Origin of the sequence: Cupriavidus basilensis (assembly GCF_000832305.1) — a bacterium.
GTDB classification, from domain to species: Bacteria; Pseudomonadota; Gammaproteobacteria; order Burkholderiales; family Burkholderiaceae; genus Cupriavidus; species Cupriavidus basilensis_F.
Genome location: NZ_CP010536.1, coordinates 4375284 through 4432954, shown reverse-complemented (window position 1 = coordinate 4432954; position 57671 = coordinate 4375284). Strand labels below are relative to the sequence as shown.

Sequence of the window (57671 nt, the reverse complement as noted above, 5' to 3'; positions counted from 1 at the left end):
TCGACGCTTTGGAACAGCCTGGTGGCATGGATGGCGGGCACCCTGACCCGCCGCGCCAGCGAGGCGCCGCGACTGAAGTGCTGGTTGGATCGCATTGTGGGCATGGCGTTCATCGGGCTGGGCGCGCGCCTGGCCTTCGCCCAACGCTAGGAACAGTTGCCGAACCTGCTGGCGCAGCGAACGGCCGCTGGCACCGGCTGCCCTTTTTTTAGGCAGGTGACGGTTGAATTTCCGGGGCGGGGTACTATCTAAACAGCACCGCGTCACGCTTTCCGTAGCACGGCCAGCCCGGCCACCGGGCGCGCGCGAGGATGATTTTTTCGGAGATCACGACAATGTTCAACTGGGTCAAGACCTTCATGCTGATGGCCGCCATCACGGCGCTGTTCATCGTCATCGGTGGCATGATCGGCGGCCGCAGCGGCATGATGTTCGCGCTGATCATGGCGCTGGGCATGAACTTCTTCTCTTATTGGTTCTCGGACAAGATGGTCCTGCGCATGTACAACGCGCAGGAAGTCGACGCGAGCACGGCACCGCAGTTCTACGGCATGGTGCAGGAGCTGGCGCAGCGCGCCCAGCTGCCGATGCCGCGCGTGTACCTGATCAACGAGGATGCGCCCAACGCCTTTGCCACCGGCCGCGATCCGGAGCATGCCGCCGTGGCGGCCACCACCGGCATCCTGCGGGTGCTGTCGGAGCGCGAGCTGCGCGGCGTGATGGCCCATGAACTGGCTCACGTGCAGCACCGCGACATCCTGATCTCGACCATCGCCGCCACCATGGCCGGCGCCATCGCCGCGCTGGCCAACTTCGCCATGTTCTTTGGCGGGCGCGACGAGAACGGCAACCGCTCCAACCCCATTGCCAGCATCGCGGTGGCAATCCTTGCCCCGCTGGCGGCGTCGCTGATCCAGATGGCGATCTCCCGCGCCCGGGAGTTCGAGGCGGACCGCGGCGGCGCCACCATTAGCGGCGACCCGCAGGCGCTGGCGATGGCGCTCGACAAGATCCACCGCTATGCGCAGGGGATTCCGTTCCAGACCGCGGAGCAGCACCCGGCCACGGCGCAGATGATGATCATGAACCCGCTTTCGGGCAGCGGCATCGCCAACCTGTTCTCGACCCACCCGGCGACCGAGGAACGGGTGGCGCGGCTGATGCAGATGGCACAGACGGGCGTCTATCCGGTGTAAGCACGGTCCAATCGCGGCCCAGGCGCGGTCCAAGCCGCCGCGCTACCCCCTCGCCGCGGCCAGCCAGGCGCAAAAACGCCGGTCCTTGCCACATACAGGGTAAACTGCCCGCCGTGCTTCCCCGGAAGCGGCGGGCAGTGTTTTTTTGGCCTTGCCCGGCCTTGCCGCCAGTCCTCGCCGCTTGCGGCTTGCCCCCTGCCACCCCGTTTTACCGTCTCACTGCCCCACTGTCATGCGCCTGCAACACGAATCCCTCGCCTTCCAGATGCTCGCCGCCGCGGCTGCCGTACGCGGCGTCAACGAAGGCAGCGCGCTGCCGCTGGCCATCGAGAACGCCGCCGCCCAGTACCGCCTGGACCGCGTGCGCGACGCTGCCACGCGCGGCGCCCTGCAGGACCTGGCCTATCGCACCATGCGCCAGTTCGGCACGGCGCGCGCGTTGGTCACCAAGCTGGTGACCCGGCCGCCCGGCGCGCTGGTGGACTCCTTGCTGGCCGTGGCCCTGGCGCTGCTGGTCGAGGACGAGCAGGGGGAAGGGGGCTACACCGAGTTCACCGTGGTCGACCAGGCCGTCAGCGCGGCAGCCTCCGAGCCCAAGACCGCGCACGCGCGCGGGCTGGTGAACGCGGTGCTGCGCCGTTTCCTGCGTGAACGCAAGGCACTGCTGGCCGAGGTGCGCCAGGACGACGAAGCGCGCTGGAACCTGCCCGCGTGGTGGCTGGATGCGCTGCGCAAGGCGTACCCGGACCAGTGGACCGCGCTGGCCGAGAGCGCCAATGTGCGCCCGCCCATGACCCTGCGCGTCAATACGGCGCGGGTCTCGGTGCCTGACTACCTCAAGCGCGTGCTCAATGCCGGCATGGCGGGCGTGGCCATCGGCCCGCAGGCCGTGCGGCTGGTGCGCGCGTTTCCCGTGTCGCAGATCCCCGGGTTTGCCGAGGGCGATGTCTCGGTCCAGGACGCCGGCGCGCAACTGGCCGCTGCGCTGCTGGACCTGGCCGACGGTCAGCGCGTGCTCGATGCGTGCGCCGCGCCCGGCGGCAAGACCGGCCACATCCTTGAACTCGCCAACGTGGAAGTCACCGCGCTGGAGAGCGACGCGCAGCGCGCCACCCGCATCGACGAGAACCTCGCGCGCCTGGGCCAGCAAGCCACCGTGGTGGTAGGCAACGCAAGCCGCCCGCAGGACTGGTGGGACAACCGCCAGTACGACCGCATCCTGGCCGACGTGCCGTGCTCCGCCTCGGGCATCGTGCGCCGCCACCCGGACATCCGCTGGTTGCGCCGCGAGGTGGATATCCCCCGGCTGGTCACCGAGCAGCGGCGCATCGTGTCGCAGCTCTGGAACCTGCTCAAGCCGGGCGGCATCCTGGTCTATGTCACCTGTTCTATTTTCCCAACGGAGAACGAAGAGCAGGCGCGCTGGTTTGGTGCACAGCTACCAGATGCGATACGATTGCAAGCGCCCGGCCAGATGCTGCCGGGCAGCATGGATCAGTTGGCCGGTGGCGGAAATGGCAGCCAGGAAGGCCTGCCCACCGATCACGATGGCTTCTTCTACGCCCGTTTCCAGAAACGACCCTGACCGATCCCAATCGATCCCAATGCCGAACCCGCTTCGCTTGTTCGTCCTTCGCGTCCCAGACGACAGTGCGTGCGTGTCCCATGCTGCGGCTCGGGCAGCTGGTTCAGTAGCCGGCGCCAGCCCGATACGCAGCGCGCGCGCGCGGCTGGCGTCCTGGTGGCTCGCGGCAACGATCATGCTCGGTATCCTGATGGCGCTGATCGCACTGCCGGGCACGGCGCGCGCCGACGGCATTGAAGTCAACGAGGCCCGCATCGAGTACCAGGATGGCGGCTTCGATCTGGCCGCGAGTTTCGATTTCGATCTGCCGCCGCCGCTTGAAGACGCGCTCAACAAAGGCATCTCGCTGTATTTCGTCGTCGATTTCCAGCTTTCCCGCCCACGCTGGTACTGGTTCGATGAAAAACCCGTCAATGCCAGCCGCAGCGTGCGGCTGTCCTACCATCCGCTCACGCGCCAGTACCGCGTGTCCACCGGCGGCCTGCAATTGCCGTTCATGCGCCTGAAGGGCGCGCTGCAGTTCATCCAGCGCGTGCGTGGCTGGCGTGTGTTCGAGCGCAGCATGGTCAAGCCGGGCGAGACCTACCAGGCCGAAGCGCGCATGCGCCTGGACCTGACGCAACTGCCCAAGCCGTTCCAGATCAACGCCGTCAACACCCGCGAGTGGAATCTCGCATCGGAATGGCGGCGCTTCAACTTCACCGTGCCGAGCGAATTCCCGCCGCCGCCCGCGCCCACACCGCCGCCACAACTGGTGCCCGTGCCGACACCGGCGCCGGCGTCTGCCGCGTCCGCCGCGGTGGCCGGCGAAACGCGTGCGGTGCCGTTCGCGCAGACTGTATCGACGGTGCTCTCTCCCACCACCCTGGTGCAGCCGGCCGCGGGCCAGCCATGAGCGCCCCGCCCAGCCTGTGGGACAGCCGGTTCCGGCGCGTGCTTTACCGCGTCGTGGCGGGCATCATCGTGTTCCTGGCGCTGGTGCTGGTGGCACTGCTCGCCGGCGCCTCGGCCAATACCGAATTCTTCGATCGGTACTTCACGCTGCTGTTCAAGATCAACCTGGTGATCGGCATCCTGCTGGTGCTGATCATCGGCGCGCTGGCGCTGACCCTGTGGCTGCGCTATCGCCGCGGCAAGTTCGGCACGCGGTTGATGACCAAGCTCGCCGTGTTCTTCGGCGTGGTCGGCGTGCTGCCCGGCGTGCTGATCTACCTGGTGTCGCTGCAATTCGTCTCGCGCAGCATCGAGTCCTGGTTCGACGTTCGCGTCGAGACCGCGCTCGAGGCCGGCCTCAACCTTGGCCGCTCCACCATCGACAGCGCGTTGTCGGACCTGCAAGGCAAGGCGCGGCTGATGGCCGACCAGCTCACCGGTTCGCCCAATGTCGCCACCTCGCTGCAGCTCAACCGGCTGCGCGAGCAATACGGTGTGCAGGAAGCCGCCATCTTCACCGGAAGCGGCCGCGTGATCGCCACGGCGTCTAGCAACTATGCGTCGTTGGTGCCGGACCTGCCCTCTGGCGTGCTGGCCGAGCAGGCCCGGCTAGCCGGCGGCTATGCCGCGGTGGAAGGGGGCGCCGATCCATCCGTCGATAGCCATCACCAGCCCGAGCGCACCGATGGCGCCCACTTGTACCGGCTGCGCGTCATCGTGCCGCTGGGCCCCGCGCCCACCGCGCAAACCGACACATCCTCAGCCTCGGATAGCGCCAGCCGGCCCGCGGGCAAGCCGGCCCTCAATGCTGCCAGCCGCTGGGCCGGGTCGGGGCTGTCTGTCGAGCGCCGCCCCGAGGACGCAGCATCGTCCGGGTTCGGGCTGGTGGGCGACACGGTGCGCGAGGAGCGCTACCTGCAGGTCGTGCATCCGGTGCCGGCAGCGTTGGCGCGCAATGCCGACGAAGTCCAGCGCGCCTACCAGGAGTACCAGGAAAAGGCGCTCGGCCGCACCGGCCTGCGCAAGATGTATATCGGCACGCTGACGCTCACGCTGTTCCTCGCGGTGTTCATTGCCGTGATGCTGGCGCTGTTGCTCGGCGGACAGCTTGCGCGGCCGCTGCTGATGTTGCTGCAAGGGACCAAGGAAGTGGCCGAGGGCGACCTCTCGCCCAAACGCGAGCTCAAGAGCCGCGACGAGCTCGGCATGCTGACCCAGCAGTTCAACATGATGACGCGCCAGCTGTCGGAAGCGCGCATCGCGGTGGAGCAGAACCGCAGCGCGCTCGAGAAATCGACGGCGTATCTCGAGAGCGTGCTGCAGAATCTCACCGCCGGCGTGTTCGTGTTCGATCGCCGCTTCGTGCTGATCACCGCCAACCCCGGGGCCGAGCGCATCTTCCGCCAGCCGTTCGCCGGCGAGCTGGGCCAGCCCATCGACAGCATCCCGGCCCTCGGCGAGTTCGGCGACATCGTGCGGCAGGCCTTCTCCGAGCAGAGCACCAGTGAAATGCTGGGCGGCGCGCAGCACTGGCAAAAGCAGATCGAGCTGCCGCAGAGCGACGAGGAACAGGCGCTCACACTGCTGGTGCGCGGCGCGCGCCTGCCGGGCGGGCACGGCGACGAGCGCGACGAACCCGGCTACGTAGTGGTATTCGACGACATTTCCGATGTGATTTCCGCTCAACGCTCGGTGGCGTGGGGCGAAGTGGCACGGCGCCTCGCGCATGAGATCAAGAACCCGCTGACCCCGATCCAGCTCTCGGCCGAGCGCCTGCAGATGAAGCTCTCGCCCAAACTAGAGGGTGCCGACGTCGACGTGCTCAAGCGCGGCGCGACCACCATCGTCAACCAGGTGCAGGCCATGAAGCGCATGGTCGACGACTTCCGCGATTACGCCCGCACGCCGCCGGCGCTGTTGCAGTCACTGCAGCTCAACGGCCTGGTCGCCGAAGTGCTGCATCTCTACGGCATCGACGACACCGGCACGCACGAACATGCCGTGATCCATCCGTCGCTGGCCGCCAGCCTGCCCGAAATCAAGGGGGATCCGACCCAGCTGCGCCAGGTGATTCACAACCTGCTGCAAAACGCGCAGGATGCGGTGGCGGACAACCTCGGCGCGGCTAGGGCGGCGCCCCATATCGCTCTGCACACCGAGACTGTAGAATACAAAGATTCTGCCGGCGAAGACCGGCAGGCCGTCAAGCTCACCATTGCGGATAACGGTCCCGGTTTCGCCCCGCGTATCCTTAGTCGCGCGTTCGAGCCGTATGTGACCACCAAGGCCAAAGGAACAGGCCTGGGTCTTGCGATGGTGAAGAAGATCATTGACGAACACGGCGCACGCATCGAGTTGCGCAATCGCATGGAGGGTTCCGACATCATCGGGGCGCAGATCTCCATCCTGTTCGTTAAACTGGCATAGTCAATGTGCGGCCCCGAACCCGGCAAGCCGTGGTGGGGTCAAGAGGGGAAGTATGGCAACCATCCTCGTAGTCGACGACGAAATGGGTATCCGGGAGTTGCTCTCGGAAATCCTCAGCGACGAAGGCCATGTGGTCGAAGTGGCAGAAAACGCGCAGAAAGCGCGCGAGTACCGTGCCGGCAATACGCCAGACCTGGTGCTGCTTGACATCTGGATGCCCGATACCGACGGCGTCACGCTGCTCAAGGAGTGGTCGGCCCAAGGCTTGCTCTCCATGCCCGTCATCATGATGTCGGGTCACGCAACCATCGATACCGCGGTGGAGGCAACCAAGATTGGCGCGCTCAATTTCCTCGAGAAGCCAATTGCCTTGCAAAAGCTGCTTTCGGCAGTCGAGCAGGGCCTGGCGCGTGGCATCGAGCGGCCACGCTCGGGCGTGGCCGCAGGCGCGGCGCTGCCCGCGAACGGCAATGGCGAGGGCACGGCGGCGATTGCCGCGGAAAGCGCCGCCGAGACCGCCAATGGCAGCCCGCAACGATTGCCAGAAGCCGAGATGCATTTCTCTTTCGACATGCCGCTGCGTGAAGCACGCGACCTGTTCGAGCGCGCTTACTTCGAATACCACTTGCTGCGCGAGCACGGCAGCATGACCCGCGTCGCCGAGAAAACCGGCCTCGAACGCACCCACTTGTACCGCAAGCTCAAGCAGCTTGGCGTGGAACTCGGCCGCAACAAGCCGGAACCTGCGGAACAATGATGCGGTGATGCACGCAGCGCTTGACCGGGTCGAAAAGCGCTGCTATAGTTTCGCTTCTTTGGCCCGGTAGCTCAGTCGGTAGAGCAGAGGATTGAAAATCCTTGTGTCGGCGGTTCGATTCCGTCCCAGGCCACCAGCATTACGAAAAAGCCCAAGATCTGAAAAGGTCTTGGGCTTTTTTCATTGTGGCCATCGTTTCATCGCTGCCCTGCAGGCCTTCTTCCGGCGCGCCTGGGAGGCGCAAGCCTGGGGTGCTACTAGTACCCCCATCCACACGCATATCGCCGCTCAGAACACGGCCTGGACGCGTCAATCACCTCCGTTGCGGCGGCATCGCCCCGCGCACGCAAACCCTTGTACTATCGCCCGCCACCGCCTAATGTTCAGGCACGAATTCGTCCGTCCAGCGCCATCGCGCCCGCGATTATCGGCATTACGCCAATTCCCCCCGAAATCCGCTTTTCGCATTGGGTCCTGACCTCCGATTTTCGCGATGTCATGTCACCGTCCGTGCCATCCCGATAGCGATTCAGCCAAGCACGCCAAGCATTCAATACCACCGGTTCATTCAAAACAACCCAAGCATGCATTGACGCTGCAAGGCGAAAGACGAAACACTGCGCGCTCCCGCCCATCACAGCAAACCCGATGCACGCGCTTTCCCCCGATACCATGGCCGACCCGGCCCACGCTGCCGAACCGCACAGCGCAAGCGTACCTGCGGCTGCGAGCACGCTCTGCCAGCGTCTGGTCGCGGAAGGACTCGGCACGGCGCTGCTGGTAGCGGTGGTGGTAGGCTCGGGCATTCGCGCGCAGCAGCTGGCCGGCGGCAATGTCGCGCTGGCCTTGCTGGCGAACTCGCTGGCCACGGGCGGCGGGCTGATTGCATTGTTGCTGGCGCTGGGACCGGTCTCGGGTGGGCACTTCAACCCGGTCGTCACGCTCTCGGCGATGGTGCGCGGCGCGCTGCCAGCGCGCGATGCCTGGCGTTACGGACTAGTGCAGATGGGTGGCGCCATCGCAGGGGTCGCCTGCGCGCATGCGATGTTTGGCGAACCGATGCTGGCCTGGTCGGCGCAAAGCCGCACCGGGCCATCGATGTGGTGGAGCGAGTTTGTTGCCACCTTTGGCCTCATCGGCGTAGCGATTGGTACCGGGCGCAGCCGGGCCGGGCTGGTGCCGTTCGCGGTGGCCGGCTATATCACGGCGGGGTACTGGTTCACGGCATCGACGTCATTCGCCAACCCGGCGCTGACCCTTGCGTGCGCGCTGACGGCAACCTTCACCGGCATTCGCGCCATCGATGTGCCGGGCTTCGTGCTGGCGCAGCTAGCGGGCGGGCTTAGCGCCACGCTGGTCTTCCACTGGCTGCTGCGAGCAGCGGCCGCAGCCGCTATCGCGCCTACCAGCGGCGATTGAGCTGCACACCGAAGATGGAGCCCGAGGTCTGCGAAGCCCAGGTATCGGCGGGTGAGGCAAAGGCGATGCCGTCCACGTCGCTGGCCTTGCTGTAGGTGTAGAAGGCGCGCAGGTTGGCATTGCCGGCTGCCTTGCCAAGCGTGAAAGTGGGCGCCACGGTCACGGCCGTGCGCTGTCCGCTGGCACCGAAGCCCGAAGAGATCTGATCGTGCGCCACCTCGAAGGTCAGCTTGAACTGGTCGCTCGCGATATAGGCGGGGCGCACGCGCGTGGCCATCCATTGCAGCATGCCCACCGGCGAGCGGTCGAACTGCATGCTGGACTCGACCGAACCCGCCAGGCCCAGCCCCGAGCGCTGCTTCCACTCCATCGATTCCGCCACGCGTACCCGCGACAAGGCGGGCCCCATGCCGGTGTAGCCGGTCAACGCGTTACGGCTGCCCTCACCAAACTGCATGCCGAAGCGGTTGGTGCCGGCGAGCACGCCTTGCTGCTCGTGCATGGCTGACACCCACCACGCACTTCCGGTCTGCTGGATCAACGGCTGCGCTTCCACCCGCGTATAGCCCAGTTGCACCGAGCCTTTCTCATTGGTGGCGATGGGCGCGGTGCGCAGCGAGTGATAGCTCGGCAGGTTGGCGCCATTCAGGTCATTGCGCGCGGTGTACTGGTAGTTGAGCGCGATATCGCCAAAGCGGGCGTTATCCACGCCGAAACGCATCGCCGGCGACGTGGGCGGCAGCAGCCCTGACGACATCAGGAACGATGAGCTCTCGCGCCGGCCGGCCCACATCGTGGCGCCGTCCAGCACCGACAGCCCGCTGACCGAGGTATAGATCTGCGGCAGCAGGGCATAGGGATCGACCGCGGCCGGGCGGCCATTGATCGACGTGGCATCGGTCCCCTTGGCCTGCGCCACCAGTTGTACCTGCGCGCCGCCGTCTAGCGAGAACAGGGACTCCTTGACCTTGACCTCACCGGTGCTGCGGCACGCGAGTCCACCGCCGATGCCGGTGGACAAGGTGCCACCGCCAGCGCAGGCACGGGTGGCGGTGGTGCGATCGTCATACGCGGCGCGACCGCTGTAGCCGAGCCGCCAGACCTGCTCGCCGGCGGGATCATCGGCCGGCAGCTGGGACACCAGTGCATAGCTTTCGCCAGCCAGCGCCGGCGTGTCGGCAACCTCGCCCTCAGCAGGCGTGGCGACCTCCGGCACGGCCTCCGCCACGAACTCGCCAAGGCGCTTGGGAAAGAGCACCACGGGCGGGGGAGGCGCAACAACCGGTTCCGGAGGCAAGGGTGGATCTGGCGGGCCGGCGAGCTCGATGCCGTTGTCGTCCAGGCCGGCATTGGCCCAGGTAGCAGGCGGGGGCGGCTCTGGCAGGGTGGGGGGGGGGGCGGTGCTGGTGGCGGGCGAAGCACCATCCGCAGCGGCGCCTTTGGGCGCTTCCTGCGTGATTGCCGCGACTGGAGCATCGCCGGCTATCGGGGCCGCAGCCGATTGTTCGTTCGAAATCAGCGCTGCCAGCGGGTCAGCCTCAGGCGGGGTAGCCGCACGCTGTGCCGCCATGGGCGCGGCCGGCACATCGGCTGCCGCCAGGTCAGGTCCGGTCTGCGCGCACGCGTTCAATCCCCAGGCGGCCAGCAAGACAACGGCTAGGCAACGCGAGCGGAGCACCGGCAAGCGGCCGGAGGCGGGCGAAACGGCAAACAACATAGGGCAGGACCAGTAAGGCGTGATTTTTTAACAGTCGACCGATTGGACCGCAAGCGGGGTTACAAAATCCGCGGCGGGGCGTCCTTCTCACCATATGGGATACGTCGTTTGCGGCGTCCGGTATGCGACGGTGCGGTCATGCTAATGGGAGCGGCACGGGATGACAGGACGATGTACGGGCGCCCCTAAATCTGCACTTTCCTAGCGAAAACCCGCACTTGCACGGCCTCCCGTGGCGAAAGGGCCACCGCTATAATCGTCTGGCCTGTCCGACGGGTACGGACCGGCGCCCCCGAGCCTGTTACGAAGGCATGCCAGGATACGCCACATTCCTGGCGTGTCTGCGTAACAGGCTCATTGTTGCGCGGTGGCCTTACCCTGGCTGCTTGCGCGTCTCGGTACAGAGCGAAATGCCCGCGCATGACGCGGGCGTGCCCATCCCCTGCTGCCGCATTAAAAATCTATAAAAGAGGAGAAGTCATGGAACGTCGTTCCTTTCTGTTGAAGGCATCGGCCGTGGCCGCCACGGGTGCGCTGGCCGCGTGCGGCAAGGAAGAAAAGGCCGCCGCGCCGGCCGCCGCCGGTGCCAGCGCACCGGCCGTGATCGGCAGCAATCCGGCCGTGGAATGGCGCCTGGCTTCGAGCTTCCCCAAGTCGCTTGACACCATCTACGGTGGCGCCGAACTGCTGTCGCAACGGGTCAAGGAACTGACCGACGGCAAATTCAACATCAAGGTCTTCGCCGCCGGCGAACTCGTGCCGGGGCTGCAGGTGCTGGACTCGGTGCAAAACAACACCGTCCAGATCGGCCACACCGCCGGCTACTACTACTTCGGCAAAAACCCGACGTTGTGCTTTGACACCACCGTCCCGTTCGGCCTGACCTCGCGCCAGCAAAACGCCTGGATGATGCAGGGCAATGGCATGAAGCTGATGCGCGAATTCTTCAAGGAATACAACGTCGTCAATTTCCTGGGCGGCAATACCAACGCGCAGATGGGCGGCTGGTTCCGCAAGGAGATCAAGACGGTTGCCGACCTGCAGGGCCTGAAGTACCGGATCGCCGGTTTCGCTGGCGTGGTGCTGTCGCGCCTGGGCGTGGTGCCGCAGCAGATTGCTGGCGGCGACATCTATCCCGCGCTGGAAAAAGGCACCATCGATGCGGCGGAATGGGTTGGCCCGTACGATGACGAGAAGCTCGGCTTCTACAAGGTCGCCCCGTACTACTATTACCCTGGCTGGTGGGAAGGCAGCGCGCAGCTGTCCTTCTACTCGTCGGCAACCGAGTACGAGAAGCTGCCCGCGCTGTACAAGCGCGCGCTGGAAACGGCCACGATCGAAGTCCACACCAACATGATGGCCAAGTACGACACGGTCAATCCGCAAGCGCTGGCCCGCCTGCTGGAAAACGGCGTGAAGCTGCGTCCGTTCTCCAAGGAAATCATGGAAGCCTGCTTCAAGGCCACCCAGGACGCCTACGCCGAGGAAACCGCCAAGAATCCGTCGTTCAAGAAGATCTACGACGACTGGCGCGTCTTTCGCAACAACGAAGCAGCATGGTTCAACGTGGCCGAGCAGGCATTCTCGCAGTTCAGCTTTTCACGCAAGCTGTAAGCGCGCTGCAGCCGTCTGCGCGAGGTGGCGCAAGCCAGCCATAAGCCCGTGCCCAGCACGGGTTTTTTTACGCCGGTAGAATCCCCCGATTCCTTGGGACTCTTCATGCAAACCGGCATCATCTACGCGCTGCTCGCCTACATCATCTGGGGCTTGCTGCCGCTCTATATCAAATCCCTCCACGGCATCGCGCCTATGGAGATCCTGCTGCACCGCATGGTGTGGTCGCTGGTGTTCCTGGGGCTGGTGCTGACCTGGCGGCGCCACTGGGGCTGGCTGCGCGGAGTCTGGACCAATCCGCGCCTGCTGGCCGGCTTCGTCGCCAGTGCGCTGCTGCTGAGCGGCAACTGGTTTCTCTACATCTGGTCGGTATCGAACGGCCGGGTGGTCGACGCCAGCCTGGGCTACTTCATCAACCCGCTGTTCAATGTGCTGCTGGGCGTATTGTTCCTGCACGAGCGGCTGCGTCCCGGCCAGTGGGCCTCCATTGCGCTGGCCGCGGCAGGCGTGGTCTGGCTGACCGTGGCCGCGGGCCAGTTGCCATGGATTGCGCTGGCGCTGGCCGCCACCTTCGGCGGCTACGGGCTGCTGCGCAAGACCGCCACGCTGGGCGCGCTGGAAGGCCTCTCGCTTGAGACCATGCTGCTGTTCCCGCTGGCGGCAAGCGCTCTGGCTTACCTGTTCGCGACGGGCCAGGCCGACTTCACCGGGGTGGGCGGCGGGGTGCAGTTGCTGGCGCTGCTTGCCGGGCCGGTCACCGCCGTCCCCTTGCTGCTGTTTGCGGCCGGCGCGCGGCGTATCCCGCTGTCCTTGCTGGGGCTGCTGCAGTACACCGGCCCGACGCTGCAGCTGCTGCTCGGCGTATGGCTCTGGAACGAGCCGTTCCCGGCCAGCAAGCAGATCGGCTTCGCGATGATCTGGATATCGCTGGTTGTTTATGCGGTCGAGGGGATATGGGCGGGGCGCCAGCGCGCGAAGCTGGCGCCGCAAGGGTAAAAAAAGGGCCTCATGGAGGCCCTTTTTTATTTTTACCAACAATGAACTCGACCGATAAACAATATAAAATATTCATCAAACGAATAATTTTCGTGTCGTCGAAGCAGTTCACTCAACAATCAGTGGGCCAAGTCCTGGCGATTCAGGTCAAAAAAATTCCTGCCATTTATTAAAAATAAAACAGACAGGTCACTTTGATTAGTAGCGGGAATACCAAACCCCGTTATCCGGACACACCGGGTCAGTAAAGCCCACGCACTTGCGCATGCAGCCGTACCAGCCCCAGCAGCGCATCGATGTTGGGGGTCGCGATCCCGACGTGCTCGCCGATTTCCCGCACCGATGCCACCAGCGCATCGATCTCCACCGGCCGCCCGGCCTGCGCATCCTGCAGCATCGAAGTCTTGAAAGCGCCCAGCTTGCGCGTGACCTGGTTGCGCTCCTCGCCGCTCTGCGCGATTGGGCAGCCGATGACCGCGCCGATCTTGCTGGCTTCTGCCATCACAGCCAGGCAGAAACGATTGACCAGCGGATCGTCGAGGATGCGGTCGCAGGTGGCGCCGGTCAGCACGGAGACCGGGTTCATCGTCATATTGCCCCACAGCTTGAACCAGATGTCCTGCTGGATCGCGGCGCTGCGCTCGACCTCCAGGCCGCCACTGGCGAGCAGGCTGGCCACGGCCTCGAGCTTGCCGGCTGCCATGCCCGTAGCGCCACCTGCGGCACCCAGGATCAGGCGCGCGCCAAAGCCGTGGCGCACCGTGGCCGGGGCCGGCGTAGAGGCGGTGAGGTGCACCACGCAACCGATCACCTGCGCGCCAGGAATGGCGCGCGCAATGGCGCCTTGCGGATCCACGGTGCGCAGCGACAACCCGGCATGCGGGCCGGGCCGCTCGAAGAACCACCACGGCACGCCGTTCATCGCCGTCACCACCACCGTATCAGGGCCGATCAGTGGCCCGATGGTCTGCGCCAGCTGCGGCAATGCCGGGGCTTTCACTGCCAGGATCACCACATCTTGCGTACCTAGCGCTGCGGGATCGCCTTGCGCGTTGACCGGAAACGTCTCGGTGCGCTCGCCCTCGATCAGGGTCAGGCCTTGCGAGCGCAGTGCCTCCAGCGTCTGGCCGCGCGCCAGGACGTTCAGCGCCTGCCCGGAGCGGGCGAGCCGTGCGCCGATAAAGCCGCCGACGGCACCTGCGCCGACGATGCATAGGGATGTCATGACTGCCTTGTTCCTGTATTTTTATTCATACAACGAATCAATGATTACTAATCACGATACGATTTATCGATACGGTTAATTTCACGGGTCAGTGCTGCAAACACATCTTCGCCCGCGCCGAACTTGGGATTGAACTGCAGCGAGTCGCGCGTGCACTTGCGCTGGATCTCCTCGGGCACCGGCAGCGCCGCCCCCATGGCCAGCGTAGCCAGCTGGATCTCGCAGGCGCGGTTGAGCAGCCAGAGCGTGGAAAAGGTACGTGCAATGCTGTCGCCCCAGGCTAGCAGGCCATGATTGCGCAGGATCACGGCGGGCTTGTCGCCGATATTGCGCACCAGGCGCGGCCCTTCGTCGTCGTGCACGGTAATGCCCTCAAACGGATGGTAGGCCACCTTGTCGAACAATTGCGCTGCGTAGAAGTTGCTCATCGACAGGCCCTGCGCCGAACAGGCGACCGCCATGCCCGCCGTGGTGTGCGTGTGCATGACGCAGTGCGCGCCCGGGATGCCGGCGTGGATGGCCGCATGCACGGTGAAGCCGGCCGGGTTGACCGGCCAGCGGCTCTCACCGATGACCTGCCCCGCCAGATCGATTTTCACCAGGTTGGAAGCCGTGACCTCCGCATAGCGCAGGCCAAAGGGATTGATCAGGAAATGGGGATTGCCGCCGTCGCCACCAGCCTCCGGCGGCAGGCGCAAGGTGATGTGGTTGTAGATCAGCTCGGTCCAGCCCAGCCGGTCGAAGATGCGGTAGCAGGCGGCGAGCTTGACGCGCGCCTCCCATTCCGCCGGATGACAGTTGGCAACAGCCATGCAGGTCTCCTCTCGCGTTGCTCGCGGCGTCGGTGCGCGCGCTTTCGGAATGCGGTTCAGGTGGGGTCGGGCCGGGATGTTAGTGCGGGGCAACCCATCCCGCTGCTCGATTAATTACCATGTTAATGATTTTGCGGTACTGGTCAAGCCGGGGGCTACCCGCAGCGCCTCAGGCTCAGGGCAGCGTGTTGCGCATGATCAGCAGCCACGGCATGTGCGAGTTGGTGACGCCGTCGATCATGCCCGAATCGCCGAGCTCGATTAGCTCCATCGACACCGATTGCTGGACATTGCCGCCGATGGCCTTGACCAGGCGTGCCGCCGGGTCGACCTCGACCACGATGTCGCAGTGCATGGGCGTGGTGCCAAAGCCGATCTCGGCCGCGCTGTCGAGGTACTTGTCGCGCCCGCGCGCGGCGCAGATCACATCGCCCGGGCGGGGCATGGCGGGCAACGGCTCGATGCGGAACGCCGGCGCGGGCAGGATGCCGTCGCGCGCGTCCACCACGTACATCGAATGCGAATCGCCAGTCAGGAACTGGCGATCGTCAAGGCCCGCCTTGCGCATCACCCAGGAAATGAATACGGCAGACCAGGCCCAGTTTCCCTGGGTGATCTGGCGGCAGGTGACGGCCTTGCCCACGATGGCCCAGTAGCGTTGGGCGAGCTTGCAGCCCTGCGGCGTGGCCTCCATGCCGGTGCCATCGGGAAAGTGCAGGCAGGCTGACTCGCCGCTCTCTTCTTCCTCGCGATCGGCGGAGCGGTCTGCGGCATCCGCACCATCCGCATTGCCCCCCGCCACCGGCATGCCGGGTAATACGGGTGCCGGCAGCGGGCTGTCGGCCACGCACGCGGTGTCGTCACGGCCCAGGCGCACGGTCTGGCCACCCCAGCGCTGCCATTCCTGCCAGGCGATCTCGACGATGCGCTGGCGCTGCGTGGCGCCGGGCGTTGTGACGGGTTTTTCCGTATCGGGGAGGGGGATCGCCTGAGGCCGGGCGGGCGGAGCAGGCGTGGTGCAACCCGAGACCAGCGCGAGCGTCATCAGCAGGCTCAGGCCAAGCGCTCGTGCCTGTGGAAAATTTTGTGGGAAACGTTGTGAATAAAGCTGTGGAAATCTGCCGCGCGGCGAACGAAGGTGCATGAGAGGCCTACTGAGCAGGACGTCCTAGACCCTTGTATTTACAGAGGGAAGGCGCCGATAGGGCACTATCTTACCGGGCTGGCGGAGGGTGCGGCGTATACCGCGAAGCGGCAGGATAACCGCGGGTCAAACACTGTGGATAACGCGCCCCGCCTGGCGCTCACCCATGCCATCAGGCAACTGGTGGCGGCACGGCGGGGTTGATCCAACGGGGCTGGCACGAAACCGCCCGCGGGACTTACTGGTTCACTGCGTCCTTGAACTTCTGGCCAGCCTTGAACTTGACGGTCTTGGCGGCTTCGACCTTGATTTCTTCGCCGGTGCGCGGGTTGCGCGCCATGCGTTCGCCGCGCTCGCCCTGGCTGAAGGTGCCAAAGCCGATCAAGCTCAGGGTGTCGCCCTTGGCCACGGCTTCCATGATGGCGCCAAGCGTCACGTTCAGCGCTTGTTCTGCCTTGGCTTTGGTCAGGCCGTCCACGCCGGCCGCGATGGCGTCGATCAGTTCGGTTTTCGTCATGCTTCACTCCGTGTCGAGTTGATAAAACAAGGACGCCTGGCTGGGCCGGCGCACTGCGCACCGGCGCCGGCAAAGGCGCCGCGGGCCACATCATACCGTGTCGGGCCACGTCAACCGGGAACAGATTGTTACAGCGCATCCCGCTCCAGGCCGCGCTGGCTGGGGCTTTGTGGGGATTAGGGGAGATAAGCAGGGACTTCGGCGGCTTCAGGATGGGCCTCAGGCGAGTTAACGCGCCCAGGTGTCCCACAGGGCATCCATGCCCGAAAAACGGCTCCAGTGGCCTCGTAGGCCCTCTCAGGGGCATTGCATTGCCGTAGCGCGGCCCGGTACGCGCAGCGCGAAATTCCTCTGACGCCCGGGCTCCGGTCGGGCGTCAACGGCAGTTGCCCGTCGCGCAGCGGCTGCGCTCGCTCGTAAAGGGGCCCTATGGGCGCTATGAGCGCTTCTTTCGCTGGCGCCGAGCTGCGGGGCCGCGTACCCATTGCAGCGTAGCAGCGAGGCTCGTGGGACTGCCAGGGAAGGCTATGCACTATTGTGCATGATGCTTGATGTGCAAGCGAGGTCGGGATCTTGAGGCTATTCGCCTCATGCATGCGTCAATCGACGCAGTGAACGGTGCGCGTTTACGCGCCGGGCTGCGTGGACGTATACCTCCGCCAAGCGGCACGTATACGTCCACGCCCAGCATGGAGACGAGGCGTATACGCGGTCTTTCTCGTCAAAAAACCATGGAGGCGCGGCAGTAAACCGTGCCGCGGCCAGCAAATTCCCTCTGCTCAAAAAAGAAGCCACGCCTGAAGCGGCTTTTCAGCCCTTTATTTTTTGCCGGGTTCTTTTTGCGCACCGATCGCCGGACGCAGTCCTTTCTGTTTACTTCTTTCTTTAATGTATACAGATAGTAGTAGTAGGTAAACGGCTGCCTTTTCTGTGGATAACCCAATTAACACCTTTAAAATCAGCGTGTTGCAAGAAGCAGAAGTGGTGGGACCCGGTGTTGGCGGACGTGGATGACTTATCCTTCTGGCGGAGGGTGTCGGGTGCAACCCTCCTACTTATGCCCGATGCATCCCCATGCCAACCCCAGGCAGCCCACATGAATTGCATGTCTTTATCCCCAGATTTTTGCCGGGTTATCCACAGATGATCAGCGGGGGCGCGGTTGTATACGTAAACACAGGGGTGCTGATTGAGGCTGTTTTGACGGCGGGTCTCCCCGTAAACCAGCGTGACGTATACCTGGCCTGACGTGTACAGGTTCAGGCGGTTTGCCCGTATACGCCTATTTGCCGGCAAGGGGATGCCGCGGCCAATATGGGCAGGTATCATCGCCATCGCGCCCGGGCGGCGCGCAGCCACGCGGGGTGGCAGGCGGATCTATACGGGATGGCACATGGCGGAACAGGCAAAGCAAGCGGAATTGAAGCAGGAAGGGACTGACGCGAAAGACGCCAGGCGCGTCAAGAGTCCGAAGCAAGGCAAGCGCAAGACCGCGTCCGACCGCGTGGAAGTGCGCCGCTCTGGCGTGCATGGCAAGGGCGTCTATGCGAACGCGCCGATTGCCGAGGGCGAGCGCATCATCGAATACAAGGGCGAGCACATCTCGTGGAAGGAAGCGCTCAAGCGCCATCCGCACGATCCGGCGGATCCCAACCATACCTTCTACTTCAGCCTGGAAGACGGCGACGTGATCGACGCCAAGTTCGGCGGCAACCGCGCGCGCTGGATCAACCACGCCTGCGAGCCCAATTGCGAGGCGCGCGAGAAGAAGGGGCGGGTGTTCATCCACGCGCTGCGCGACATCGCCGGCGGCGAGGAGCTGTTCTATGACTATGGGTTGGTGATCGACGCGCGCTACACCAAGAAGCTCAAAAAGGAGTTCGAGTGCCGCTGCGGCAGCCCGAAATGCCGCGGCACCATGCTGGCGCCGAAGGAAAAGAAGGCTAGGCAGGGCGCTTGAAAAGAGAAGGGCGAGCCGCGTCGCGGCTTGTCCTGCCTCAGACCGTCCCGGCGGCCTCGCACGGGATGCGGATCACAAAGCGCATGCCGCGTGCCTCAACCTCCTCCCCGGAGGCGGGCACATCCTCAATGCGGATGGTGCCCTGATGCAGGCCGATGATCTCATGCACGATCGCCAGCCCCAGGCCCGCGCCGCCGGGCGGTTGCGCCGGTGCATTGGGCCCCGGCGTATGGTCGCCGCGGAAGAAGCGCTTGAAGACTTCCTCGCGGCGCGCCAGCGCAATGCCTGGCCCGTTGTCTTCCACCATCACCACCGCCATGCCACGATGGCCAAGCGCCTCGCCGCCGGCACGCACGGTGATGCGCCCGCCGGGTGGCACATATTTCACGGCATTGTCGATCAGGTTGCTGAGCGCTTCGCGCATCAGCAAGCGGTTGCCGCGTACCGTGGAGGGCGCCGCGCCGGTAAAGGTGGGGCCGGGCAAGGTCTCGAAGCCAAGGTCGATCTGGCGCGCCAGCGCCTGCGGCACCCACTCGGCGCCGGTCTCGAAGGCCAGCGTGGCCAGGTCGAAATGCTCGATCGGGCCCAGCCGCTCCAGCGACAGCCCAGGCTCCGCACGGGCCAGCGAGAGCAACTGGTTGGACAGGCGCACCGCGCGGTCGGCCGCCGATTGCAGCTCGCGCAGCGCGTGGTCCGTCACCGCGGGATCCACCGACTGCACCGCACGGTCGGCATGCAGCTTGACGGCGGTGAGCGGCGTGCGCAACTGGTGCGCGGCATCGGCGATGAACTTGCGCTGCGCGTCCAGCGCATCGCGCAGCCTGGCCAGCAGCGCGTTGAGCGCGCGGATCAGCGGCTCCACTTCGGCCGGCACCTGGGTTTCATCGAGCGGCGCCAGCGAGCGCGCGGTCTGGCGATTGAGCTTGTCGGTGAGGATCTGCAGCGGCACCAGCTCTTCCTTGAGCACGTGCGAGAGGATCAGGCTGCCCACCACCAGCAGCAGGATCAGCGGCACGGAGACCGAAAGCAGGATTTCGTTGGCGGCGGTCTCGCGCCGATCCAGCAGTTCAGCCACTTCCACCACGATGGGCCCGCGCGGGACGCGCCCGGCTTCGCTGGTGGCCAGTTCATCCGAGGCCGGGCTGGGCAGGTTGACCGGTAGCCGCACGGCGCGCACCTGGCGCCCGCTGAACCAGGCGTAGAAGAGCCGCGCATCGTGCAGCGAGGTTTGCCCGGTGCCGTAGCCCAGCCAGGTGTCCATGCCGCCGATCAGCCCGTCGGGGCCGTGGATGCGCCAGTAGATGCGGTCGGTGCCTTCGGCCTCGACCAGCGTCTGCGCAATCATCGGGATGTCTTGCTCCAGCCGGGGGCCGGCAATGCGGATCTGCTGGGCGATATTGTTGGCCACGCCATACAGCGCGCGGTCGAATACCTGCGTGGTGTAGTGCGCCGCCAGCCAGTAGGAGAGCGAGCCGCTGGTCAGCACCAGCGCGAACAGTGGCGTGGCCAGTGCGCGCAGCAAGTGCACGCGCAGGCTTTGCGTGGAGGGCGAGCGCGCGGATGGCGTCGCGGCGGGCGTTGCGGCTTTGCCGGATGCGCCACCGGCGGCATCGGTCAGGGCCTTGGGAGGCTGGGGAGGACGTGGGCGCAGCCACATGGCGGGCTTCTCCCTGGGCGCGGCGTCAGGTGCCGGCGCGGATCTGCAGCAGGTAGCCGAAGCCGCGCACGGTCACGATCTCCACGTCGCATTCTTCGAGCTTCTTGCGCACGCGGTGCACGTAGACCTCGATGGCGGTATCGCCGACCGTGTCGCCGCCTTCCCCTGCGGGATGCGCGAAAGTGGCGAGATGGTCCTGCAGCTGCGCCTTGCTGACCACGCGGCCCTGGCGCTGCAGCAGCAGCTCCAGCACGGCGAATTCGCGCGGCGAAAGCTCCAGCGGCTTGCCATCGATGAACATGCGGCGGTCGTTGCCCGATAGGCGTAGCCGGCCGAGCCGCACGTCGCGCTCGGGCGCGGCCTCGCCGTGCTGGCTGCGGCGCAGCAATACGCGCACGCGCGCCTCCAGCTCGGGCAGGGCGAAGGGCTTGACCAGGTAGTCGTCGGCGCCGGCGTTCAGGCCAGAGAGCTTGTCTTCGAGTTCGTCGCGCGCGGTCAGGATGATGACCGGGGTGGTGCGGTTGCGGGCGCGGTAGCGCGCCAGCAGGGTCATGCCGTCGATGCCGGGCAGGCCCAGGTCGAGGATCACCAGGTCGTGTTGTTCGCGCAGCAGGTGCTCGGTGGCGTAGACGCCGTCGTGCACCACGCGCACCTGATGGCCGGCTTGGGCCAGGCCGGCTTCGACGCCACTGGCGATCTGGCGGTCGTCCTCGATCAGAAGGATACGCATGGTGGAAGGCTGGGGGGCAGGAAAGGAATCGGGAGAGTAACGAAAGTTACAAACGGTCAGCCAGCGATTGTACAGCGCACGACCGCCGGCGAGCTTTCGGTTTGCCTACAGTCTCCAGCGTGTCCTGGCTTGCCGCGTGCGCGCTCAGGCTTTTGCCAGCGAAGCAGCCGCGCGGTCCATGAAGGCGGCCAGATCGGTGTCGCGCCGGGTCAGGCCGTTGGCGTCATGGGTGGACAGGGTGACTTCGACCCGGTTGTAGACGTTGAACCACTCCGGATGATGGTCGGCCTTCTCCGCGGCCAGCGCCACGCGCGTCATGAAGGCGAAGGCGGCGTTGAAATCGGCAAAGGTAAAGCGCTTGTGGATCGCATCGCGGTCATCGACGGTGCTCCAGCCGGACAGGCTGGCCAGCAGCGGTGCACGTTCTTCAAGTGTTAGGGGCACGACGGGCGCAGGGGACATGAGGGGCTCGATGGTTGAAAAGGAAGTGGGCAAAGGGCAATGCCGGCCGGCCTGCCCGGCCTCCCGGCCCTTGCGATGTGCAGGGAGGCGGGGGCGGAGCAGGCACGCCGTCATTGTTTCACAAAGGATGCGCGCGGGTAGCGCCGGTAGCGCGTGTCAGACGTCGTCGCTGTCGGCCCAGCCTTCGCGCGAGCCGCGCTGGAGCACGAGGTCGGATTGCCCCACGTCGCCCGCGCCCAGCGTGGGCTGTGCGCGCAGTTCCTCATACAGCGGCGCAAAGTCGGGGCGGGTGGCGTCGAACAGCTGATCGAAGCTGTCGATCACGAAGTACGTCTTCTGGAAGGTGTCGATGCGGTAGCGCGTGCGCATGATGCGCCGCACATCGAAGCCGATGCGGTTGGGGCTGGCCGAGTCCAGGCTGTAGATCGATTCGCCCTGGCTCGACAGGATGCCCGCGCCGTAGATGCGCAGGCCTTCCGGTGTGCGGATCAGGCCGAACTCCACGGTGTACCAGTACAGCCGCGCCAGCATGTCGAGCGCGCCCAGCGAAGCGGCCTTGAGCCCGCCCTTGCCGTAGGCCTCCATGTAGTTGGCGAAGACCGGGTTGATCAGCAGCGGCACATGGCCGAACACATCGTGAAAGCAGTCGGGCTCCTGCAGGTAATCGAGCTGCTCGGGCTTGCGCATCCACCAGCTGGCGGGAAAGCGGCGGTTGGCCAGGTGCTCGAAGAACACCGCGTCCGGCACCAGGCCGGGCACCGCCACCACCTGCCAGCCGGTGGCGCGCATCAGGGTTTCGTTGAGCTGGTCGAAGCTGGGCACGCGGTCACGCTCCATGCCCAGCGTGGACAGGCCTTGCAGGAACTCATCGCAGACGCGGCCGCGCAGCATCGAGGCCTGGCGGTCATAGAGCTTGGCCCACACCGCGTGGTCGGTGTCCGTATAGCGTTCCAGTGGCTGCGCGATGGTGAAGTCGGGGCGCAATTCCTGGCCGGACAGCAGGCCGGCGTCGAATTGTTCCTTGAGCTTGTCGGTCAGGGTGCCGGAAAAGCTGGCCTGGGCGTCGCCAGCGTGGGTGGCGGTAGCCATTGCGTCCATGATGTTTTATCTCCTGCGGATTTACCGCACAGTTTAGCCAGGGCGTGACGCAAATGGCCCGCAAAAACGGCTTTGTTTCGTCATGCGATGCATCAATCGCGCAAAAATTTGGTATTGTCTGCGGGAAATGTGCGCGGGTGCGCTGCCGTCGACAATCGGCGCGCCGCCAGGCGGCGGCGGGGGTAGCATTCCTACCCGCGCCTGGTGCACAACAAGAAGCGATTCCGACTCGACCAACGCGCCTAGCGCGCCGAACGCGTCGAACTTGTCCAACGCGACCGAAGCGACCGAAGCGACATGACCATGATCAATCTCGACCCATTCGACCTCGCGCTGCTGGCGGCGTTGCAGACCGACGGCCGCTCCACCCACCAGCAGCTCGCCGAGCGCATTCATCTCTCACCCAGCCAGATCGGGCGTCGGCTCGCGCGGCTGGAGGCCGACGGCGTGATCACCGGCTACCGGGTGGTGCTGTCGCCGCCATCGCTCGGGCTTGGCGTGATGGTGTTCACCAGCGTCAAGCTGGCCCACCACGGTGACACCATCGTCGAGCGCTTCCGCGAGGACATCCTGCTGCTGGAGGAAGTGCAGGAGTGCTACTCGGTGGCGGGCGAGGCCGACTACCTGCTGCGCATCATGGTGCCCGACCTGCCGACGCTGGCCGAATTCACGATGAAGAAGCTCATGCGCGTGCCGGGTGTGGAAAGCGTGCGTTCCAACATCGTGCTGACCGCGCTCAAGCGCGACGGGCCGTTGCCACTGTCGCATTTGCGCTAGCCTGCGGGCCGCTCGCAGCGCGCGCGGGCTTGCGCTTGCCATCGGCGCATGTCACCCTCGCCGGGTGCCGCAATCGGGAGGGGGCAGGATGACGCAGATCGTCGCGCGGATGGACAAGCGTGAGAGACGTGGGTACTGGTGGGCTGCCGCAGCCTGCCTGCAGGCCGTGCTGGCGACCATGCCGGGCTCCGGCCAGGCGGCGCAGGTGGTGCGTTTCTCGCCGGAGGGCGAGGTCGCTCGCGTGCGGCAGGTGGCGATCCGCTTCGATGAAGCGATGGTGCCGCTGGGCGACTTGCAGGCGAGCCCGCCCGCCACGGTGTCCTGCAATGGCAGCACGATCACCGGACAGGCACGCTGGATCGACGCGAAGAACTGGGCATTCGATTTTGCGCGTGACCTGCCGCCAGGCGTCAAATGCACAGTGCGCATGGCGCCTGGCCTCAAGAGCGAGGCCGGCAAGGCATACGCCGGCAAGCCGGAGTATCGCTTCGAGACCGGCGGGCCAACCGTGGTCTCCGCGCGTCCCGGCGGCGGCGAAATCGAAGAGGACCAGGTCTTTGCACTGCGTTTCAACGGCCCGGCCACCGCCGGCTCGGTGCGCAACGCCACCTGGTGCCAGGCGCAAGGCCTGGGCGAGCGCATCCCCGTGCGTCTCGTTGCCGGCAAGGAGCGCGACGCCGTGCTGGGCGCGCTGCACTGGAAGCTGAAGGCCGACGAGGTGGATACCGTCCACCTGCTGGCCTGCCAGCAGCGCCTGCCGTCCGGCGCGCGCATGCAACTGGTGCTGGGCAGCGGCGTGGCCACGCCATCGGGGCTGGTCACGCGCGACGAACGGCGCTTCGACTACACCGTGCGCGAGCCCTTCACCGCGAGCTTTACCTGCGAGCGAGAGCGCGCGCAGTCGCCCTGCACGCCATTGCGGCCGATCTCGCTGTCGTTCTCCGCGCCGATTTCGCGCAAGGACGCCGAGCATATCCTGCTCAACACGCCCAAAGGCCCGCGCGCCCCGCAGTTCGAGCCGCAAGCGGCGCGCGACGCGCCCATCAGCAGTGTCAGCTTCAAGCCACCCTTTGCCGAGAAGACCGAGTTGACACTGTCTGTGCCTGCTGGCCTGAAGGACGACAGTGGCCGCGTGCTGTCCAATGCGGAGCTGTTCCCGCTCAAGGTGGGCATGGCCGCGATGCCGCCGCTGGCGAAATTCCCGGCCGCGCCGTTCGGCGTGCTTGAGCGTTTTGGCGAGCTGCCCAAGGGCAAGCCAGCGGTCGATTATCCGGCGCTGCTGCCGGTGACGCTGCGCAATGTCGAGGCCGACCTGCCGGCGCAAGGCGTGCGCGCGCAGGCCGGCACGGTACGCCGCCTGAAGGTGGACGACGATGGCGCGGTGCTGCGCTGGTACGGGCTGGTTCGCCGGCTGCACGAAGGCAGCTGGACGCGCGGCGAGCTTGATGCCATTCTTGCCGGCCGCTCGCCGTCCGCGGTCAACAACCCACGCAATGCGCCTTCCATCGAGACCCGCTCCATCTCGCTGCTCGATGGCGTGGCCGGTGCGCGCAAGCTCGCCATTCCGCAGCTGGTTGAGCCGGGCGGCAAGGCGCCACGCCCGTTCGAGGTGGTCGGCATTCCCCTGCCCGAAGCCGGCTTTCATGTGGTGGAGATCGCTTCGCCGATGCTGGGCGAGGCGCTGCTCGGCAAGCCCGCGCCCATGTACGTGCGCACTGCCGCGCTGGTGACCAACCTCGGCGTGCATTTCAAGCTCGCGCGAGGCCCCGGCAAGATGACCGCGCTGGCGTGGGTCACTACGCTCGACGACGGCAAGCCGGTGGCCAACGCCGCGGTGGCGCTGCGCGATTGCAGCGGCAAGCTGCTGGCCTCGGGCCGCACCGATGCCGCCGGGCTAGCGAGTTTCAACGGCCTGGACGACGTGCGCGAGCGCAGTTGCGACGACACCGGGCTGTCCGGTTATTTTGTTTCGGCGCGCATCGCCGCGGACCATCCGCAGGCACGTGGCCAGGCCGACATGGCTTTCGTGATGTCCGACTGGAACCAGGGCATCGAGAGCTGGCGCTTCAACGTGCCGACCGACACCGGCGCGGTGCCGGACGTGCGCGTGCACACCATCTTCGACCGTACCTTGCTGCGTGCCGGCGAGACCGTGTCGATGAAGCACATGATCCGCACCGAGACTGCGAATGGCTTCGCATTGCCGGGCGCGGGCGATCCCTTGCCGGAAAAGCTGGTCATCCAGCATGAAGGCAGTGGCCAGACTTACGAGCAGCCGGTGCAATGGCGCAGCACCGCTACCGGTGGGCGCAGCGCCGAGAGCACGTTCGCGATTCCCGCAGCGGCGAAGCTGGGCGTCTATACGGTGTCGTTCAGCGATGGGAAGGACCATGTGCTGGACAGCGGCAGCTTCCGCGTCGAAGCCTTCCGCCTGCCGGTGCTCGCGGGCACGCTCAAGGCCGGCAGCGGCGGGGCGCTGGTGGCCCCGGCGGAGGTGCCGCTCAACCTGGAAGTGCACTACGTCTCGGGCGGTGGCGCGGCAGGCTTGCCGGTGCAGGTGTCGGCGCTGCTGCGCGACAAGTACGTGCGCTTTGCCGACTACGACAGCTATGCCTTCACCGCGCCGCGCAAGGCGCAAAAGGACAGCAGCGGCGATGAGGACGAGGGCGAGGATGGCAATACGCCGCGCGACGATGCGCAGAAGCTGGTGGCGGACAAACTGCCGCTGAAGCTGGACAAGAACGGCGGCGGCACGCTCACCCTCAAGAACGTGCCGAGGCTGGACGCGCCCAAGGACCTGGTGGTGGAGTCGGGCTTTGCCGATCCCAACGGTGAGATCCAGACGCTGCGCCAGACGGTGCCAATGTGGCCGGCGGGCGTGGTGGCGGGCATCCGCACCGAGAGCTGGGTCTCGGTCAGGCAGAAGCTTCCCGTGCATGCCGTGGCGCTCGATCCGCAGGGGCGGCCGCAGGCCAACGTGCCGATCTCGCTGCGCGCACAGGCGCGCATCACCACCTCGGTGCGCAAGCGGGTGGTGGGTGGCTTCTATCGCTACGACAACCGCAACGAGAACAAGGACCTGGGCATCGTGTGCGAAGGCCGAACGGATGCGCAAGGCCGCATGCAATGTGACGTGACGTTGCCCGAGGCCGGCCAGGTGGAACTGATCGCGCAGGCCCGGGATAACGCGGGACGCGTATCGCAGGCCGCCACCTCGGTCTGGGTGACGCGCCAGGGCGAGCTGTGGTTCGGCGGTGAGAACAACGACCGCATCGACCTGCTGCCCGAGAAGAAGGCCTACGCGCCGGGCGAGACCGCCGTGTTTCAGGTGCGCATGCCATTCCGCCATGCCACCGCGCTGGTGGCGGTGGAGCGCGAGGGCGTGCTGGAGACCAGCGTGGTGGAGCTCAACGGGCGCGATCCCACGGTGCGGGTCAAGGTAAGGCCGGAGTGGGGCCCCAATGTGTATGTGTCGGTGCTGGCATTGCGCGGGCGCTTGCGCGAGGTGCCCTGGTATTCGTTCTTCACCTGGGGCTGGCGCCAGCCAACCGAGTGGTGGCAGGCGTTTCGCAGCGAGGGCCGCGAGTATGCCGCGCCGAGCGCGCTGGTGGACCTGTCCAAGCCGGCATTCCGCCTCGGGCTGGCGGAGATTCGCGTGGGCAACGAGGGTTACAAGCTCGACGTGAAGGTGACGCCCGACAAGACGAGCTATCCCGTGCGCGGCAAGGCGCAGGTAGCCGTGCAGGTGAAGCTGCCCGACGGCAGGCCTGCCGCCAATGGCGAAGTTGCACTTGCCGCGGTGGATGAAGCCCTGCTGGAGCTGATGCCGAACACAAGCTGGGATCTGCTCGACGCCATGCTGCGCCGTCGCAGCTATGGCGTGCAGACCGCCACCGCGCAGATGGAAATCATCGGCCGACGCCACTACGGCCGCAAGGCCGTGCCGGCGGGCGGCGGCGGCGGCAAGAGCCCGACGCGCGAGCTGTTCGATACCTTGTTGCTGTGGAATCCGCGCGTGCAGCTTGACGGCGAAGGGCGCGCCACGCTGACGGTGCCGCTCAACGATTCGCTCACGCGATTCCGTATTGTGGCCGTGGCCGACCTGGGCGTGGGCCGCTTCGGCAACGGCAGCGCGACCATTGCTGCCACGCAGGACCTGCAGCTGATCTCCGGACTGCCGCCGCTGGTGCGCGAGGAAGACCGCTATCGCGCTATGTTTACGCTGCGCAATACCACGCAGCGCGTGATGACGGTGCAGGCCGTGGCGCGTGTGAGCCCGCCGGGACAGTCCGTGCAGCCGCAGGCATTGGCCGCGCAGACGGTGGAGATCCCCGCGGGCGAATCGCGCGAGATTGGCTGGGACGCGGCCGCGCCGCTGTTGCCGGCGGGTTCGTCGGCCCAGGACGGCACGGTGCAATGGGAGGTGGAAGCTACCGAGGCCGGCAAGACGGGCGGCGCCAGTGACCGCGTCAAGCTCTCGCAGCAACTGGTGCCGGCGGTGCCGCTCACCGTGCAGCAAGCCACGCTGGCGCAGCTCGCGCCAAACCTGTCGGTGCCGGTACGCGCACCGCAGGGTGCGCTGGCCGATGGCGCGGGGCAGCCTCGCGGTGGCCTGCAGGTGAACCTGCAAGCCTCGCTGGCTGGTGGCATGCCGGGCGTGCGCGAGTGGTTCCGCAACTATCCGTTCTCGTGCCTGGAACAGCGCGCCTCGCGCGCGATCGGGCTGGGCGATGCGGCGCAGTGGAATGCACTGACTACGCAACTGCCTGGTTATCTCGACAACGACGGGCTGGCCTCGTATTTTCCGCTGCAAAACGACGGTAACGCCGGCAGCGAGGTGCTGACCGCCTACCTGCTGGCCGTGTCCGACGAAGCCGTGCGCGCGGGGCTGCCGCTGCGCCTGCCCGACGAAACGCGGGCCCGTATGGAAAGCGGATTGGCCGCGTTCATCGAGGGCCGCATCAAGCGCGAACGCTGGGCGCCGACGCAAGACCTGGAGGTGCGCAAGCTGGCGGCGCTAGAGGCGCTCTCGCGCAGCGGGCACGCGCAGGCGCGCATGCTGGGCTCGATCCAGATCTTGCCGGCGCAGTGGCCCACCTCGGCGCTGCTCGACTGGATTGCCGTGCTGTCGCGCGTGCAGGATATCCCGCAGCGCGAAGAGCGCCTCGCGCAAGCGCAGCAGATCCTGCGCTCGCGGCTGACGGTGCAAGGCACGCGGCTGGCGTTTTCCACCGAGCGCGGCGACAACTGGTGGTGGCTGATGAGCGGCGGCGATCTCAATGCCGCACGCCTGTTGGCGCTGTCGCTCGATCTGCCCGGCTGGAAGGACGAAAGCGCGCAACTCGCTACCGGCTTGCTCGGCCGGCAGATGCGCGGTGCCTGGGGCACGACCACGGCCAACGCCTGGGGCTCGCTGGCGATCACGCGCTTTGCGCAAGCCTTCGAGAAGACGCCGGTGTCGGGCGCGACGCGCGTGACGCTGGAGGGGGTGCCCGATGCATCGCGCAGCTTCGACTGGGCGCGCGCCGGGAAGGTGGATGGCGTGGCAAGCGGCGGCATCAGCCTGCCGTGGCCACGCGCGGGCGAGTCCGCCACGCTGCAGGCCGTGCAGCAAGGCGCCGGCAAACCCTGGGCCACGGTGCGCGCGCTGGCGGCGGTGCCGCTCGCCGCGCCGCTCTCGGCGGGCTATCGCATCACGCGCAGCGTAACGGCGGTGGAGCAGGCGGTGGCGGGCAGGTGGTCGCGCGGCGACACGTATCGCGTGAAGCTGGAGATCGATGCGCAGGCCGACATGACCTGGGTGGTGGTGAGCGACCCGGTGCCCGCCGGCGCCACCATTCTCGGCAGCGGCCTGGGGCGCGACTCGGAGATCGCCACGCGCGGCGAGCGGCGCAAGGGCGCATGGCCTGCATTCACCGAGCGCACCCCGCAGGCCTTGCGCGAGTATTACGCCTACATGCCGCGCGGCAGTGCCACGGTGGAATACACCGTGCGCCTGAACAATGCCGGCGAGTTTGCCTTGCCGCCCACCCGGGTCGAGGCGATGTACGCGCCGGATGTATTCGGCGCGCAACCCAATGCCAGACTGACCGTAGGAGAACGCCCTTGAGCTGGCTTGCAATGATGATGCCCGCGCGGGTGCGCGAGTGGTGGCTGGCCGGCACCATGGCCGGACTGGTCTACGGCGGCTTGCTGGTCACCGTTGCGATGGACTCGCCGCCCGGCGCGCCGCTGAACGGGCAGATCGCCTTCCAGCCGTTGTGGAAGACCGCCATGGCGCTGCTGCTGGTACGCGCCGCGCGCTTCCATCCCTTACGCCGCGAGCGGCGCTGGCTGATGGCGGCGCTGCTGTTCTGCGCGGTGGGGGACTTCCTGCTGGCGATGCCGTGGCTGTCGTTCTCCTTCATCGGCGGCCTTGGGGCTTTCCTGATCGCGCACTTCGCCTACCTCGGCTTGTTCGTGCCCATGGCGGGAGATTGGCGCGCGCATCGCCTGATCGCCTGCGGCGTGGTCGTGGGCGCGGCCGGCGTGATGCTCGCGCGCTTCTGGCCCAACCTGGGCGCGTTGGCGGTGCCGGTCTCGGTCTATGTCGGCGCGCTCGCGGCGATGGCCTGCGCCGCGTTGCTGGCGAAACTGCCGACGCCGCTGGCGGCAATCGGTGCGCTGTGCTTTGCCGTGTCAGACGGCTTGCTTGGCACCGCGCGGTTCCTCGCGCCGTTCGATACCTTTGCGCTCGGCATCTGGTGGACTTACGCGGCCGCGCAAGTGCTGCTGGTGGCCGGCGTGGCGGCCGGGCGGGACAAATGAACGCAGGCCTGCGTGTGGTGGCCGCGATGGCCGTGACGGCCTGCGTGGCCTGCGCGCCTACGCATGCGCTTGCGCTAGCGTCTTACGACAGCGTGCGCGCCAGCTGGCGCAGCGCGGATGTGGTGGTGCTCGACCGCCACGGCGAAACGCTGTCCCGGGTGCGCGACGATTTTCGTGCGCGCCGCGGCGACTGGGTCACGCTGGCGGAGATATCGCCCGCTGTGCGTACCGCGATCGTGCTGTCGGAGGACCGTCGCTTCTATGCGCACAGCGGCGTGGACTGGCAGGGTGTCGCGGCCGCAGCGTGGGCCAACCTGTGGAACACGCGCACGCGCGGCGCCTCCACCCTGACCATGCAGCTCGCCGGCTTGCTCGACGAGGACCTGCGGCGTGCCGACAGCGGCCGCAGCGTGAGCCAAAAGATGGCACAGGCCGTGCGCGCGACGGCACTGGAGCGTAACTGGAGCAAGGACCAGATCCTCGAGGCGTATCTCAACCTGGTGCCGTTTCGCGGCGAGCTGGTCGGCCTGTCCGCGCTGTCGCAGGCGTTGTTCGGCAAGTATCCGAGCGGCCTCGATGCACGTGAGGCGGCGCTGGCGGTCGCGCTGGTGCGTGCGCCCAACGCGCGTGCGCCGCAGGTGGCGCAGCGCGCATGCGGCATCCTGCGCGAGCAGCAATTGCCCAAGGCATGCGATGGGCTGGACGGCTTCGCGCAACTGGCGTTGCTGCGCAGCGGCGGCAGCACTGCGGGCACAGCATCGACGCCGAACCTCGCGCCGCATCTGGCGCGCTTGCTGGTATCGCAAGCCCGTGCCGGCGGGCCGGTGCCTGCCACCATCACGTCCACGCTCGATGCCGGCCTGCAACGCATCGCCACGGCGAGCCTGGATCGACATCTGCGCGAGCTTGCCGGGCGCAATGTGGAAGACGGCGCGGTGGTGGTGATCGACAACACGAGTGGCGACGTGCTGGCTTACGTTGGTTCGTCGGGCGTGTTGTCGGCGGCCGCGCAGGTCGATCACGCGGCCGCGCCGCGCCAGGCCGGATCCACGCTCAAGCCGTTCCTCTATGAGCAGGCGCTGGAGGGGAGGCGGTTGACCACGGCGTCGCTGCTGGACGACCGGCCAGTCAACCTGCCCACGGGCGGCGGCGGTGGCCTCTATGTGCCGCAGAACTACGACCGGCAATATGCGGGCTGGGTGAGCATGCGGGCCGCGCTGGCGTCGTCGTTGAACGTACCCGCGGTGCGCACGCTGGTGATGGTCACGCCGTTTCGCTTTCACCAGCGGCTGACCGCGCTCGGCTTGCCGCTGGCGCAGGCCGGCGATTACTACGGCTACAGCCTTGCGCTGGGTAGTGCCGATGTGCCGCTGATCGCGCTCACCAATGCCTATCGTGCGTTCGCCAACGGCGGGCGCTATGGGGGCGCACGGCTGCGCGCCGATGCGCCGCAGATGCCAGTGCGCGCGGTGATGTCGCCTGCGGCGAGCTATCTGGTTGCCGACGTGCTGTCGGATCGCCACGCGCGGGCGCGCACGTTTGGCCTGGACAGCCCGCTGACCACGCGCTTCTGGACCGCGGTCAAGACGGGCACGTCGAAGGACATGCGCGACAACTGGTGCGTGGGCTGGTCGCAGCGCTACACGGTTGGCGTGTGGGTGGGAAACGCCAGCGGCGCAAGCATGCATGAGGTCTCGGGTGTGTCCGGCGCCGCGCCGGTGTGGCACGAGATCATGGAGGCGTTGCACCGCTCGGTGCCGAGCGTGGCGCCGGCCATGCCCGCCGGCGTGGAGCGTGTGCCGTTGCGCTTCGCCGATGACCTCGAGCCCGCGCGCGATGAGGTCTTCCTTGCGGGTACTGCCATGCGCGTTGTCAACATTGCCAGCGCGGATAGCGTGCGTGTCACCAAGGATCGCGTGACCGCCATCGCCAGCCCTGCCGACGGCACCGTGTTCGCGCTCGATCCCGATATCCCGCCGGCGGCGCAGCGCGTCTGGTTCCATGCCGAGGGTGTCAGCGGACAGACCGCGCAACGCGTGAGCTGGCGCATCGACGGCAAGCCGCTGGGGCACGGCGGCCAGCTCTCCTGGCTGCCCTGGCCTGGCCGGCACGAGGTGGAGTTGCTGGATGCCGCGGGCAAGGTGGTTGACCGCATCGGCATCGAAGTGCGCGGCGCCGTAGCCAAGGTGCCGCGCCGCTGACTAGGCGGCTGACTATGCCGGCGCGAGTGGTGCGCGCGCCTTGAGGAAGTCGACGAACACGCGCAGTTTGGCCGGCATCAGCAGGCGGCCCGGGTAGTAGAGGTAGAAGCCATCGAACGGCGGCAGCCAGTCGTCCAGCACCGTGACCAGCTGGCCCGAGGCGAGAGGTGCGCGCAGCAAGGCCTCGAACTCGTAAAGCAGCCCGAGCCCGGCGAGCGCTGCCTGGTGCAGCAGGGCCTTGTCATTGGCGATCAGCGCGACGCCGGTATCGACCGTGGCCTGGCGCGCGGCATGCATGAACTCCCAGCGATAGACCTGGCCCGCGGGGCCGAAGCGGTAGTGCAGGCAGGCATGCGCCTGCAGGTCGCGCGGCAGCTTGGGCTTGCCATGGCGCGCGAAGTAGTCCGGCGTGCCGGCCACCACCATGCGCATCGGGCCGGTGATGGGAATCGCCACCATGTCGCGTTGCAACGCCTCCCCCAGACGCAGGCCTGCATCGAAGCCCTCCGCGATCAGGTCGGTAAAGCGGTCGTCGACGGCGACGTCGACGCAGATCGACGGATAGAGCCGCATGAACTCCACCAGCACCGGTTGCAGCGCGGTGGCCGCAGCCGAGTGCGAGGTGGTGATGCGCAGCGTGCCGGCAGGCATTTCGCGCTGCTGGCGCGCGTCGTCGGCCGCCGCCCCGATCTCCGTCAGCGCGGGCTCCACGCGGGCCAGCAGCGCGGCGCCGGCTTCGGACAGGCCGACCCGGCGCGTGGTCCGTTGCAGCAGGCGTACGCCCAGGCGCTGCTCAAGCTGGCGGATGGTCTGCGAGACGGCCGATGGGCTCACCGCCAGCGCGGCGGCGGCGGCGGTGAAGCTGCCCAGGCGCGCCACGCGGACGAAGGCGGCCATGGCAGGCAGCAGGTCGGGGTCAAGGCAGACGTCAGGTTTCATGATGCGGCGAGGGTAGCATGGCGCGCCTTGCCGCAAAGCGTGCGGTGGCGCGTCGCTACCGTACGGCTTGCGGTGCGGATCCTGGCAGATGCGGCAACCGTGAACGGCTGAGCAAGCCGAACACCAATGCCGCCGACGCAACGGTGATCGCCGCGAGGATATACAGCAGGACCCGGAAGGCGTCGTCATAGCCTTGCACCAGCGCTTGCTCGCCCGCCTGCGGGAGCAGGGCCATGGCGCGGGGCAAGTCGCCCATGGCGAGCCGGTGCGCATCTGGCCAGCCATAGCAGGCCGCCGGCGCACACCAGTAAGCCCAGGCCACAGATCAGGCCCGCCGAGATCCAGCGGGTCAGATGCCCGGCCAGCAGCGGCACCACCAGCATCGGTGCGGACAGCGCAATCATCATGCGGCCGGCTTCGATCGCGCTGTAGCCTTCGATGCCGATCAGGCGGACCGGCAGCAGCACTTGCAACACCACGTATGAATACGCGGGCACGGCCGCCTGAAAATGCACGCCGACAAAGCGCGGATAGCGAAACAGCGACAGGTCCAGCATAGGCGTGCGCACGCGCTGCTCGATCATGACGAACGCCAGCATCAGCACGGCGGCGCTTGCCAGCAGCAAGATCACCGGCAAGTTGCCCCAGCCGCTGTCTGGCGCGCGCAGCACGGCATAGGTGAACAGGCTTAGCGCGCCGGTAAGGGCGCCCGCGTGGCCAGTCGAGCCCGCTGGCGGCGGGGTCGCGCGATTCGCGCATGCAGCGATCGGCTATCGCCTGTTGCTACCCGACCTGGCTGCGTTCTGCGCCGCCTATCCGGAGATCGAGTTCGACCTGGATTTCAGCGACCGCATGGTGGACGTGGTGGAGGAGGGCTTCGACCTGGTGATCCGCAGCGGCGAGTTGGTGGATTCCCAACTGATGGCGCGGCGCCTGCGGCCTTTTCGCCAGGTGGTGTGCGCGGCGCCGGACTACTTCGCGCTGCGCGGCATGCCCGTGCGGCCGAAGGACCTGGAGCACCATGTTTGCCTGCGCTATCGTTTCCCCTCCAGCGGGAAACTGCAGGATTGGGTGTTGACGCAGGATGCCGGCGGCGAGGAAGTCCGTTTGCCGGCCACGTTCGCCTTGAACAGCATCGAAGGCGTGCTGGCCGCGGCGATCGGCGGCCTGGGCATTTGCTACGTGCCGGATTTCGTGGCGCAGGAGGCGCTGCACGAGCAGCGGCTAGTGACGGCGCTGGACACATACAACGTGGTGCAGGGCACGTTCTGGATGCTGTGGCCATCGAGCCGGCACATGCTGCCTAAGCTGCGGGTGCTGGTTGACTTCCTGTCCCGCCGGGAGAACCCGGGATGAGAGCCCCTTCCCATCGCTCTTCCCATCGCCCATGGTGTCCAGCTTAAGAGGGTAACCCGATTGTGAAGCTGTGCTTCATGACGCATGCGGCGTAGCCGGCTGTTTCCGTGCCCCGGCCTTGGCGATACTGCCGAGGTTCCTCAACCAAGGAGTTCCGCATGACCGCACTACGCAAGCTGGGCCGGCATGGCCCACAGGTATTCCCCCTTGGCCTGGGCTGCATGGGCATGAGCGAGTTCTACGGCGCGCATGACGACGCCGAATCTATTCGCACTATCAATCACGCAATTGATAATGGTGTAAATTTTATCGATACGGCTGATATTTATGGGCCATACACCAACGAGAGCCTGGTAGGCCGGGCCATCGCGGCGCGCCGGGACAGCGTGGTGCTGGCGACCAAGTTCGGCATCGTGCGCGACGCCGCCAACCTGGTGGCGCGCGGCGTGGATGGCCGGCCCGAATATGTGCGAGCCAGCTGCGATGCCAGCCTCAAGCGGCTCGGGGTGGAGCATATCGACCTGTACTACCAGCACCGGGTCGATCCGCAGGTGCCCATCGAGGAAACCGTGGGCGCGATGGCGGAACTGGTGAAGGCGGGCAAGGTACGCTGGCTGGGATTGTCGGAGGCCGGCGCGCAGACCATCGAGCGCGCGCATGCCGTGCATCCCATCACCGCGCTGCAAAGCGAGTATTCGCTGTGGACGCGCGACGTGGAGGCAGGTGGTGACCAGAGCATTCTCGCTACGTGCCAGCGGCTCGGCATTGCCTTCGTGCCATACAGCCCGCTGGGCCGGGGTTTCCTGACCGGGACCATCCGCAGCCCTGAGGATTTCGCGCAGGACGATTACCGCCGTACCAGCCCGCGTTTCATGGGTGAGAACTTCGCGCGCAACCTGGCGCTGGTGGACAAGGTGAACGCGCTGGCGCGCGACAAGGGCTGCAGCCCGGCGCAACTGGCACTGGCGTGGGTGCTGGCGCGTGGCGAAATGCTGGCGCCGATTCCCGGCACGCGGCGCGTGGCCAACCTTGACGACAACCTTGGCGCGCTGGACGTGGTGCTGGACGCGGCGGACATGGCGGCCATCGACGCCGTGTTCCCGGCAGACGCAGTAGCGGGTACGCGCTATCCGGGGCAGGTGATGTCCTTGCTGGCACGCTGAACCGCCTGAAGCTGTGGAGCTTGGGGGCAGGCCGGCGGCGAGTTCGCCGATAATCCAGCATCGCGAACCGCCTCCGGAGCCACCCGCCATGTCCGTTGCCCTGCTAGACGCCGCCCAGACCGCGGCCCGCCTGCCTTACCCCGCGCTGGCCCGTGCCATTGCCGCCATGCTGGCCGAGTTGCGCGCGGGCACGGCCATGGCGCCGCCGCGCATTGCGTTGCCCGTAGGGGACCCCGCCGGCGGGGAAGGCACGCTGCTGGTGATGCCGGCGCGCAACCGGGAGCTGGTGATGACCAAGAACATCACCGTGCACCCCGGGAATCCGCAACGCGGCCTGCCCAATATCCTCGGCGAGGTGGTGGTGGCCGACGCCCATACCGGACGCCGGCTGGCGCTGCTGGACGGGCCCACCGTGACGGGCCGGCGCACTGCCGCCGTGTCGCTGCTGGCGGCGCAGAGCTTCGCGCCGGATCCCGCTGGCGAGCTGTTGATCATCGGTGCTGGCGTACAGGCGCTGACCCATCTGGAAGCCTTTGCCGCCGGCCTCTCGCCGCGCCGGGTGTGGCTGCATTCGCGCACGGCCGCCAAGGCCGAAGCCCTCGCCGCGCATGCGCGCACGCTGGGCGTGGAGGCGCAGTCGGTGGATGACGTGCGCACGGTCTTGCCGCGCGTGTCGATGGTGGTGACGGTGACGTCCAGCCTGGTGCCGGTGCTGCCGGACCTGGATAGCGGCCTGTGGCGCGACGATCATTTCATCGCCGCGGTGGGCGCGTTCCGCCCGGAGATGTGCGAGCTGCCGCCGGCGCTCTGCCAGGCGGCCTCGGCGCACGGCCGGTTGCTGGCCGATACCTTGTTCGGCATCGAGGAGGAGGCGGGCGACCTGCTGCAGGCGGGCATCGCCTGGTCTACCGTGCAGCCCTTCGAGCGCGCCATCCTCGCCGAGGACGCACTGCGCGCGCGCGGCGGCAGCCCGCTGGTCTTCAAGAGTGTCGGTTATGCCCTGTGGGACCTGGCGGCGTGCGTGCTCGCAAGCGCCGGCACAGCGTAATTCCCTTGCGACGAGTAGGCCTATACCGTGCAGTAGGTTTTTTGGCCGGCGAGCGTCGCGAATTGCATACAGATTCCCTGGCCAGTTTGGTTTGTTTGCCTGCGTTTCTAATGGTTAACCCGTGCTTTAGGGGCAGGCTTCTACAAAAGTATTAAGCGTTTGAAACAGACGGGTCACACCAGACCGGATAATGCCTGCCCCGGGTAGAGAGTCAATACAAGGAGTAAGAGGCATGTCCCCCAAGAAGATCCTGCTGGCCAGCGTAGCCATGCTAGTTGCTGGTGCCGCGCAAGCGCAGAGTGCCGGCAGCAATATCGTCAGCCTGGGCTGGTTCCGCGTGATGCCGACGAGTTCGGCCGATGCGCTGGTCGTCGATAGCATCGGTGGCGTCCCCATCAACCACACCGAAGCCGGCACGAGTGCCAAGATCCAGTCCGCGGATACGCTTGGCATCGCGTTCACGCACTTCTTTACCGACAATATCGCAGGCGAAATCGTGGCGGGGATTCCGCCGAAGCACGACGTGGAGGGCGCTGGCACGTTTGCCAAATACGGCACGCTGGGCAATGTGCGGCAATGGAGCCCGGCGGTACTGGTGAAGTACCACTTCGGGCAAGCGAAGACCAAGTTCCGCCCCTATGTGGGCCTTGGCGTGAACTACACGTGGTTCACCGACGAGACCATCAACAACCAGACTTTCGTGCGCTCCGAGTTTGGTCCGAACGCCAGGATGACGGCGAGCGCCAAGAGCTCGTGGAATCCGGTGTTCAATGTTGGCGCGAACTACGCCATCACCGATAACTGGTTCGTCGGCCTGTCGGTGTCCTACCTGCCGCTGTCCAGCACGGCCACGCTCACCACGCAGAACGCGGGTGCGGCGGGCAATGCTACCGTTGTGTCGCATACCAAGATCAAGATCGATCCGGTCGTGACCTTCCTGAACGTCGGCTACCGCTTCTAAGAAGCGACTCACCAGACGACAAAACGGGCGCCATTGCTGGCGCCCGTTTTGCTTTGTGCCGCTGCCGGCTCAGCCCGCGGCCTGGGTGCTGCCCTTGACGGGATAGCCGGCGGCCTCGATGGCTTCGCGCAGCGCTTGGCCGCTGGCGGTGGCTTCTACCGTGACTGCCTGTGCGGGGATGTCGGCCGACACCTTCGCGGCGGGATCGAGCGCTTGCACGGCGCGGGTGATGGCGCCCACGCAATGGCCGCACGACATGCCTTCAACCTGGAACTGGATCATCTGCAATCTCCTGCTGGTACCTGGGGTAAGGAATCAAGGTGAGCGTCCGGCCGTCCAAAAAGCGTACCTGTCGCTGCGCTGGCCGGGCCGGACTTTGGTCTACCCCTGAAGTTTGCACCTTCCCACCGTGGGAAGCGCAAGGCCTTTTCCAAACGTTCTCGCGTGCGACACGTGATGAATGCGCTGCTTGCGCGGGCTTGACCTTCCCAACATGGTAAGGTCCATGATGTGGTTGTCATCACTGTGGACCCGATCCCTGCCATGCCCGCTAACTCCCGACTCCTTCCCGTATCCGGCGCCGCAGCAGGCGCGCCGGCCTCCGAATGGCGGCTGCCGATCGGCGGCATGACGTGTGCCTCGTGCGTGCGGCGCGTCGAGACTGCGCTGGGCAAGGTGCCTGGCGTGCGCCAGGTCGCCGTCAACCTCGCCACCGAAGAAGCCACGCTGCAGGCCGATGGCGCAGCCGTGCTGCCGGCGGCCGCCGAGGCCGTGAGGGCTGCCGGTTACGAGGTGCCGCACCAGGCCATGACCTTGTCCATCAGCGACATGACGTGCGCTTCCTGCGTGGCCCGCGTCGAGCGTGCGCTGAAGGCCGTGCCCGGCGTGGTGGAGGCGCAGGTCAACCTGGCCACGGAGCAGGCTGAGGTGACCGTGTTGCGCGGTGCCGTGGATGCAGAAGCATTGGCCGCTGCGGTGGCGCGCGCCGGTTATGGCGCAGTGCCGGTCACCGGCGAATTGCCGGCTGGGGCGGTGCCTGGCGAAGGCTTCTGGTCCGGGCCGTGGCCGGTGGCGATCTCGGCGGTGCTATCGTTGCCGCTGGTGGCGCCCATGGTGGCCGAATGGTTCGGCGTGCACTGGATGCTGCCAGCCTGGGTGCAGTGGCTGCTGGCCACGCCGGTGCAGTTCGTGTTTGGCTGGCGTTTCTACAAGGCTGGCTTCAAGGCGGTGCGCGCGGGCGCGGGCAATATGGATCTGCTGGTCGCGCTCGGCACCTCGGCGGCTTATGGCTTGTCCTTGTGGCTGATGTGGCGTGGCGCGCACGATATGCCGCATCTGTACTTCGAGAGCGCGGCGGTGGTCATCACGCTGGTGCGCCTGGGCAAGTGGCTGGAAACGCGCGCCAAGCGCCAGACGGCGGATGCCATCCGCGCGCTGGCCGCGCTGCGCCCCGATAGCGCGATCGTGCGCCGCGACGGCGCGGAGGTAAGCGTTGCGCTGGGCTCGGTGCGGGTCGGCGACGAGATCGTGGTGCTGCCGGGCGCACGCGTACCCGTGGATGCCAAGGTAATCGAAGGCAGCAGCCATGCGGACGAATCCATGCTGACCGGCGAGAGCCTGCCGGTACCGAAGGCACCCGGCGCGCTGCTGACCGGCGGCGCCATCAACTACGAAGGCCGCCTGGTGGCGCGCACGGTGGCGGTGGGCGCGGAGACGGTGCTGGCGCGCATCATCCGCATGGTCGAGCACGCGCAAGCCGCCAAGGCGCCAATCCAGCGCATGGTCGACCGCGTGAGCTCGGTCTTCGTGCCGGTGGTGCTGGGCATCGCGCTGGTCACGCTGCTAGGCTGGGGCCTGTTCGGCGGCAACTGGGAGGCGGCCTTGCTCAACGCGGTGGCGGTGCTGGTGATCGCCTGCCCGTGTGCGCTCGGCCTGGCCACGCCGACCGCGATCATGGCGGGCACGGGAGCGGGTGCGCGCGCCGGCATCCTGATCAAGGACGCCGAGGCGCTGGAAGTGGCGCACCGGGTCAAGGTGGTGGTCTTCGACAAGACCGGCACGCTGACGGTGGGTAAGCCGGAAGTGGTGGCGCTGGCGGTGCCGGCGGGTGCCGGTGACGATGCGCAGCCGCGCTTGCTGGCGCATCTGGCCGCGCTGCAGGCCGGCAGCGAGCATCCGCTGGCGCACGCGGTGCTGGCAGCGGCCCGCGCGCGCGGCATCCACGCGCCGACCGCTACCGATGTGCGTGCATTGCCTGGCATGGGCTTGTCCGGCATGGTCGATGGCGTGGCATTGCAGCTTGGCAGCGAGCGGCTGCGCGCCTCGCTGGGCGCAGCGGCGGGTACGCTCGAAGCGCAGGCGCAGGCACTGCAGCAAGCGGGCCGCACGGTGTCCTGGCTGATCGAGATGGGCGCGGGGGATGCGTCGCCCGCGCAACACCGCGTGGTGGGACTGGTTGCCTTTGGCGACGCCATCAAGCCTGGTGCGCGGCGCGCGATCGAGCGGCTGCGCGCCGCCGGCGTGCGCACGGTGATGCTGTCCGGCGACAACCAGGGCGCCGCCGCGCGCGTGGCCAAGACGCTGGGGCTGGACGAGGTGCAGGCGGAAGTACTGCCGGCCGACAAGGCCGAGCGCGTGAACGGGCTCAAGGCAGACGGCACCGCGGTGGCGATGGTTGGCGACGGCATCAACGATGCGCCGGCGCTGGCCGCGGCGGATGTCGGCATCGCCATGTCGACCGGCACCGATGTGGCCATGCATGCTGCCGGCATCACGCTGATGCGTGGGGATCCGGCGCTGGTGGCCGATGCGCTGGCGATTTCGCACCGCACTGTGCGCAAGATTCGCGAGAACCTGTTCTGGGCCTTCTTCTACAATGTGATCGGCATCCCGCTGGCGGCGGCCGGCCTGCTCAACCCGGTCGTGGCCGGCGCGGCCATGGCTTTCTCCAGCGTGAGCGTGGTCGGCAATGCGCTGCTGCTGCGGCGCTGGAAGCCGGCGGGAGAGCAAGCATGAGTATCGGCAAGAATATCGGCGAAGCGGCACAGGCTTCCGGCGTTACCGCCAAGATGATCCGGCACTACGAGTCCATCGGCCTGCTGGCGCCGCCGCCGCGCAGCGAGGGCGGTTACCGCCGCTACGACGAGCGCGCGGTGCACACCTTGCGCTTCGTGCGGCGTGCCCGTAATCTCGGGTTCTCGCTGGACGAGATACGCGGGCTGCTGTCGCTGTGGCACGACCGCGCGCGAGCCAGCGCCGACGTCAAGGCGCTCACCTTGCGCCACGTGGCGGATCTGGAGCAGCGCATTGCCGAGCTTGCCGCCATGCGCGACACGCTGCGCCAGCTGGCCGAGGCCTGCAGCGGCGATGCGCGGCCCGACTGCCCGATCCTCGCGGATATGGCGCAGGCGGGATTCGGCCTGGCGGCGGAGGAATCGGATGCGGGCGGCAACAGCGATGGCGCGGTGCCGGCCTGCCATCGTCACGACGAGGACAGCACCGCGGCCTCCTAGTCAGGGAGGGACGGCGGCATCGTAGCGGAACACAGTTGGAGATCAACCGAATGGATCGACCGAGTACCGCTGCTCCCGCCGAGCCGACCGACGTTGGCGGCCCTGCCGTGGCGGCCCCCGCGCGGACCGCCACCCCCGTCGAAAGCCGCCAGCGCATGCGCGACGGCACGGAACTGTTTCTGCGCACCTGGCAGCCCGATCCCGAGCTGTTCCCGGAGCCCGCCGGTTCGCTGTTGCTGGTGCACGGCCTGGCCGAGCATTGCGGCCGCTACCAGCACGTGGCGGAACTGCTGTGCGGCCTGGGCCTGCGTGTGCGCGCCTACGACCAGCGCGGCCATGGCGCCAGCGGCGGCCCGCGCATGGTGGCGGAGCATCCGGATGTGTTCGTCGAAGACCTCACCGAAATCCACGACGCCGCGGTGGGCCAGTGGCGGGAGCTGCCGTTCCTGCTGGGGCACAGCATGGGCGGGCTGGTGGCAGCGCGCTTTGCCACCGCGCGCGTGCGGCCCATCCGCGCGCTCGTGCTGTCATCGCCGGCGCTGGCCTTGAGGCTGTCCGCCCCGATGCTGGCCCTGCACCGCATGCTGCTGACGCTGGTGCCGCGCCTGCGCGTGCCCAACCCGATCGATGCGCGCTACCTGTCGCACGACGCCGCGGTGGTGGCGCAGTACCGCGCCGATCCGCTGGTGCAGGGCACCATCAGCGCCGGCGTGCTGGAGACCTTCGTGCGCGGCATGGCGCAAGCGCAAACCGATGCGCCCATGCTGGAAGCACCCATGCTGATGCTGGTGGCGGGCGACGATCGCATCGTCGATCCGGCCGGCAGCCGCCGCTTCTTCGACAACGCGCCGCCCGACCTGCGCGACGCGCTCTGGTTCGACACCGGCTACCACGAGATCTTCAACGAGGCACAGCCGCTGCGCGGCGAGGTACTGGCCGCGCTCACCGGCTGGCTGCGCAAGCATCTGCAGCCACAGGCGGCGTGAGCGCGCATGATGTGTCCCTGGCTGCCATCACCTGAACCATTGCGCGCAGCCGTGGCCCAAGTTCGGCATGCCGCGCACGGACGCACGCATTTGCCATCCCGGCGGGATATTCCCGCTCGGGCTCATCATCAACCTTTCCAAACGTGGCGCAAGGCCTGACAAGAGAAAGCATGGAGACATACGACTACATCATCGTCGGCGCCGGATCGGCCGGCTGCGTGCTGGCCAACCGCCTGACCCAGGATCCCGAGGTGAGCGTGCTGCTGCTGGAAGCCGGCGGGCGCGACGACTACCACTGGATTCACATCCCGGTGGGCTACCTGTATTGCATCGGCAACCCGCGCACCGACTGGATGTACCGCACCGTGGCGCAAGCCGGCCTGGGCGGGCGCTCGCTGGGCTACCCGCGCGGGCGCGTGCTGGGTGGCTCGTCCTCGATCAACGGCATGATCTATATGCGCGGGCAGCGTGAAGACTATGACGACTGGGCGCGCCTGACGGGCGACGACGGCTGGCGCTGGGACAATGTGCTGCCGCTGTTCAAGCGCAGCGAGGACCATCATCGCGGCGGCGACGAATTTCACGGCGCAGGTGGCGAATGGCGGGTGGAAGGGCAGCGCTTGCGCTGGGACATCCTGGAGCGCTTTATCGATGCCGCCGAGCAGGCCGGCATCCCGCGCACCGATGACTTCAATCGCGGCGATAACTTTGGCGTGGGCTACTTCGAGGTCAACCAGCGACGCGGCATCCGCTGGAATACCGCCAAGGCGTTCCTGCGCCGCGCGGCGGAACGGCCGAATCTGACGATCGTCACCGGCGCTCAGGTGAGCGCGCTGACGTTCGCGGGACGCCGCTGCACCGGCGTGGACTATCTCGGCGGCGGCAAGCCATTCACGGCGGCAGCGCGCGAGGAAGTCATCCTGGCAGCGGGCGCGGTCAATACGCCGCAGCTGCTGGAGCTGTCCGGCATCGGCCAGCCCGAGCGGCTGCAGGCGGCGGGCATCGCGGTGCGCCATGCGTTGCCCGGCGTGGGCGAAAACCTGCAGGACCACCTGCAGCTGCGCAGCGTGGTCAAGGTGCAGGGCGTGCGCACGCTCAACACGCGCGCGGGCAGCTGGTGGGGCAAGCTTGGCATCGGCCTGCAGTACGCGGTCAACCAGAGCGGCCCGATGAGCATGGCGCCGTCGCAGCTCGGCGCCTTCGCACGCTCGGATGCATCGTATGCGCGGCCCAACCTGGAGTACCACGTGCAGCCGCTATCGCTCGACAAGTTCGGCGATCCGTTGCATCGCTTCAATGCGTTTACCGCCAGCGTGTGCAACCTGCGCCCGACTTCGCGCGGCAGCGTGCACATCGCCGATCCGGATTTCCGCCACGCGCCGGTGATTGCGCCCAACTATCTGACGACCGACGCCGACCGCAAGGTCGCGGCGGATTCGCTGAGGCTGACGCGGCGCATCGTGGCCTCGCCCGCGCTCGCGCCCTACAAGCCGCAGGAATGGCTGCCGGGCGCGGCGTTCGAGACCGACGAGCAACTGGCCCAGGCCGCGAGCGAGATCGGCACCACCATCTTCCATCCGGTGGGCACTTGCCGCATGGGCCGTCCCGATGACCCGCAGGCCGTGGTGGACCAGCGCCTGCGCGTGATCGGCATCGATGGCTTGCGTGTGGTCGATGCATCGATCATGCCGCTGATCACCTCGGGCAACACCAACTCCCCGACCATCATGATCGCGGAGCGCGCCAGCGACATGATCCGGGAGGATCGGCGCCGGCGCGCGAGCGGCGTGGCGCAAGGGGTCGCGCAGGGCGCCGTTTCCCCGGCGGGGGCTGAGCCGGCCAGCAAAGCGGGAGCCACAACCCAGGCCTGAGTATGCCGCCTGCCGCGAACGCGCGGCAAACCTGACACCAACCTGACATCTGGTTCATGTTTCATAATCAGTGCAAACCCGGATGTTTTGCGACGCAGCAGACGCACACAATAGACGCCGAGATGCCGTGCAGCACTGCTCACATTGGCGCGCCCCGACAAGGGCGCGTCGCGCGTTCCGGGAGGGGCGCGCACGGCGGACATCCAGGCAGCAATAAAGGCAGCAAATAAATACAAGCGGCGCGAGGGCCGCAACAGCCACGGGGAGCGCAACTGGATTGGCGCGACCTGTGCCGTGGTGGTGCGACTGGCACCACAGTTCTGACCATTTGGCGGTGCCGACCAGAAGCCGGCGCCGCAGCAAGAGGGCGGGCAGGAGACCATGAATCAGCAAGAATCGATCCTGGAAACGCGGAACCTCACCAAGGAGTTCAAGGGGTTCACCGCGGTAAGCGACGTCAATCTCAAGGTGCGGCGCGGCTCCATCCATGCCTTGATCGGCCCCAACGGCGCCGGCAAGACCACCTGCTTCAACCTGCTGACCAAGTTCCTCGAGCCTACCACGGGCACGATCCTGTTCAACGGCATCGACATCACCCGCGAAAAGCCGGCGCAGATTGCCCGGCGCGGGGTGATCCGGTCGTTCCAGATCTCCGCCGTGTTCCCGCACCTGACGGTGCTGGAGAACGTGCGCATCGGGCTGCAGCGGCAACTTGGCACTTCCTATCATTTCTGGCGCAGCGAAACCACGCTCGATGCGCTGAACGCGCGCGGCATGGAGCTGCTGGAGCAGGTCGGGCTGAGCGATGTGGCGCAGACGGTGACGGTCAACCTGCCGTACGGCCGCAAGCGCGCGCTCGAGATCGCCACCACGCTGGCGATGGAGCCGGAGATGATGCTGCTGGACGAGCCGACCCAGGGCATGGGCCATGAAGACGTGGCGCGCGTGACCGAGCTGATCCGCAAGGTGGCGGTGGGGCGCACCATCCTGATGGTGGAGCACAACATGAACGTGGTCTCGTCGATTGCCGACAAGATCACGGTATTGCAGCGCGGCGCGATCCTGGCCGAGGGGCCGTACGCCGAGGTATCGAAAGACCCGCGCGTGATGGAGGCCTATATGGGCACTGTCGAGGCCGAACTGCAGGGCGCGCACTGAGGAGCCAGGATGAGCACAACGCCCGCACTAGAAATCAAGGACCTGCACGCCTGGTATGGCGAATCGCACATCCTGCATGGCGTGGACCTGACCGTGAATGCCGGCGAGGTGGTGACCCTGCTAGGGCGCAACGGCGCCGGGCGCACCACCACGTTGCGCGCCATCATGGGCCTGACCGGCCAGCGCAAGGGCTCGATCCGCGTCAACGGCACCGAGACCATCGGCATGCCGACGCACAAGATCGCGCACTGCGGCATCGGCTATTGCCCGGAAGAGCGGGGCATCTTCGCCAGCTTGTCGTGCGAGGAAAACCTGATGCTGCCGCCGCTGTTGAAAGGGCAGGGCACCAGCGCGGTCACCGGCATGAGCGAGGCCGAGATCTACGAGATGTTCCCTAACCTGAAGGAGCGCCGCCAGAGCCAGGGCACGCGCCTGTCGGGCGGCGAGCAGCAGATGCTGGCCGTCGGGCGCATCCTGCGCACCGGCGCCAACCTGCTGCTGCTCGACGAGATCTCGGAGGGTCTTGCGCCCGTGATCGTGCAAGCGCTGGCGCGCATGATCCTGATGCTCAAGAAAAAGGGCTACACGGTGGTGATGGTGGAGCAGAACTTCCGCTTTGCCGCGCCGCTGGCCGACCGTTTTTATGTGATGGAACACGGCACGATCGTCGAGCGCTTCGCGGCTGCCGAGCTGCAGGCCAAGATGCCGGTGCTCAACGAGTTGCTTGGGGTCTGATTCGAATCGGCGCGCGGCGCTGTCATGAATCGCAGGCATTGTTTTAGGGCAGGAACGGGTGGCGTCAGGTGCCGCCGAAACTAAGGAGACAGGCAATGAAGATGACTCGGCTGGCGGTCGCTCTGGCGGCTATCGTAACGGGCGTGGCAATGGGTTCGGCATCGGCGCAGGTCTCGGGCGATACCGTCAAGATCGGCTACATCACCGACATGTCGGGCTTGTACGCCGACATCGACGGCCCGGGCGGCCTCGAAGCCATCAAGATGGCGATCGAGGACAACGGTGGCAAGGTGCTGGGCAAGCCGATCGAGCTGGTTTCGGCCGATCACCAGAACAAGGCCGACATCGCCGCCTCGAAGGCGCGCGAGTGGATGGACCAGCAGGGCCTGGACGTGCTGATCGGCGGCACCAATTCCGCCACCGGCCTGGCCATGAACAAGGTGGCCTCGGAGAAGAAGAAGGTCTACTTCAATATCGGTGCCGGCTCGGCGCGCCTGACCAACGAAGAGTGCTCGCCTTACACCGTGCACTATGCGTATGACACGGTGGCGCTCGCCAAGGGTACCGGCAGTGCGGTGGTCAAGCAGGGTGGCAAGTCGTGGTTCTTCCTGACCGCCGACTATGCCTTCGGCCACTCGCTGGAAAACGATACCGCGGCCGTGGTGAAGGCCAACGGTGGCACGGTGGTGGGCGCGGTGCGCCATCCGCTGTCGGCCTCCGACTTCTCGTCGTTCCTGCTGCAGGCGCAAGCGTCCAAGGCGCAGATCCTGGGCCTGGCCAATGCCGGCGGCGACACCATCAACGCGATCAAGGCGGCCAAGGAATTCGGCATCACCAAGACGATGAAGATCGCCGGCCTGCTGATGTTCATCAACGACATCCACAGCCTGGGCTTGAAGAACACCGAAGGCCTGCTGATGACCGACAGCTGGTACTGGGACATGAACGACGATACGCGCAAATTCGCTGCGCGCTTCTTCACCAAGATGAAGAAGATGCCGAGCAGCTTGCAGGCCGCCGACTACTCCGCCGCGCATACCTACCTGAAGGCGGTCGAGGCAGCCAAGACGGATGACCCGGACAAGGTCATGGCCGAGCTCAAGAAGATGAAGATCAACGACTTCTACACCAAGGGCTACATCCGCCAGGACGGCCGCGGCATCCACGACATGTACCTGATGCAGGTGAAGTCGCCGGCCGAATCGAAGAAGCCGTGGGACTACCTGAAGGTGGTGGCCACGATCCCGGGTGAGCAGGCTTTCACCACGGTGGCGGAATCGAAGTGCGCGATGATGAAGAAGTAAGCGTTTGAACTGAGTTGAGTTGCGTAGAGTTGATTGAGGTATGGCGCCCCCGCCCGGGACCGTTGCATGTTGACCGGGTTCGGCAGCGGGGGCCAGTGTCTTTCTTCGCTTCATTTTGACAGCGCCTGCCTGGCGGGGAACGACGAATCCCGGCTGGTGCGCAAACGGTAACGCCTGCGATGGACATCTTCGGTATTCCTCTGCCCGCCATGCTGTCCCAGTTACTGCTGGGACTGGTCAACGGTGCCTTCTATGCGATGTTGAGCCTTGGCCTTGCGGTCATCTTCGGACTGCTCAACGTCATCAATTTTGCCCACGGGGCGCTGTTCATGCTCGGCGCGGTCCTGGCCTGGATGGGCATGGAGTACGCCGGGCTCAACTACTGGGTGATGCTGGTGCTGTCGCCGCTCGCGGTGGCACTGATCGGCATCGTGATCGAGCGCACCATGCTGCGCTGGATCTACAAGCTCGACCATATCTACGGCCTGCTGCTGACGCTCGGTATCACGCTGGTGATCGAAGGCATCTTTCGCTCGATCTACGGGGTGTCGGGACTGCCGTACTCGGCGCCTGAGGCGCTGAGCGGCGCCACGGATCTGGGTTTCATGATCCTGCCGAACTACCGGGCCTGGGTGGTGGCTGCCTCGCTGGTGGTGTGCTTCTCCACCTGGTACCTGATCGAGAAGACCAAGCTGGGCGCTTATTTGCGCGCTGGCACCGAGAACCCCAAGCTGGTTGAAGCCTTTGGCGTCAACGTGCCGCTGATGGTGACGCTGACCTACGGGTTCGGCGTGGCGCTGGCGGCATTTGCCGGCGTGCTCGCGGCACCGGTGATCCAGATCTCGCCGCTGATGGGGCAGAACCTGATCATCATCGTGTTCGCGGTGGTGGTGATCGGCGGGATGGGCTCGATCATGGGCTCGATCCTGACCGGCCTCGGCCTGGGCGTGATCGAGGGCCTGACCAAGGTGTTCTATCCCGAGGCCTCCTCCACGGTCGTGTTCTTCATCATGGTGATCGTGCTGATGCTGCGCCCGGCCGGACTGTTCGGGAGGGAGAAGTGATGAACCAACCAACCGGCGCGGCAGTGGCCGCGGGGCAGACAAGACAGGGGCGGGGCGTGCAGAAGAAACTGTTGTACGGATTGTTGCTGGCAGCGCTGGTCCTGGCGCCGATGGCCGGAGCGTATCCGGTGTTCGTGCTCAAGGTGCTGTGCTTCGCACTGTTCGCGTGCGCCTTCAACCTGCTGATCGGCTATACCGGGCTGCTGTCGTTCGGCCATGCGGCCTTCTTTGGCGGCGCGGCCTATACGGCCGGGCACGCGATGAAGGCGTGGGGCGTCACGCCTGAGGTCGGGCTGGTGCTGGGCACGCTGGCGGGTGCCTTGATCGGCTACGTGGTCGGGTACATCGCGATTCGCCGGCAAGGCATCTATTTCTCGATGATCACGCTGGCGCTGGCGCAGATGCTGTTCTTCTTCTGCCTGCAGGTGCCGTACACCGGGGGCGAGGATGGCTTGCAGGGCATTCCGCGCGGCAAGCTGTTCGGTGTGTTGTCGCTAGCCAACGATCTGACACTGTATTACGTGGCGCTGGCGATCATCGTGGCGGCCTTCGCGCTGATCGTGCGGACCGTGCATTCGCCGTTCGGCCAGATCCTCAAGGCGATCAAGGAAAACGAGCCGCGCACCATCTCGCTGGGCTACGATACGGACCGCTTCAAGTTGATGGTGTTTGTGCTGTCTGCGGCGCTTTCCGGGCTGGCCGGGTCGATCAAGGCGCTGGTGCTGGGCTTTGCCACGCTGACCGACGTGCACTGGTCCATGTCGGGCTCGGTGATCCTGATGACGCTGGTTGGCGGCCTGGGCACGCTTTCGGGACCGCTGGTCGGGGCTTTCGTGGTGGTGGCGCTGGAAAACAAGCTTGGCGACATCGGCACCTTCCTGGCCTCGACGACGGGCATCGAGTGGTTCAACTCACTGGGCGAATCCGTCACAATGGTGACCGGCGTGATCTTCGTGATCTGCGTATTGACGTTCCGCCGCGGCATCATGGGCGAGCTTCTTGCCCGCTTTGGGAAGGCTCGGGAGTGATCGTGGGGCGACATGCCCGATTTTGGGGCTAGGGTTTCTTCTAGCTTGCTCGAAACGCACCGCTTCGTTACATTCCATATACGGTTTTCGCAGGTTAAATGGAGGCGGAAGCGAGGAGACGACAGGCGCGCAGTCACTAGGCTGCAGTGTCAATATAAGATAAGGGCGTTGCCGGGTGATCCTCGGCAACGCCTTTTTTAATTTCCGGGTGGTATGCCCGTTCCTGGTGCGTGATGTTTTCGCCATGCGGAATCGTCGTCAAAGCCACCGATTGCACATGCGACAATGCGGCCTTGCCACCGGGCCCGCCATGCCGTCAGATTCCCCCTTTCTCATTCCCTCCTCGCCTGAACCCGCTGTGCCCCCGACCTCGATACGCCTGGCCGGGACTGGCGATGCGCAAAACCTGGGCGCCTGGCTGCAATCACGGCACGCATTGCCTGTCGCGGCGGCGCGTGCCAGGCAGGCGCTGCTGGAGGGCCTGCTTGCCCGGCCGGAGCGCGGGGCCTGTGTGGTGGCGCAGGCCAGCGCCGGCCCGGATCTGCTCGGCTGCCTGCCCGTTACGTTGATACCGCATCTCGAACTTGCCGGCCTTGCGGCGCTTGCCACCGAATGGTGGGCCGGTGACGTGCCGGCGGGCAGGAGTGCCGCCTTGCTGCTGGATTGCTGCGGCCTGCTGGCCGACTGGTGCAGCGCGCATGGCGTGCGCCATCTGTTGCTGGCGCCAGCGCTGCTGACGGCGGCGCAGGCCGCACCGGCGGGCTTTGCCCCGCATGCCAGCGGCCTGTGGCATCTCAATTTGTCACCAGCCGCCAAGATACTGGGCTGACGCTTCCAGCGCGCCTGCCGCGCTTGGTTCGCCTCCTTCCCTCGTTCCCTCCGTTTTCTCTTTCTTCGCCTGCCCGCGTCCATGGAATTCGCGTTTCTTGCTGTTGCCGCTTTTCTCGCCGGCCTGATCGATGCTGTCGCCGGCGGCGGTGGCCTGGTGCAGATCCCCGCGCTGTTTTCGGCCTATCCCAACATGGCGCCGGCCACGCTGCTCGGCACCAGCAAGGTGGCGTCGCTCGCTGGTACCACCAATGCGGCGTTGCGCTATGGCCGCAGCGTGCGCATCTACTGGGGCGCGACCTTGCCGACGATGCTGTCGGCCTTTGCCTTCTCGATGGCGGGCGCTTACGCGCTCACGCTGATTCCCGCGGAGCCGCTGCGCAAGTCGTTGCCCTTTATCCTGGTGGCCCTGCTGGTCTATACGGTGGCCAAGAAGAGCCTCGGCACCGAGCACGCACCGTCGCTTCGCGGCGGCAAGGAGCGCGCCGCGGCTTTGCTGGCGGGCGCCGTGATCGGCTTCTACGACGGCGTGTTCGGGCCAGGCACCGGCAGCTTCCTGATGATCGTGTTCGTGCGCGTGTTCGGCTACGATTTCCTGCACGCCTCGGCATCGACCAAGGTGGTCAACCTCGCCACCAACCTGGCAGCCTTGCTGCTGCTGGCGGCGAAGGGGCACGTCTGGTGGCAGCTAGGGCTGGTCATGGCGGTGGCTAACGTGGGCGGCAGCCAGATTGGCAGCCGCCTCGCGCTCAAGCATGGCAGCGCCTTTGTGCGGCGCGTGTTCATCGTGGTGGTGGCGGCACTGATCGTGAAAACCGCCTGGGATGCGTTCGGCCGCTGAGCGCCGGTTCGCAGCCGTGTCGCTTGCATGCTGCGATGCGGGTTAATCCCGCTAGCCCGGCGATATGCCTGTTGCTAGACTCGCTACGCATTCCCGACCGAGCGGTCGGTGAATGAGCGGCCGGCGTGGCGCACCATGGCATTGCCTGGCGAGCCCTGCCGAGCGCCGCCGGGGATGACGCGCAGGACGGGAGATTGGGGCAGGGCGGATACGGATTCGCCCATCGCCCCGGGGTAGCAGGCAGGCGCCGGCGTTGCGCCTGGATACGGGCCTGAAAAGCACCGCAAGGGCACCGGCACAATAAGATCCACCAGGACAAGACAGACCAGAAGACCAGATTGAGGCATCCGACTGGCCGCGAGGCGGCACGGATGCCTCTTCCGTTTGCCGCAATGGAAGGAGACACGATGACATTCAAGCGCGCCAGCCTGCTGGCTCTCGCCGCCGCCAGCCTGTGCGCCGGCACCGCCAGCGCACAGGTCAAGGTCGGGGTAACACTATCGGCCACCGGGCCCGCCGCCTCGCTGGGCATTCCCGAGAAGAACACCATCTCGCTGCTGCCCAAGGAGATCGCTGGCAAGAAGATCGAGTACATCGTGCTCGACGATGCGTCGGACACCACCACGGCGGTCAAGAATACGCGCAAGCTGATCAGCGAAGACAAGGTCGATGTGATAGTCGGTTCCACCGTGACGCCCAACTCGCTGGCCATGGTGGATGTCGTCGCCGAGAACGACACGCCGATGATCACGCTGGCCGCCTCGGCCCGCATCATCGAGCCGATGGATGCCAAGCGCGCCTGGGTCTTCAAGACGCCGCAGAACGACTCGCACATGGCCACCGCCATTGCCGAGCACATGACCAACCACAACGTGAAGACGGTTGCCTTTATCGGCTTCGCGGATGCCTATGGCGATAGCTGGGCGCAAGAGTTCGCCAAGGTCGGCGAGATGCGCAAGATCAAGGTGGTGGCCAACGAGCGCTTTGCGCGCACCGACACCTCGGTTACCGGCCAGGTGCTCAAGATGATGGGCACCAACCCCGACGCCGTGCTGATCGCGGGCTCGGGCACGCCCGCCGCGCTGCCCGCCAAGGCGCTCAAGGAGCGTGGCTGGAAGGGCAAGATCTACCAGACCCACGGTGTGGCCAACGCCGACTTCCTGCGCGTGTGCGGCAAGGATTGCGAAGGGACCTTCCTGCCGGCCGGCCCGCTGCTGGTGGCCGAGCAGCTGCCGGACACCAACCCGGTGAAGAAGCCCGCCATCACCTACAAGACGGCTTACGAGAAGGCATTTGGCGGCCAGGTCTCGACCTTCGGCGGCCATGCCTGGGATGCCGGCCTGCTGCTGCAGCGTGCCATCCCGGAGGCGCTGAAAAAGGGCCAGCCGGGCACCAAGGAGTTCCGCAAGGCGCTGCGCGATGCCATGGAGCAGACCAAGGAGCTGCCGATCTCCCACGGCATCATGAACATGACGCCGACCGACCACCTTGGCCTGGACCAGCGCGCGCGCGTGATGGTGGAGATCGTCGACGGCAAGTGGAAGCTGCAGACCAAGTAAGCGGCACGACTGGCTGCATTTGACGCAAGAAGGGCGCATGGCCAGCCATGCGCCCTTTTTGTTGATGCCGTCTCATGTCGTCTCATGCCATCCCACGCCACTGCGCGACTACTGGCAATCCCGCACTTGACACCGCATCCGCCATGCGAGATCTTTAACGTGTTAATGAAATTGGCGTTTGCCAAGGCAAGCGAGACGGGATGACTGCCATGGTGCGCCGCGGATATGCTGCACCCGTCATAGGCATAGCTTCCCGCCTGCTGTGCCAGATTACCGATGCGGCACTGCGGAATCTAAGGGTTCGTCGGGATTTCCGCTATGCGTAAGTTGTTTCATATTTCGTAACTCGTAATTTCACAAGCCAGCCGGCTTCCCTCCGCCGGCCGGACTCACCAACAATACGGGGAGACAATGGACCTCTCGATCGCCGCCATCCTGGCGCAGGACGGCATCACCTCGGGCGCCATCTATGCGCTGCTCGCGCTGGCCCTGGTGCTGGTGTTCTCGGTGACCCGCGTCATCTTCATTCCGCAAGGGGAGTTCGTCGCCTATGGCGCGCTGACCCTGGCGGCGATCCAGTCTGGCCATGCGCCGCAAAGCAGCTGGCTGCTGCTGGTCATGGGCGTGCTCACCTTTGTCTATGAGACGGTCACCATCCTGCGCAGCGCCGAACTGCGCCGGACCGCACCCAGGCGGATCGCGGTGCTGGCCGGCAAATACCTGGTCTTCCCGCTGGCCGTGCATCTGCTGGCGCAGAACTTCGATGGGCAGTCGATGCCTATGCTGGCGCAGATCGCGCTGACGCTGCTGATCGTGATTCCGCTCGGACCCATGCTGTACCGCCTTGCCTACCAGCCGCTGGCCGAAGCCAGCACGCTGGTGCTGCTGATCGTCTCGGTGGGCGTGCACTTTGCACTGGTGGGGCTGGGGCTGGTGATGTTCGGCGCCGAGGGCTCGCGCACCGCGCCTTTCTCCGAGGCACGCTTTGAAGTGGGCAGCCTGACGATCTCCGGTCAGAGCCTTTGGGTGGTCGGCGTATCGGCACTGATGATCGCGGGGCTGTATTTCTACTTCGAACGCACCATCGTCGGCAAGGCGCTGCGTGCCACGGCGGTCAATCGCCTGGGCGCGCGGCTGGTCGGCATCGGCACGACGCAGGCCGGGCGCCTTTCGTTCACGCTGGCAGCGGCAATGGGCGCGCTGTGCGGGATCCTGATTGCACCGCTGACCACGGTGTACTACGAATCTGGCTTCCTGATCGGCCTGAAGGGCTTCGTCGGTGCGATCGTGGGTGGTCTGGTGAGCTACCCGGTGGCGGCCGCCGGCGCCATCCTGGTGGGGCTGCTCGAATCGTATTCGTCCTTCTGGGCCAGTGCGTTCAAGGAGGTCATCGTGTTCACCCTGATCCTGCCCGTGCTGCTGTGGCGCTCGCTCACCAGCAAGCATGTGGAAGACGAGGAATAAGGGACACGCCATGAACACCAACCTCAAGAACCGATTCTTCCTGCTGGCCTTCGCGGTAGTCCTGGCGCTGTTGCCCGTGCTGCCCACGCCCGAATTCTGGATCACGCTGGGCAACTACATCGGCCTGTACAGCATCGTCGCCATCGGCCTGGTCCTGCTCACCGGCGTGGGCGGCATGACCTCGTTCGGCCAGGCCGCTTTCGTCGGGCTGGGTGCCTACAGCACCGCCTACCTCACCACACAGTTCGGGCTGTCGCCCTGGCTCGGCCTGCTGGTCGGGCTGGTGATCACGATGGCCTCGGCCTATGTGATCGGCCTGATCACCATGCGCATGTCGGGCCACTACCTGCCGCTCGCCACCATCGCCTGGGGCCTGTCGCTGTTTTTCCTGTTCGGCAACCTGGAATTCCTCGGCAAGTACGACGGCCTCAACGGCATTCCCGTGCTGCACGTGCTCGGCATCGAGCTGGCCTCCGGGCGCTCGATGTTCTACCTGATCTGGGCCGTGGTGCTGGTGTCGGTGATCGCCATGCAGAACCTGCTCAACTCACGCCCGGGCCGCGCCATCCGCGCGCTGAAGGGCGGGGGCACCATGGCCGAGGCGATGGGCGTGAACACCGCGTGGATGAAGGTGGTGATCTTCGTGGTGGCGGCGATGCTGGCCTGCATCTCCGGCTTTCTCTACGCGCATTTGCAGCGCGCGGTGAACCCCACGCCGTTTGGCCTGAACTACGGCATCGAGTACCTGTTCATGGCGGTGGTGGGCGGCGTAGGCCACGTGTGGGGTGCGGTGCTCGGCGCCGGCATCCTCACCATCCTGAAGGACGTGCTGCAAGGCGTGCTGCCCAAGCTGCTGGGCGCCAACGGCAACTTCGAGACCATCGTGTTCGGCGTGCTGATGGTGCTGCTGCTGCAATACGCGCGCGATGGCCTCTGGCCGTTCATCAAGAAGCTGTTCCCCAGCGGGCCGCCGGTGATGGCGCCGGCGCAAGCGAGCGCGCTGCCATTGCGCGCCAAGCCGCAGGCCGGGGAACTGATCCTCGATGTCAAAGCCGCGCGCAAGGAGTTCGGCGGGCTGGTGGCGGTCAACGACGTGAGCTTCCAGGTCCGCGCGGGCGAGATCATCGGGCTGATCGGTCCCAACGGCGCGGGCAAGTCCACCACCTTCAATCTGGTCACCGGCGTGCTGCCCGCCACGCGCGGCGAGGTGCTGTATCGCGGCGAGCAGATCTCCGGACTGCCCTCGCGCGAGATCGTCAAGCGCGGCATCGGCCGCACCTTCCAGCACGTGCATCTGCTGCCCACCATGACCGTGCTGGAGAACGTGGCCATCGGCGCGCACCTGCGCGGCGACTTTGCGCCGCAGGGCGGCGTGACGGCAGCGATCCTGCGCATGAACAAGAACGAGGAGGCCAAGCTGCTGCACGAAGCCGCGCGCCAGCTCGAGCGCGTGGGCCTGGCCGACTGCATGTACATGGAAGCCGGCAGCCTCGCGCTGGGCCAGCAACGCATCCTGGAGATCGCGCGCGCACTGTGCTGCGATCCCGCGCTGCTGTTGTTAGATGAGCCCGCGGCGGGGCTGCGCTACAAGGAGAAGCAGGCGCTGGCCGAGCTGCTGAAGAAGCTCAAGGGCGAGGGCATGAGCGTGCTGCTGGTCGAGCACGACATGGACTTCGTGATGAACCTGACGGACCGTCTGGTGGTGATGGAGTTCGGTACGCGCATTGCGGAAGGTGTGCCCGAGGACGTGCAGAAGGACCCGGCGGTGCTCGAGGCCTACCTCGGTGGCGTGGAGTAAGGAAACGACAATGAGCCTTATCCTGGAAGTGAAGGACCTGCACGTGCGCTACGGCAAGGTCGAAGCCGTGCACGGTGCCAACCTGAAAGTGGAAGCAGGAAAGATCGTCACGGTGATCGGCCCCAATGGCGCGGGCAAGTCCACCATGCTCAACGCCATCATGGGCGCGCTGCCGGTGAGCGGTTCGTCCACCGGCGCGGTGACCTACCTCGGCCACGACCTCGCCGGCCTGCCAGCGGAAGGGCGCGTGGCGCGCGGGATGTGCCTGGTGCCGGAGAAGCGCGAACTGTTTGGCTCGATGAGCGTGGCGGACAACCTGGTGCTGGGCGCCTATCGCCGCAAGCGTGCGGGTGAGAAGAACTTCCTGGACCAGATGGAAGTGGTCTACGGCCTGTTCCCGCGCCTGAAGGAACGTGCGAAGCAGGACGCCGGTACGCTGTCCGGGGGCGAGCGCCAGATGCTGGCGGTAGGCCGTGCGCTGATGGCCAAGCCGCAACTGCTGATGCTGGACGAGCCGAGCCTGGGGCTGGCGCCGCTGATCGTCAAGGAGATCTTTCACATCATCAATGACCTGCGCAAGACGGGGGTGGCGACGCTGCTGATCGAGCAGAACGCGCGGGCTGCGCTGCAGGTGGCGGACTACGGGTACGTGATCGAGACGGGGGATATGGCGATGGAGGGGCCGGCTGGCGAGCTTGCGGCTAACCCGAAGGTGATCGAGACGTATCTGGGGTTGGCGAAGAAGGCGGCCTAGTCAACGCTTCCTGTTGTCGGAATTCGCGAGAAAAATAATGATTGGCAATGTTTGACGTTATTATTCTTGAGGTGCATTTCAAGATGCAACCGGATTGTTGGTGACGTTGTCAGCAGGATAGCGCAGCAGCTGGTACGCTTTGAATTCACAAGATAAATGTATTTAGACTAAAACTTGCTATTAATATTCGTCGTGCTGATGTGATGGTTGCCGGATGCTGAGATTTATGTACCTGATGGATGCAATCCGGCAAATAGAGTCTATTTCTATTTTTCTGGCGAATTTTCTTCATTGAGCTGAAGCACATCCGGATCCTGTGCCGCCACACCGAGCAACCATGCGCGAAACTGCGCAAACGCCGGATGGTCCCGCCGCTCCCGCGGTACGCACAGGAAGTAGCCGCGTGTCAGCCGGATCGGCAAATCGAACGGCGCCACCACGCGCCCCGCGGCAATCTCATCCCGTACCAGGCAACGCTGCAATACCGCCACGCCCATATCCGCCTTGACCGCTTGCACCAGGATCGAGACCTGGTCGAAGCCTTTCGAGAGCGTTGGCGCAGCACTGGGTACGCCGGCGGCGTATAGCCAGTGCTGCCAGTTTGCCGGTGCGGTGGTGTGATAGAGCAGGGGCTCACCGAGGAGTTCGGCGGGCTCGGACCAGCGGCCGGCCTCATGGCGGGCGAGGGCGCGCTCAGGGTGGCAGATGGGCACCATCTCACGGCCGATCACGTAGTCGGATTGCAGGCCTGGCCAGCGATCCGGCGTGCCCGGCAGGATGGCGGCATCGGGCGCGGGACCTGAGAAGTCCTCATCGCGCCGGTAGGGCACGAAGTCCAGGCGGACGTCGGGGTAGCGGCGGTGGAAATCCGGCAGCCTGGGCACCAGCCATACGCTGGCCAGCGTGGGCACGGCCGACAGCGTCAGGTGGTGCTGGCGGTCACGGGCGAGGAGGGCGGCGCTGGCATTCTCAATGGCGGCCAGCGGGCCGGCCACGGCCTCCAGCAACTGCTTGCCGGCATCGGTTAGCGTCAGTCGATGCGCATTGCGCTGGAGCAGGGGTTGGCCAAAGTGGGATTCCAGCCGGGCAATTGCACGGCTGATCGCGCCCTGGGTCACGCACAGGTCTTCGCCCGCGCGCGTGAAGCTGCCCAGCCGCGCGACCGCGGCAAAGGCATGGAGTTCGGACATCGAGGGCGAGCGTAGCCGCATGCGGTGGAGGTGGGTGTGCCGAGAATGATCTTTGGTAATGCAACCGTGCAATATAGT

General features: G+C 66.2%; 46 protein-coding genes and 1 tRNA gene (1 of these 47 only partly in view). 34 read left to right on the top strand and 13 right to left on the bottom strand.

Features of this window, described 5'->3' with window-relative positions; all coding sequences use genetic code 11:
* The 8 genes from RR42_RS20460 to RR42_RS20425 all read left to right on the top strand — a co-directional run.
* Positions 1-150, top strand: partial view of a LysE family translocator gene (locus tag RR42_RS20460; RefSeq protein WP_043350914.1) — the end only. Its footprint begins 492 nt before the window's first position; 150 of the gene's 642 nt are visible here — the last part of the coding sequence; its start codon lies off the left edge, out of view; it ends in the stop codon at positions 148-150.
* Positions 151-335: 185 nt separating this feature from the next.
* Positions 336-1196 (top strand): zinc metalloprotease HtpX, encoded by an 861-nt coding sequence (gene htpX / locus RR42_RS20455; RefSeq protein WP_043350911.1) that lies wholly within the window; start codon positions 336-338, stop codon positions 1194-1196.
* Between the two features lie 232 nt (positions 1197-1428).
* The gene (rsmB, locus tag RR42_RS20450; protein WP_043350908.1) at positions 1429-2781 is read left to right on the top strand and encodes a 16S rRNA (cytosine(967)-C(5))-methyltransferase RsmB; all 1353 of its coding nucleotides are present in this window, start codon (positions 1429-1431) and stop codon (positions 2779-2781) included.
* A 175-nt stretch (positions 2782-2956) separates the two neighbouring features.
* Entirely contained in the window at positions 2957-3676 is a 720-nt protein-coding gene (locus RR42_RS20445) for a DUF4390 domain-containing protein (protein WP_043350905.1), read from the top strand.
* Positions 3673-6141, top strand: coding sequence for a sensor histidine kinase (locus RR42_RS20440; RefSeq protein ID WP_043350903.1), 2469 nt, complete (start codon positions 3673-3675; stop codon positions 6139-6141). Before RR42_RS20445 ends, RR42_RS20440 begins: the two co-directional genes overlap by 4 nt.
* A gap of 52 nt (positions 6142-6193) precedes the next feature.
* Complete coding sequence (locus RR42_RS20435; RefSeq protein ID WP_043350899.1) at positions 6194-6898, top strand: response regulator; 705 nt, start codon at positions 6194-6196, stop codon at positions 6896-6898.
* 60 nt (positions 6899-6958) lie between these two features.
* Positions 6959-7034 (top strand) — tRNA-Phe (locus RR42_RS20430).
* A gap of 536 nt (positions 7035-7570) precedes the next feature.
* Positions 7571-8317, top strand: coding sequence for an aquaporin (locus RR42_RS20425; RefSeq protein WP_082055035.1), 747 nt, complete (start codon positions 7571-7573; stop codon positions 8315-8317).
* On the opposite strand, the gene RR42_RS20420 is transcribed toward RR42_RS20425, so the two are convergent.
* Positions 8301-10034: a carbohydrate porin gene (locus RR42_RS20420; RefSeq protein WP_043350896.1), complete on the bottom strand. Its 1734-nt coding sequence runs from the start codon at positions 10032-10034 to the stop codon at positions 8301-8303. The two genes, RR42_RS20425 and RR42_RS20420, sit on opposite strands and share 17 nt — an antisense overlap.
* A gap of 480 nt (positions 10035-10514) precedes the next feature.
* Between RR42_RS20420 and RR42_RS20415 the strand changes: the two genes are divergently transcribed.
* Entirely contained in the window at positions 10515-11648 is a 1134-nt protein-coding gene (locus RR42_RS20415; protein ID WP_043350893.1) for a TRAP transporter substrate-binding protein, read from the top strand.
* 105 nt (positions 11649-11753) lie between these two features.
* Positions 11754-12644, top strand: a complete 891-nt coding sequence (gene rarD, locus RR42_RS20410) for an EamA family transporter RarD (RefSeq protein WP_043350891.1) — start codon at positions 11754-11756, stop codon at positions 12642-12644.
* Between the two features lie 241 nt (positions 12645-12885).
* On the opposite strand, the gene RR42_RS20405 is transcribed toward rarD, so the two are convergent.
* The 4 genes from RR42_RS20405 to RR42_RS20390 all read right to left on the bottom strand — a co-directional run bounded on the left by RR42_RS20405 (position 12886) and on the right by RR42_RS20390 (position 16342).
* On the bottom strand, positions 12886-13869 hold the full coding sequence (locus RR42_RS20405) for a 2-dehydropantoate 2-reductase (RefSeq protein WP_043350889.1): 984 nt from the start codon (positions 13867-13869) through the stop codon (positions 12886-12888).
* Between the two features lie 47 nt (positions 13870-13916).
* Complete coding sequence (locus tag RR42_RS20400; RefSeq protein WP_043350886.1) at positions 13917-14681, bottom strand: class II aldolase/adducin family protein; 765 nt, start codon at positions 14679-14681, stop codon at positions 13917-13919.
* Positions 14682-14856: 175 nt separating this feature from the next.
* A complete protein-coding gene (locus RR42_RS20395) occupies positions 14857-15825 on the bottom strand; it encodes a DUF2272 domain-containing protein (protein WP_043350882.1) in 969 nt (322 codons plus the stop codon).
* Positions 15826-16063: 238 nt separating this feature from the next.
* The gene (locus tag RR42_RS20390; protein WP_006162250.1) at positions 16064-16342 is read right to left on the bottom strand and encodes an HU family DNA-binding protein; all 279 of its coding nucleotides are present in this window, start codon (positions 16340-16342) and stop codon (positions 16064-16066) included.
* 1393 nt (positions 16343-17735) lie between these two features.
* Between RR42_RS20390 and RR42_RS20385 the strand changes: the two genes are divergently transcribed.
* Entirely contained in the window at positions 17736-18302 is a 567-nt protein-coding gene (locus RR42_RS20385; protein ID WP_052494720.1) for an SET domain-containing protein, read from the top strand.
* A 37-nt stretch (positions 18303-18339) separates the two neighbouring features.
* On the opposite strand, the gene RR42_RS20380 is transcribed toward RR42_RS20385, so the two are convergent.
* The 4 genes from RR42_RS20380 to phhA form a co-directional block, all read right to left on the bottom strand.
* On the bottom strand, positions 18340-19959 hold the full coding sequence (locus tag RR42_RS20380) for a sensor histidine kinase (RefSeq protein ID WP_043350879.1): 1620 nt from the start codon (positions 19957-19959) through the stop codon (positions 18340-18342).
* 25 nt (positions 19960-19984) lie between these two features.
* Positions 19985-20689 (bottom strand): response regulator transcription factor, encoded by a 705-nt coding sequence (locus RR42_RS20375; RefSeq protein WP_043350877.1) that lies wholly within the window; start codon positions 20687-20689, stop codon positions 19985-19987.
* A 144-nt stretch (positions 20690-20833) separates the two neighbouring features.
* A complete protein-coding gene (locus tag RR42_RS20370) occupies positions 20834-21151 on the bottom strand; it encodes a 4a-hydroxytetrahydrobiopterin dehydratase (RefSeq protein WP_043350874.1) in 318 nt (105 codons plus the stop codon).
* 156 nt (positions 21152-21307) lie between these two features.
* Positions 21308-22240 (bottom strand): phenylalanine 4-monooxygenase, encoded by a 933-nt coding sequence (gene phhA, locus RR42_RS20365; RefSeq protein WP_043352471.1) that lies wholly within the window; start codon positions 22238-22240, stop codon positions 21308-21310.
* A 306-nt stretch (positions 22241-22546) separates the two neighbouring features.
* Here phhA and RR42_RS20360 point away from each other — a divergent pair, with 306 nt between their 5' ends.
* The 4 genes from RR42_RS20360 to pbpC all read left to right on the top strand — a co-directional run bounded on the left by RR42_RS20360 (position 22547) and on the right by pbpC (position 32034).
* Entirely contained in the window at positions 22547-23026 is a 480-nt protein-coding gene (locus RR42_RS20360) for an Lrp/AsnC family transcriptional regulator (RefSeq protein ID WP_043350872.1), read from the top strand.
* 88 nt (positions 23027-23114) lie between these two features.
* Complete coding sequence (locus RR42_RS20355) at positions 23115-29135, top strand: Ig-like domain-containing alpha-2-macroglobulin family protein (protein WP_043350870.1); 6021 nt, start codon at positions 23115-23117, stop codon at positions 29133-29135.
* The gene (locus tag RR42_RS20350; RefSeq protein WP_043350868.1) at positions 29132-29833 is read left to right on the top strand and encodes a lysoplasmalogenase; all 702 of its coding nucleotides are present in this window, start codon (positions 29132-29134) and stop codon (positions 29831-29833) included. Before RR42_RS20355 ends, RR42_RS20350 begins: the two co-directional genes overlap by 4 nt.
* Positions 29830-32034, top strand: coding sequence for a penicillin-binding protein 1C (gene pbpC / locus RR42_RS20345; RefSeq protein WP_043350865.1), 2205 nt, complete (start codon positions 29830-29832; stop codon positions 32032-32034). The genes RR42_RS20350 and pbpC overlap by 4 nt, the downstream gene beginning before the upstream one ends.
* A 12-nt stretch (positions 32035-32046) precedes the next feature.
* On the opposite strand, the gene RR42_RS20340 is transcribed toward pbpC, so the two are convergent.
* Together RR42_RS20340 and RR42_RS20335 are read right to left on the bottom strand one after the other, a co-directional pair.
* On the bottom strand, positions 32047-32973 hold the full coding sequence (locus RR42_RS20340) for a LysR family transcriptional regulator (RefSeq protein ID WP_043350863.1): 927 nt from the start codon (positions 32971-32973) through the stop codon (positions 32047-32049).
* Positions 32974-33158: 185 nt separating this feature from the next.
* Entirely contained in the window at positions 33159-33644 is a 486-nt protein-coding gene (locus RR42_RS20335) for a hypothetical protein (protein ID WP_052494718.1), read from the bottom strand.
* 7 nt (positions 33645-33651) lie between these two features.
* On the opposite strand from RR42_RS20335, the gene RR42_RS20330 reads away from it, so the two are divergent.
* The 4 genes from RR42_RS20330 to RR42_RS20315 all read left to right on the top strand — a co-directional run bounded on the left by RR42_RS20330 (position 33652) and on the right by RR42_RS20315 (position 37501).
* Positions 33652-34329, top strand: coding sequence for a LysR substrate-binding domain-containing protein (locus tag RR42_RS20330; RefSeq protein ID WP_330218492.1), 678 nt, complete (start codon positions 33652-33654; stop codon positions 34327-34329).
* A gap of 158 nt (positions 34330-34487) precedes the next feature.
* Complete coding sequence (locus RR42_RS20325; RefSeq protein WP_043350860.1) at positions 34488-35492, top strand: aldo/keto reductase; 1005 nt, start codon at positions 34488-34490, stop codon at positions 35490-35492.
* A gap of 88 nt (positions 35493-35580) precedes the next feature.
* A complete protein-coding gene (locus tag RR42_RS20320; RefSeq protein ID WP_043350858.1) occupies positions 35581-36540 on the top strand; it encodes a delta(1)-pyrroline-2-carboxylate reductase family protein in 960 nt (319 codons plus the stop codon).
* Between the two features lie 232 nt (positions 36541-36772).
* Positions 36773-37501 carry an OmpW/AlkL family protein gene (locus RR42_RS20315; protein WP_043350855.1) on the top strand — a complete coding sequence of 243 codons (729 nt, stop codon included), beginning with the start codon at positions 36773-36775 and terminating at the stop codon, positions 37499-37501.
* Positions 37502-37570: 69 nt separating this feature from the next.
* On the opposite strand, the gene RR42_RS20310 is transcribed toward RR42_RS20315, so the two are convergent.
* Positions 37571-37783, bottom strand: coding sequence for a heavy-metal-associated domain-containing protein (locus RR42_RS20310; RefSeq protein WP_043350852.1), 213 nt, complete (start codon positions 37781-37783; stop codon positions 37571-37573).
* A 261-nt stretch (positions 37784-38044) separates the two neighbouring features.
* Between RR42_RS20310 and RR42_RS20305 the strand changes: the two genes are divergently transcribed.
* From RR42_RS20305 to RR42_RS20235, 15 genes are all read left to right on the top strand, one after another.
* The gene (locus RR42_RS20305) at positions 38045-40516 is read left to right on the top strand and encodes a heavy metal translocating P-type ATPase (RefSeq protein ID WP_043350850.1); all 2472 of its coding nucleotides are present in this window, start codon (positions 38045-38047) and stop codon (positions 40514-40516) included.
* Positions 40513-41013 carry a Cu(I)-responsive transcriptional regulator gene (gene cueR, locus RR42_RS20300; RefSeq protein ID WP_043350848.1) on the top strand — a complete coding sequence of 167 codons (501 nt, stop codon included), beginning with the start codon at positions 40513-40515 and terminating at the stop codon, positions 41011-41013. The genes RR42_RS20305 and cueR overlap by 4 nt, the downstream gene beginning before the upstream one ends.
* A 50-nt stretch (positions 41014-41063) precedes the next feature.
* A complete protein-coding gene (locus RR42_RS20295; protein ID WP_043350845.1) occupies positions 41064-41999 on the top strand; it encodes an alpha/beta hydrolase in 936 nt (311 codons plus the stop codon).
* Between the two features lie 170 nt (positions 42000-42169).
* On the top strand, positions 42170-43870 hold the full coding sequence (locus RR42_RS20290) for a GMC family oxidoreductase (protein ID WP_043350843.1): 1701 nt from the start codon (positions 42170-42172) through the stop codon (positions 43868-43870).
* Between the two features lie 381 nt (positions 43871-44251).
* A complete protein-coding gene (locus tag RR42_RS20285) occupies positions 44252-45028 on the top strand; it encodes an ABC transporter ATP-binding protein (RefSeq protein WP_043350840.1) in 777 nt (258 codons plus the stop codon).
* A 9-nt stretch (positions 45029-45037) separates the two neighbouring features.
* Entirely contained in the window at positions 45038-45763 is a 726-nt protein-coding gene (locus RR42_RS20280; RefSeq protein ID WP_043350837.1) for an ABC transporter ATP-binding protein, read from the top strand.
* A 95-nt stretch (positions 45764-45858) separates the two neighbouring features.
* Complete coding sequence (locus RR42_RS20275) at positions 45859-47067, top strand: ABC transporter substrate-binding protein (protein WP_043350834.1); 1209 nt, start codon at positions 45859-45861, stop codon at positions 47065-47067.
* 179 nt (positions 47068-47246) lie between these two features.
* Positions 47247-48131, top strand: coding sequence for a branched-chain amino acid ABC transporter permease (locus RR42_RS20270; RefSeq protein ID WP_043350832.1), 885 nt, complete (start codon positions 47247-47249; stop codon positions 48129-48131).
* Positions 48131-49159 carry a branched-chain amino acid ABC transporter permease gene (locus RR42_RS20265; protein ID WP_043350829.1) on the top strand — a complete coding sequence of 343 codons (1029 nt, stop codon included), beginning with the start codon at positions 48131-48133 and terminating at the stop codon, positions 49157-49159. Before RR42_RS20270 ends, RR42_RS20265 begins: the two co-directional genes overlap by 1 nt.
* Positions 49160-49469: 310 nt before the next feature.
* Positions 49470-49988 carry a hypothetical protein gene (locus RR42_RS20260; protein ID WP_236701942.1) on the top strand — a complete coding sequence of 173 codons (519 nt, stop codon included), beginning with the start codon at positions 49470-49472 and terminating at the stop codon, positions 49986-49988.
* Positions 49989-50069: 81 nt separating this feature from the next.
* Positions 50070-50828, top strand: a complete 759-nt coding sequence (locus tag RR42_RS20255) for a sulfite exporter TauE/SafE family protein (RefSeq protein WP_043350823.1) — start codon at positions 50070-50072, stop codon at positions 50826-50828.
* 407 nt (positions 50829-51235) lie between these two features.
* Positions 51236-52387: an ABC transporter substrate-binding protein gene (locus RR42_RS20250; RefSeq protein WP_043350820.1), complete on the top strand. Its 1152-nt coding sequence runs from the start codon at positions 51236-51238 to the stop codon at positions 52385-52387.
* A gap of 411 nt (positions 52388-52798) precedes the next feature.
* Entirely contained in the window at positions 52799-53851 is a 1053-nt protein-coding gene (locus RR42_RS20245; protein WP_043350817.1) for a branched-chain amino acid ABC transporter permease, read from the top strand.
* Between the two features lie 10 nt (positions 53852-53861).
* Positions 53862-55649, top strand: coding sequence for an ABC transporter permease subunit (locus tag RR42_RS20240; RefSeq protein WP_043350815.1), 1788 nt, complete (start codon positions 53862-53864; stop codon positions 55647-55649).
* Positions 55650-55659: 10 nt separating this feature from the next.
* Entirely contained in the window at positions 55660-56403 is a 744-nt protein-coding gene (locus tag RR42_RS20235) for an ABC transporter ATP-binding protein (RefSeq protein WP_043350811.1), read from the top strand.
* Between the two features lie 266 nt (positions 56404-56669).
* Here RR42_RS20235 and RR42_RS20230 read toward each other — a convergent pair whose 3' ends face one another.
* Positions 56670-57614 carry a LysR substrate-binding domain-containing protein gene (locus RR42_RS20230; protein WP_043350807.1) on the bottom strand — a complete coding sequence of 315 codons (945 nt, stop codon included), beginning with the start codon at positions 57612-57614 and terminating at the stop codon, positions 56670-56672.
* Positions 57615-57671: the final 57 nt, after the last annotated feature.

Bases quoted from the DNA above. Each gene is read 5' to 3' on its own strand.
- pbpC (WP_043350865.1), top strand. From the start codon at position 29,830: ATGAACGCAGGCCTGCGTGTGGTGGCCGCGATGGCCGTGACGGCCTGC.
- RR42_RS20245 (WP_043350817.1), top strand. From the start codon at position 52,799: ATGGACCTCTCGATCGCCGCCATCCTGGCGCAGGACGGCATCACCTCG.
- RR42_RS20230 (WP_043350807.1), bottom strand. From the start codon at position 57,614: ATGCGGCTACGCTCGCCCTCGATGTCCGAACTCCATGCCTTTGCCGCG.
- cueR (WP_043350848.1), top strand. From the start codon at position 40,513: ATGAGTATCGGCAAGAATATCGGCGAAGCGGCACAGGCTTCCGGCGTT.
- rarD (WP_043350891.1), top strand. From the start codon at position 11,754: ATGCAAACCGGCATCATCTACGCGCTGCTCGCCTACATCATCTGGGGC.
- RR42_RS20395 (WP_043350882.1), bottom strand. From the start codon at position 15,825: ATGCACCTTCGTTCGCCGCGCGGCAGATTTCCACAGCTTTATTCACAA.
- htpX (WP_043350911.1), top strand. From the start codon at position 336: ATGTTCAACTGGGTCAAGACCTTCATGCTGATGGCCGCCATCACGGCG.
- RR42_RS20290 (WP_043350843.1), top strand. From the start codon at position 42,170: ATGGAGACATACGACTACATCATCGTCGGCGCCGGATCGGCCGGCTGC.
- RR42_RS20260 (WP_236701942.1), top strand. From the start codon at position 49,470: ATGCCGTCAGATTCCCCCTTTCTCATTCCCTCCTCGCCTGAACCCGCT.
- RR42_RS20355 (WP_043350870.1), top strand. From the start codon at position 23,115: ATGACGCAGATCGTCGCGCGGATGGACAAGCGTGAGAGACGTGGGTAC.
- RR42_RS20310 (WP_043350852.1), bottom strand. From the start codon at position 37,783: ATGATCCAGTTCCAGGTTGAAGGCATGTCGTGCGGCCATTGCGTGGGC.
- RR42_RS20270 (WP_043350832.1), top strand. From the start codon at position 47,247: ATGGACATCTTCGGTATTCCTCTGCCCGCCATGCTGTCCCAGTTACTG.
- RR42_RS20375 (WP_043350877.1), bottom strand. From the start codon at position 20,689: ATGCGTATCCTTCTGATCGAGGACGACCGCCAGATCGCCAGTGGCGTC.
- RR42_RS20385 (WP_052494720.1), top strand. From the start codon at position 17,736: ATGGCGGAACAGGCAAAGCAAGCGGAATTGAAGCAGGAAGGGACTGAC.
- RR42_RS20255 (WP_043350823.1), top strand. From the start codon at position 50,070: ATGGAATTCGCGTTTCTTGCTGTTGCCGCTTTTCTCGCCGGCCTGATC.
- RR42_RS20340 (WP_043350863.1), bottom strand. From the start codon at position 32,973: ATGAAACCTGACGTCTGCCTTGACCCCGACCTGCTGCCTGCCATGGCC.
- RR42_RS20240 (WP_043350815.1), top strand. From the start codon at position 53,862: ATGAACACCAACCTCAAGAACCGATTCTTCCTGCTGGCCTTCGCGGTA.
- RR42_RS20445 (WP_043350905.1), top strand. From the start codon at position 2,957: ATGCTCGGTATCCTGATGGCGCTGATCGCACTGCCGGGCACGGCGCGC.
- RR42_RS20380 (WP_043350879.1), bottom strand. From the start codon at position 19,959: ATGTGGCTGCGCCCACGTCCTCCCCAGCCTCCCAAGGCCCTGACCGAT.
- RR42_RS20285 (WP_043350840.1), top strand. From the start codon at position 44,252: ATGAATCAGCAAGAATCGATCCTGGAAACGCGGAACCTCACCAAGGAG.
- RR42_RS20235 (WP_043350811.1), top strand. From the start codon at position 55,660: ATGAGCCTTATCCTGGAAGTGAAGGACCTGCACGTGCGCTACGGCAAG.
- RR42_RS20305 (WP_043350850.1), top strand. From the start codon at position 38,045: ATGCCCGCTAACTCCCGACTCCTTCCCGTATCCGGCGCCGCAGCAGGC.
- RR42_RS20250 (WP_043350820.1), top strand. From the start codon at position 51,236: ATGACATTCAAGCGCGCCAGCCTGCTGGCTCTCGCCGCCGCCAGCCTG.
- RR42_RS20435 (WP_043350899.1), top strand. From the start codon at position 6,194: ATGGCAACCATCCTCGTAGTCGACGACGAAATGGGTATCCGGGAGTTG.
- RR42_RS20320 (WP_043350858.1), top strand. From the start codon at position 35,581: ATGTCCGTTGCCCTGCTAGACGCCGCCCAGACCGCGGCCCGCCTGCCT.
- RR42_RS20325 (WP_043350860.1), top strand. From the start codon at position 34,488: ATGACCGCACTACGCAAGCTGGGCCGGCATGGCCCACAGGTATTCCCC.
- RR42_RS20275 (WP_043350834.1), top strand. From the start codon at position 45,859: ATGAAGATGACTCGGCTGGCGGTCGCTCTGGCGGCTATCGTAACGGGC.
- rsmB (WP_043350908.1), top strand. From the start codon at position 1,429: ATGCGCCTGCAACACGAATCCCTCGCCTTCCAGATGCTCGCCGCCGCG.
- RR42_RS20315 (WP_043350855.1), top strand. From the start codon at position 36,773: ATGTCCCCCAAGAAGATCCTGCTGGCCAGCGTAGCCATGCTAGTTGCT.
- RR42_RS20295 (WP_043350845.1), top strand. From the start codon at position 41,064: ATGGATCGACCGAGTACCGCTGCTCCCGCCGAGCCGACCGACGTTGGC.
- RR42_RS20415 (WP_043350893.1), top strand. From the start codon at position 10,515: ATGGAACGTCGTTCCTTTCTGTTGAAGGCATCGGCCGTGGCCGCCACG.
- RR42_RS20370 (WP_043350874.1), bottom strand. From the start codon at position 21,151: ATGTCCCCTGCGCCCGTCGTGCCCCTAACACTTGAAGAACGTGCACCG.
- RR42_RS20425 (WP_082055035.1), top strand. From the start codon at position 7,571: ATGGCCGACCCGGCCCACGCTGCCGAACCGCACAGCGCAAGCGTACCT.
- RR42_RS20265 (WP_043350829.1), top strand. From the start codon at position 48,131: ATGAACCAACCAACCGGCGCGGCAGTGGCCGCGGGGCAGACAAGACAG.
- RR42_RS20440 (WP_043350903.1), top strand. From the start codon at position 3,673: ATGAGCGCCCCGCCCAGCCTGTGGGACAGCCGGTTCCGGCGCGTGCTT.
- RR42_RS20405 (WP_043350889.1), bottom strand. From the start codon at position 13,869: ATGACATCCCTATGCATCGTCGGCGCAGGTGCCGTCGGCGGCTTTATC.
- RR42_RS20280 (WP_043350837.1), top strand. From the start codon at position 45,038: ATGAGCACAACGCCCGCACTAGAAATCAAGGACCTGCACGCCTGGTAT.
- RR42_RS20390 (WP_006162250.1), bottom strand. From the start codon at position 16,342: ATGACGAAAACCGAACTGATCGACGCCATCGCGGCCGGCGTGGACGGC.
- phhA (WP_043352471.1), bottom strand. From the start codon at position 22,240: ATGGCTACCGCCACCCACGCTGGCGACGCCCAGGCCAGCTTTTCCGGC.
- RR42_RS20420 (WP_043350896.1), bottom strand. From the start codon at position 10,034: ATGTTGTTTGCCGTTTCGCCCGCCTCCGGCCGCTTGCCGGTGCTCCGC.
- RR42_RS20400 (WP_043350886.1), bottom strand. From the start codon at position 14,681: ATGGCTGTTGCCAACTGTCATCCGGCGGAATGGGAGGCGCGCGTCAAG.
- RR42_RS20360 (WP_043350872.1), top strand. From the start codon at position 22,547: ATGACCATGATCAATCTCGACCCATTCGACCTCGCGCTGCTGGCGGCG.